Origin of the sequence: Nostoc sp. LEGE 12447, assembly GCF_015206985.1 — a bacterium.
GTDB lineage: Bacteria > Cyanobacteriota > Cyanobacteriia > Cyanobacteriales > Nostocaceae > Nostoc.
Genome location: NZ_JADEXT010000003.1, coordinates 1 through 57,671 on the forward strand (window position 1 = coordinate 1; position 57,671 = coordinate 57,671).

General features: G+C 40.6%; 54 protein-coding genes and 1 pseudogene. 29 read left to right on the forward strand and 26 right to left on the reverse strand.

What is annotated here, in order from left to right; genetic code table 11:
- Positions 1-124: 124 nt before the first annotated feature.
- A pseudogene (locus IQ274_RS36285) lies at positions 125-286 on the forward strand (sigma-70 family RNA polymerase sigma factor); the annotation flags it as partial.
- Positions 287-429: 143 nt separating this feature from the next.
- Here the strand turns inward: IQ274_RS36285 and IQ274_RS04650 are convergent.
- Complete coding sequence (locus tag IQ274_RS04650) at positions 430-1,356, reverse strand: alpha/beta fold hydrolase (RefSeq protein WP_163935802.1); 927 nt, start codon at positions 1,354-1,356, stop codon at positions 430-432.
- Positions 1,357-1,680: 324 nt separating this feature from the next.
- Between IQ274_RS04650 and IQ274_RS04655 the strand changes: the two genes are divergently transcribed.
- The 4 genes from IQ274_RS04655 (at position 1,681) to IQ274_RS04670 (ending at position 4,780) form a co-directional block, all read left to right on the forward strand.
- The gene (locus tag IQ274_RS04655; RefSeq protein WP_163935799.1) at positions 1,681-1,833 is read left to right on the forward strand and encodes a lmo0937 family membrane protein; all 153 of its coding nucleotides are present in this window, start codon (positions 1,681-1,683) and stop codon (positions 1,831-1,833) included.
- A 90-nt stretch (positions 1,834-1,923) separates the two neighbouring features.
- The gene (locus tag IQ274_RS04660; protein WP_194141575.1) at positions 1,924-2,808 is read left to right on the forward strand and encodes a shikimate dehydrogenase; all 885 of its coding nucleotides are present in this window, start codon (positions 1,924-1,926) and stop codon (positions 2,806-2,808) included.
- Between the two features lie 453 nt (positions 2,809-3,261).
- A complete protein-coding gene (locus IQ274_RS04665; RefSeq protein ID WP_194141576.1) occupies positions 3,262-4,464 on the forward strand; it encodes an alpha/beta hydrolase in 1,203 nt (400 codons plus the stop codon).
- 76 nt (positions 4,465-4,540) lie between these two features.
- Complete coding sequence (locus IQ274_RS04670; protein WP_194141577.1) at positions 4,541-4,780, forward strand: hypothetical protein; 240 nt, start codon at positions 4,541-4,543, stop codon at positions 4,778-4,780.
- Positions 4,781-4,826: 46 nt separating this feature from the next.
- On the opposite strand, the gene IQ274_RS04675 is transcribed toward IQ274_RS04670, so the two are convergent.
- Complete coding sequence (locus IQ274_RS04675) at positions 4,827-5,438, reverse strand: hypothetical protein (RefSeq protein ID WP_194141578.1); 612 nt, start codon at positions 5,436-5,438, stop codon at positions 4,827-4,829.
- A gap of 217 nt (positions 5,439-5,655) precedes the next feature.
- Here IQ274_RS04675 and IQ274_RS04680 point away from each other — a divergent pair, with 217 nt between their 5' ends.
- A complete protein-coding gene (locus IQ274_RS04680; protein WP_163935789.1) occupies positions 5,656-6,087 on the forward strand; it encodes a biotin carboxylase in 432 nt (143 codons plus the stop codon).
- Between the two features lie 235 nt (positions 6,088-6,322).
- Here IQ274_RS04680 and IQ274_RS04685 read toward each other — a convergent pair whose 3' ends face one another.
- The 3 genes from IQ274_RS04685 to upp all read right to left on the reverse strand — a co-directional run bounded on the left by IQ274_RS04685 (position 6,323) and on the right by upp (position 7,811).
- On the reverse strand, positions 6,323-6,601 hold the full coding sequence (locus IQ274_RS04685; RefSeq protein ID WP_012410570.1) for a YggT family protein: 279 nt from the start codon (positions 6,599-6,601) through the stop codon (positions 6,323-6,325).
- 128 nt (positions 6,602-6,729) lie between these two features.
- The gene (locus tag IQ274_RS04690) at positions 6,730-7,083 is read right to left on the reverse strand and encodes a hypothetical protein (RefSeq protein ID WP_163935787.1); all 354 of its coding nucleotides are present in this window, start codon (positions 7,081-7,083) and stop codon (positions 6,730-6,732) included.
- A 77-nt stretch (positions 7,084-7,160) separates the two neighbouring features.
- On the reverse strand, positions 7,161-7,811 hold the full coding sequence (upp, locus tag IQ274_RS04695) for a uracil phosphoribosyltransferase (RefSeq protein ID WP_194141579.1): 651 nt from the start codon (positions 7,809-7,811) through the stop codon (positions 7,161-7,163).
- A gap of 399 nt (positions 7,812-8,210) precedes the next feature.
- Here upp and crtH point away from each other — a divergent pair, with 399 nt between their 5' ends.
- The gene (gene crtH, locus IQ274_RS04700; RefSeq protein ID WP_194141580.1) at positions 8,211-9,701 is read left to right on the forward strand and encodes a carotenoid isomerase; all 1,491 of its coding nucleotides are present in this window, start codon (positions 8,211-8,213) and stop codon (positions 9,699-9,701) included.
- A 420-nt stretch (positions 9,702-10,121) separates the two neighbouring features.
- A complete protein-coding gene (locus IQ274_RS04705) occupies positions 10,122-10,526 on the forward strand; it encodes a hypothetical protein (protein ID WP_114082889.1) in 405 nt (134 codons plus the stop codon).
- 210 nt (positions 10,527-10,736) lie between these two features.
- Here IQ274_RS04705 and IQ274_RS36290 read toward each other — a convergent pair whose 3' ends face one another.
- Both IQ274_RS36290 and IQ274_RS04710 read right to left on the reverse strand, forming a co-directional pair.
- Complete coding sequence (locus IQ274_RS36290; RefSeq protein ID WP_012410565.1) at positions 10,737-10,928, reverse strand: hypothetical protein; 192 nt, start codon at positions 10,926-10,928, stop codon at positions 10,737-10,739.
- A gap of 524 nt (positions 10,929-11,452) precedes the next feature.
- The gene (locus IQ274_RS04710; protein ID WP_163935781.1) at positions 11,453-12,058 is read right to left on the reverse strand and encodes a DUF3318 domain-containing protein; all 606 of its coding nucleotides are present in this window, start codon (positions 12,056-12,058) and stop codon (positions 11,453-11,455) included.
- Positions 12,059-12,325: 267 nt separating this feature from the next.
- Between IQ274_RS04710 and IQ274_RS04715 the strand changes: the two genes are divergently transcribed.
- Positions 12,326-12,586 (forward strand): hypothetical protein, encoded by a 261-nt coding sequence (locus tag IQ274_RS04715; protein WP_194141581.1) that lies wholly within the window; start codon positions 12,326-12,328, stop codon positions 12,584-12,586.
- An 82-nt stretch (positions 12,587-12,668) separates the two neighbouring features.
- Here the strand turns inward: IQ274_RS04715 and IQ274_RS04720 are convergent, their stop codons facing one another.
- From IQ274_RS04720 to IQ274_RS04730, 3 genes are all read right to left on the reverse strand, one after another.
- Positions 12,669-14,342: an iron uptake porin gene (locus tag IQ274_RS04720; RefSeq protein ID WP_194141582.1), complete on the reverse strand. Its 1,674-nt coding sequence runs from the start codon at positions 14,340-14,342 to the stop codon at positions 12,669-12,671.
- 132 nt (positions 14,343-14,474) lie between these two features.
- Complete coding sequence (locus IQ274_RS04725) at positions 14,475-15,104, reverse strand: Crp/Fnr family transcriptional regulator (RefSeq protein ID WP_163935775.1); 630 nt, start codon at positions 15,102-15,104, stop codon at positions 14,475-14,477.
- A gap of 722 nt (positions 15,105-15,826) precedes the next feature.
- Positions 15,827-17,074, reverse strand: a complete 1,248-nt coding sequence (locus IQ274_RS04730; protein ID WP_163939491.1) for a glycosyltransferase — start codon at positions 17,072-17,074, stop codon at positions 15,827-15,829.
- Between the two features lie 1,073 nt (positions 17,075-18,147).
- On the opposite strand from IQ274_RS04730, the gene IQ274_RS04735 reads away from it, so the two are divergent.
- Positions 18,148-19,590, forward strand: coding sequence for a hypothetical protein (locus IQ274_RS04735; protein ID WP_194141583.1), 1,443 nt, complete (start codon positions 18,148-18,150; stop codon positions 19,588-19,590).
- Positions 19,591-20,101: 511 nt separating this feature from the next.
- Here the strand turns inward: IQ274_RS04735 and phoU are convergent.
- From phoU to IQ274_RS04750, 3 genes are read right to left on the reverse strand one after another with little or no spacing between them, the layout of a single operon-like run.
- Positions 20,102-20,770, reverse strand: a complete 669-nt coding sequence (gene phoU / locus IQ274_RS04740; protein ID WP_163930522.1) for a phosphate signaling complex protein PhoU — start codon at positions 20,768-20,770, stop codon at positions 20,102-20,104.
- Between the two features lie 28 nt (positions 20,771-20,798).
- The gene (locus tag IQ274_RS04745) at positions 20,799-22,118 is read right to left on the reverse strand and encodes a sensor histidine kinase (protein ID WP_194141584.1); all 1,320 of its coding nucleotides are present in this window, start codon (positions 22,116-22,118) and stop codon (positions 20,799-20,801) included.
- Between the two features lie 53 nt (positions 22,119-22,171).
- Positions 22,172-22,924, reverse strand: a complete 753-nt coding sequence (locus IQ274_RS04750; protein WP_012410556.1) for a winged helix-turn-helix domain-containing protein — start codon at positions 22,922-22,924, stop codon at positions 22,172-22,174.
- 466 nt (positions 22,925-23,390) lie between these two features.
- Here IQ274_RS04750 and IQ274_RS04755 point away from each other — a divergent pair, with 466 nt between their 5' ends.
- The 11 genes from IQ274_RS04755 (at position 23,391) to IQ274_RS04805 (ending at position 41,703) form a co-directional block, all read left to right on the forward strand.
- The gene (locus IQ274_RS04755; protein WP_190934100.1) at positions 23,391-24,374 is read left to right on the forward strand and encodes a hypothetical protein; all 984 of its coding nucleotides are present in this window, start codon (positions 23,391-23,393) and stop codon (positions 24,372-24,374) included.
- Between the two features lie 53 nt (positions 24,375-24,427).
- Positions 24,428-25,507: a hypothetical protein gene (locus tag IQ274_RS04760; protein ID WP_194141585.1), complete on the forward strand. Its 1,080-nt coding sequence runs from the start codon at positions 24,428-24,430 to the stop codon at positions 25,505-25,507.
- A gap of 612 nt (positions 25,508-26,119) precedes the next feature.
- Entirely contained in the window at positions 26,120-29,416 is a 3,297-nt protein-coding gene (locus IQ274_RS04765; RefSeq protein WP_194141586.1) for a PAS domain-containing protein, read from the forward strand.
- Positions 29,417-30,414: 998 nt separating this feature from the next.
- Positions 30,415-32,124, forward strand: coding sequence for a fasciclin domain-containing protein (locus IQ274_RS04770; RefSeq protein ID WP_194141587.1), 1,710 nt, complete (start codon positions 30,415-30,417; stop codon positions 32,122-32,124).
- Positions 32,125-33,769: 1,645 nt separating this feature from the next.
- Positions 33,770-34,420, forward strand: coding sequence for a hypothetical protein (locus IQ274_RS04775; RefSeq protein WP_194141588.1), 651 nt, complete (start codon positions 33,770-33,772; stop codon positions 34,418-34,420).
- 223 nt (positions 34,421-34,643) lie between these two features.
- On the forward strand, positions 34,644-36,191 hold the full coding sequence (locus IQ274_RS04780; protein WP_163930538.1) for an FAD-binding oxidoreductase: 1,548 nt from the start codon (positions 34,644-34,646) through the stop codon (positions 36,189-36,191).
- Between the two features lie 23 nt (positions 36,192-36,214).
- Positions 36,215-36,919, forward strand: a complete 705-nt coding sequence (locus IQ274_RS04785) for an actin-binding WH2 domain-containing protein (protein WP_163930540.1) — start codon at positions 36,215-36,217, stop codon at positions 36,917-36,919.
- A gap of 42 nt (positions 36,920-36,961) precedes the next feature.
- A complete protein-coding gene (locus IQ274_RS04790; protein WP_012410547.1) occupies positions 36,962-37,669 on the forward strand; it encodes a hypothetical protein in 708 nt (235 codons plus the stop codon).
- 352 nt (positions 37,670-38,021) lie between these two features.
- The gene (locus IQ274_RS04795) at positions 38,022-39,248 is read left to right on the forward strand and encodes a pentapeptide repeat-containing protein (RefSeq protein WP_194141589.1); all 1,227 of its coding nucleotides are present in this window, start codon (positions 38,022-38,024) and stop codon (positions 39,246-39,248) included.
- A 225-nt stretch (positions 39,249-39,473) separates the two neighbouring features.
- Entirely contained in the window at positions 39,474-39,845 is a 372-nt protein-coding gene (locus tag IQ274_RS04800) for a DUF2358 domain-containing protein (RefSeq protein WP_114082919.1), read from the forward strand.
- A gap of 1,105 nt (positions 39,846-40,950) precedes the next feature.
- Positions 40,951-41,703, forward strand: coding sequence for a hypothetical protein (locus IQ274_RS04805; protein WP_194141590.1), 753 nt, complete (start codon positions 40,951-40,953; stop codon positions 41,701-41,703).
- A gap of 232 nt (positions 41,704-41,935) precedes the next feature.
- On the opposite strand, the gene IQ274_RS04810 is transcribed toward IQ274_RS04805, so the two are convergent.
- The 8 genes from IQ274_RS04810 to IQ274_RS04845 form a co-directional block, all read right to left on the reverse strand.
- Positions 41,936-43,210, reverse strand: coding sequence for a ribulose bisphosphate carboxylase small subunit (locus IQ274_RS04810; RefSeq protein ID WP_163930548.1), 1,275 nt, complete (start codon positions 43,208-43,210; stop codon positions 41,936-41,938).
- Between the two features lie 91 nt (positions 43,211-43,301).
- Entirely contained in the window at positions 43,302-43,688 is a 387-nt protein-coding gene (locus tag IQ274_RS04815; RefSeq protein ID WP_194141591.1) for a type II toxin-antitoxin system VapC family toxin, read from the reverse strand.
- On the reverse strand, positions 43,685-43,912 hold the full coding sequence (locus IQ274_RS04820; RefSeq protein WP_194141592.1) for a type II toxin-antitoxin system Phd/YefM family antitoxin: 228 nt from the start codon (positions 43,910-43,912) through the stop codon (positions 43,685-43,687). The genes IQ274_RS04815 and IQ274_RS04820 overlap by 4 nt, the downstream gene beginning before the upstream one ends.
- Entirely contained in the window at positions 43,890-44,225 is a 336-nt protein-coding gene (locus IQ274_RS04825; protein ID WP_194141593.1) for a hypothetical protein, read from the reverse strand. Before IQ274_RS04825 ends, IQ274_RS04820 begins: the two co-directional genes overlap by 23 nt.
- 64 nt (positions 44,226-44,289) lie before the next feature.
- Complete coding sequence (locus IQ274_RS04830; protein ID WP_194141594.1) at positions 44,290-44,910, reverse strand: GDSL-type esterase/lipase family protein; 621 nt, start codon at positions 44,908-44,910, stop codon at positions 44,290-44,292.
- A gap of 172 nt (positions 44,911-45,082) precedes the next feature.
- On the reverse strand, positions 45,083-45,421 hold the full coding sequence (locus IQ274_RS04835; protein ID WP_114082924.1) for a ribulose bisphosphate carboxylase small subunit: 339 nt from the start codon (positions 45,419-45,421) through the stop codon (positions 45,083-45,085).
- Positions 45,422-45,468: 47 nt separating this feature from the next.
- The gene (rcbX, locus tag IQ274_RS04840) at positions 45,469-45,876 is read right to left on the reverse strand and encodes a RuBisCO chaperone RbcX (protein ID WP_012410538.1); all 408 of its coding nucleotides are present in this window, start codon (positions 45,874-45,876) and stop codon (positions 45,469-45,471) included.
- 132 nt (positions 45,877-46,008) lie between these two features.
- The gene (locus IQ274_RS04845; protein WP_163930558.1) at positions 46,009-47,439 is read right to left on the reverse strand and encodes a form I ribulose bisphosphate carboxylase large subunit; all 1,431 of its coding nucleotides are present in this window, start codon (positions 47,437-47,439) and stop codon (positions 46,009-46,011) included.
- A gap of 112 nt (positions 47,440-47,551) precedes the next feature.
- Here IQ274_RS04845 and IQ274_RS04850 point away from each other — a divergent pair, with 112 nt between their 5' ends.
- The 5 genes from IQ274_RS04850 (at position 47,552) to IQ274_RS04870 (ending at position 51,991) form a co-directional block, all read left to right on the forward strand.
- Positions 47,552-47,896 (forward strand): hypothetical protein, encoded by a 345-nt coding sequence (locus IQ274_RS04850; protein ID WP_194141595.1) that lies wholly within the window; start codon positions 47,552-47,554, stop codon positions 47,894-47,896.
- A 308-nt stretch (positions 47,897-48,204) separates the two neighbouring features.
- Positions 48,205-49,317 (forward strand): ligand-binding sensor domain-containing protein, encoded by a 1,113-nt coding sequence (locus IQ274_RS04855; RefSeq protein ID WP_194141596.1) that lies wholly within the window; start codon positions 48,205-48,207, stop codon positions 49,315-49,317.
- Between the two features lie 98 nt (positions 49,318-49,415).
- Positions 49,416-50,186: a 3-methyl-2-oxobutanoate hydroxymethyltransferase gene (panB, locus tag IQ274_RS04860; RefSeq protein ID WP_194141597.1), complete on the forward strand. Its 771-nt coding sequence runs from the start codon at positions 49,416-49,418 to the stop codon at positions 50,184-50,186.
- A 103-nt stretch (positions 50,187-50,289) separates the two neighbouring features.
- A complete protein-coding gene (locus IQ274_RS04865; protein WP_194141598.1) occupies positions 50,290-51,099 on the forward strand; it encodes a tetratricopeptide repeat protein in 810 nt (269 codons plus the stop codon).
- Between the two features lie 196 nt (positions 51,100-51,295).
- Positions 51,296-51,991 carry a Uma2 family endonuclease gene (locus tag IQ274_RS04870; protein WP_194141599.1) on the forward strand — a complete coding sequence of 232 codons (696 nt, stop codon included), beginning with the start codon at positions 51,296-51,298 and terminating at the stop codon, positions 51,989-51,991.
- Here IQ274_RS04870 and IQ274_RS04875 read toward each other — a convergent pair.
- The gene (locus IQ274_RS04875) at positions 51,957-52,091 is read right to left on the reverse strand and encodes an HNH endonuclease (protein WP_322745205.1); all 135 of its coding nucleotides are present in this window, start codon (positions 52,089-52,091) and stop codon (positions 51,957-51,959) included. The genes IQ274_RS04870 and IQ274_RS04875 overlap by 35 nt on opposite strands.
- A gap of 58 nt (positions 52,092-52,149) precedes the next feature.
- Between IQ274_RS04875 and trmFO the strand changes: the two genes are divergently transcribed.
- The 3 genes from trmFO (at position 52,150) to IQ274_RS04890 (ending at position 54,588) form a co-directional block, all read left to right on the forward strand.
- Positions 52,150-53,466 carry an FADH(2)-oxidizing methylenetetrahydrofolate--tRNA-(uracil(54)-C(5))-methyltransferase TrmFO gene (gene trmFO / locus IQ274_RS04880; protein WP_163937021.1) on the forward strand — a complete coding sequence of 439 codons (1,317 nt, stop codon included), beginning with the start codon at positions 52,150-52,152 and terminating at the stop codon, positions 53,464-53,466.
- Between the two features lie 182 nt (positions 53,467-53,648).
- A complete protein-coding gene (locus IQ274_RS04885) occupies positions 53,649-54,050 on the forward strand; it encodes a fasciclin domain-containing protein (RefSeq protein ID WP_012410532.1) in 402 nt (133 codons plus the stop codon).
- A 202-nt stretch (positions 54,051-54,252) separates the two neighbouring features.
- Positions 54,253-54,588 carry a hypothetical protein gene (locus IQ274_RS04890; RefSeq protein ID WP_163929093.1) on the forward strand — a complete coding sequence of 112 codons (336 nt, stop codon included), beginning with the start codon at positions 54,253-54,255 and terminating at the stop codon, positions 54,586-54,588.
- Here the strand turns inward: IQ274_RS04890 and IQ274_RS04895 are convergent.
- From IQ274_RS04895 to IQ274_RS04910, 4 genes are all read right to left on the reverse strand, one after another.
- On the reverse strand, positions 54,566-55,135 hold the full coding sequence (locus IQ274_RS04895) for a GNAT family N-acetyltransferase (protein ID WP_194141600.1): 570 nt from the start codon (positions 55,133-55,135) through the stop codon (positions 54,566-54,568). The genes IQ274_RS04890 and IQ274_RS04895 overlap by 23 nt on opposite strands.
- Positions 55,132-56,487 carry a UDP-N-acetylmuramoyl-tripeptide--D-alanyl-D-alanine ligase gene (locus tag IQ274_RS04900; RefSeq protein ID WP_194141601.1) on the reverse strand — a complete coding sequence of 452 codons (1,356 nt, stop codon included), beginning with the start codon at positions 56,485-56,487 and terminating at the stop codon, positions 55,132-55,134. Before IQ274_RS04900 ends, IQ274_RS04895 begins: the two co-directional genes overlap by 4 nt.
- Before the next feature lie 200 nt (positions 56,488-56,687).
- Entirely contained in the window at positions 56,688-57,134 is a 447-nt protein-coding gene (locus tag IQ274_RS04905; protein ID WP_163929099.1) for a tellurite resistance TerB family protein, read from the reverse strand.
- Between the two features lie 179 nt (positions 57,135-57,313).
- Positions 57,314-57,451 carry a hypothetical protein gene (locus IQ274_RS04910; RefSeq protein WP_041566338.1) on the reverse strand — a complete coding sequence of 46 codons (138 nt, stop codon included), beginning with the start codon at positions 57,449-57,451 and terminating at the stop codon, positions 57,314-57,316.
- Positions 57,452-57,671: the final 220 nt, after the last annotated feature.

Here is a 57,671-nt window from a genome sequence, read left to right on the forward strand (position 1 = left end):
ATTTCATTTTTAGAAATCTTTCAGGATGCTATAAGCATTATTTATAGTTTTAGTATTATATAGCACCTTAAAATACGTAAACTAAATTAGCGATCACTCTTTGGGAAAAACTTTTTGGTTTACTGTTAATTGTCAGGTGTTAATTCTTAAACGCCTGCCCCCTGAAGTTAGCTGGAAAGAATTATCTGAGGAGTTTACCTTGTCAATTCCGACGTTAAGCAGTTTTTATCAGCGCCAGTGTATACCACGTTTGCGTAAATTCGCTGAATCGGAGGGATTGTTTTAAACAAGGAAGAAGGAGAGCCAGTTCGTTGCAAACTTTCCCGAAGATAAAAAGACCTCTCCCTGGTTTGACTAACCAAAATCTATCTTTCTCCAAATCGGAGAGGGACAGACTTTAATAAAGTTCAAGACAGTGAGAGGTTATTATTAATTGTTGATAGATAAAATCCAATCGCCTAAAAGTTGATTTACTCTATCGGGTACTTCATCATGGGGACAATGACCGGCTGTTAAAAAGTGTTCCCTGAGTTCAGGATAATATTGACGAAATTTTTGAGAACGTTCTCTAGCATTCATCCAAGGGTCAGCTTCTCCCCACAACATTAATAGAGGACAAGTTAATTGCTTTAGTAGCACATCAACTTTTTCCCCTTGAGGAGTGCTAAATACTGAAACAAACACATCCAACGCACCAGGATCGTAAGCAGGGCGAGAAATTTCTTCTATTAATTGGTCTGTAATAGCACTCTTGTCAAGATAAACTTTTTCTAGAGTTTGACGAATTACCCAACGTTGTCGCACGTACTGAAATAACAAAAACTGGGCTAGAGGTTGTTGAAAAATCCACTTAGTGCCGTCACCAAGAAGTTTTTGCAAATTAGCCGATTGTTTGGGAGGCTGAATTTCTGATTGTAAAGCTTCAGGCTCAGATGTAGGCTGCCTTTCGCTAAAAGGCCCGGCGCTATTGAGCAAAACTAAACCAGCAGCACTGTCAGGACGCTGTGCTGCAACACACAAGCCAGCGTAGCCACCAAGGGAATTACCCGCTAATACTGCTTTTTGACCAATTACTTCACTGATAAAATCATGGAGTTGGTCGCGCCACAAGTCGCCACTGTACTGCAATTTTGGTTTTGCCGATCGCCCGAATCCCAAAAGATCGATCGCAAATACTTCAAAATCTTGACACAATCCGGTGATATTTTTGCGCCAGTGGTCTGTGGAAGCACCAAATCCATGTACCAAAAGCAACGGCGGACGTTGCGCTTGCTTCTCTCCCGCACGCACATAGTAAACGTTGTGCCCGCGCCACTGCCAATATTTACCAGGAATTGGGGCTGTAGTTGCCTGCATGATTCAAAGAATTGTTAAGTAGCTTTAATAATTGTAGTGTAGAGCAGAGGGTTAGCTTTTGACTTTTGACCCTTGACCTGAAAAGAAAAAGATACAAGCCTCTAATATTATTTATGGAGATTGTAATTTTGACTTTTGAAAGTGCTGCTCCTATATGGTCTAAGAATATAAATCTAGCTATTCAAAAATAATAAATGCTTTCAAATTACCTCTTAAGAAAGATGATTTAAATTTCCCAATCTATCTTCAGGTAAATAGGAGAAAAATCAAGTTAGACGATAAAATATTTGAACAAATAAAAATCACCTTACTAAAAGTAAATATATGTTAGGTATACTTTGGGGTATTGTTGTTGTACTGGTTGCTTTTTGGGCATTAGGATTAGCACTTCATATTGCTGGAAATTTAATTCATGCAGTATTACTTATAGCTATTGCACTTGCCATTTACAATTTTTTCAAAGCCCGTGATGTGTAAGAATTGGGTAAATGTGTAGTGATAATAAAGACTGGAATCCTTGCGTTATAAGAATTGAGCAGGGAAAAATCACTACTGATTTATTGACAAATGGCAAATGACAAATTGATTACAGGTAAAACTAAACTGCTAGGGGTAATTGGGCATCCGGTAGAACATTCGCTGTCGCCAGCAATGCATAATGCTGCGATCGCTAATTTAGGATTAGATTATGTTTATCTTCCCTTTCCCATAGCACCAGAGAATTTAGAAGTAGCGATCGCAGGCTTTGCCGCTATTGGTGTTGTCGGCTTTAGTGTTACAATCCCGCACAAACAGGCAATCATGCCCCTGCTCTCAGAAATTACCCCTCTTGCTCAAATGATAGGGGCTGTGAATACAGTTAGTCGCCAAAATAACCAATGGGTGGGGACAAACACGGATATAGAAGGATTTATCGCCCCTTTGCAGACAACCTATCAGCAAGATTGGAGTCAGAAGGTAGCGGTGATTTTAGGCAATGGTGGCGCAGCCAGGGCAGTTGTCGCAGGTTGTCACCAACTAGGTTTTGCCAAAATTCATGTTGTTGGGCGGAATGTGCAAAGATTACAAAAATTCCGCGATAGTTGGAGCAATTCACCTATAAGTGAAAATTTGCAAGTTCACCAATGGGAGGAACTTTCAAAGCTAATTCCCCAAGCTAATCTGCTGGTAAACACAACCCCCATAGGGATGTATCCCAAGGTTGATGAGTCGCCTTTGAGTGGAGAAGAAATAGCGAATTTACCAACAGGTGCGATCGCTTACGATTTAATATATATCCCTAAACCGACGAAATTTCTAGAGCAAGCTGAAAAACAAGGTGCAATTGCGATCGATGGCTTAGAAATGCTAGTTCAGCAAGGGGTAGCAGCATTAAAAATTTGGTTGCAGCAGGAAAATGTACCTGTAGAAGTGATGCGCCAAGCTTTGCAAAAGCATTTGGGTTTAAGTTGATAGAGAAATAATTCCCCTGAGAGGTTGTTTGAAAAGTATTTCACTGTAACTTTAGACACTTTTAGATCCCCCCTAACCCCCCTTAAAAAGGGGGGAACTGGAATTAAAGCCCCCCTTTTTTAAGGGGGGTTGGGGGGATCGATAACGTTTTGCTACCGACGAAAGGACTTTTAAAACATCCTCTGAGCTAGATTGCTTTTAGTGATAGCTTTTTAAAATGCGTAAGTCGCTCTTAAAGTGTGTCTATAAACCTTGTTTACATGAGGTTTATAGACACACAGATAGGTGATAAAAAACAAGTGGTTGTATAACCCACGTTCGTGGGCTAGCCTTTTAATGCCAAAGACGCTGCGCTAACGGTAACGTCAAGGGCGAATGTTTGTGTAGCCGCGATATTCCATTCGCCGGGACTAATTTATTTGCTTTGCAGTCATTATTACCGCATTCTAATTTATGTTTCTCAAACCCCAAATAGTTTTTTCATGGCTTGTATTATTACTAAGTTTGACAAGTCTATTTCTTAGTTCTTGGATTCTTCTTCCAGCTCCAAATATGTCTTTACTCACCCTAGCGGTAGGAGCGCCGGAAGTTAGCCCTTGGTTATTGTTATTAAATTTATTCTCTTTATTGCTTTCTTTTTTCTGCATCCGTCGCTATAAAATACGGCGTTTAACTTCCATTTTCAGTTCAATAGGATTGCTAATTTGTGCATGGGTGCTAGTGAATATACCGCTAACTCAAATGCAGATGGATAAAGCAATGAAGCAAGGTTTGGGAACGGATTATCTAGAGCAAATTCCAGTCCAAGTAAGGGCTAAAATGCAAACCAATCCCTTTGATTTAGTGAATTCTTTTCGGGGTATTGCATTAGGTAAAATCCGTTATCAAAAAGATATTCTTTTTGCTTCCCCTGCGGGAGTGCCTTTAAAAATGGAAGTTTACCAACCCCCACAGGTGGGGAAATATCCAGCAGTGGTAGTAATTTATGGCGGAGCTTGGCAATATGGTAATCCTCATGCCAATTCTGAGTTTAATCAATATATTGCTCATCAGGGATATACAGTATTTGCCATCGACTATCGACACGCACCGAAATATCAGTTTCCAACTCAGTTAGATGACGTGCGTACAGCCTTAAATTTTATTCGCAAAAATGCAGCAAGTTATGAAGCCGATCCAGAACGGATGGTACTTATAGGACGTTCTGCGGGAGCGCACCTAGCAATGTTAGCGGCTTATCAACCAGATGCACCACCCATTCGGGCTGTAGTCAACTATTATGGCCCTGTTAACTTACCTGGAGGATATAAAACACCGCCATTTCCCGATCCGATCAACACCCGCGCTGTTTTAAAAGCATTTCTCGGTGGTTCATTAGAAGAATTGCCTAATCAGTATAAAATTGCTTCACCAATAAATTACTTGACGCACCCTTTACCACCAACTTTATTAATTTACGGCAGTCGTGATCATTTGGTAGAAGCTCGATTTGGAAGACAGATGTACGAAAGTTTACATAACTCTGATAATACTGCGGTTTTTCTACAAATTCCTTGGGCAGAACACGCTTTTGATGCAGTTTTCAACGGTGTGAGCAATCAATTAGCGTTGTATCATACCGAGAGGTTTTTGGCTTGGGTGTTGTTTAAGCAATAATTTATTAACATAGAGCAGCATTCAGAGCATAAAGACTCATTCACGAGTATCAAAGACTCATCAACGGAGTTCTGAGGTGGATGAACGAGTATCAAAGGTGGATGAACGAGTATCAAAGGTGGATGAACGAGTATCAAAGGTGGATGAATCCAGTTCAAAGGTGGATGAATCCAGTTCAAAGGTGGATGAACGAGTATCAAAGGTGGATGAATCCAGTTCAAAGGTGGATGAACGAGTATCAAAGGTGGATGAACGAGTATCAAAGGTGGATGAACGAGTATTAAAGGTGGATGAATGGAGTTCTGAGCCTCATTAACGAAGTTCAAAGGCTCATTTAAATTTAATCAGTACTCAGCACCTTACTATTTTTGCGGCCAACGCCAGTTATAGCGATTCCATTCGTAGATTCCTTGAATTTCATACTCAGCACCGTTGAAGAAGCGGACGACGCAGTTAGTAGAGGAATCATCGCGCTCTCTAATTTCCTCGACCTTAATCACCATACAAGGAAACCATTCGCGCTTACAAGGCCCATCTTTTTGCACCCATTCCCATAGTGCATTGGAAACTTCAATGCGATCGCCTACTCTTAACTTTAGTGCATCCTCAAAATAAGAATACTTATCAAAATGGCATGACTCAACACGATTGAGCCACTGCAAACCATAGCGTTCCCGGATAAATTGTACTGTTCCAGAGTCATTATCTAGCAGCCAGTCATTAAGTAATTGCACTTTCCAAGTGCGGTTGCGCTGTTCTTCATCTTTAACAAACTGTAAAAATGCTTCTAACTCTTCTGGTGTAAGTTCGTCTAAAGGATTAGCAATATCTGATGCCCTAGAGATAGAATTTCCCTGAATTTGCTCGACCACTTGCAGTAAAATCTGTTTCTGCGTGTCAGTGAGAGGACAGCTTGCTGCATCACAATCATTAAAGGCTGCGAGCATAGATGCTTCAATCTCATCTGGAGTCATAAGTTAATCGCAATTGAGGGTTTATTTCCCTAATTATTACTTTTTCTAGAGTGTGTAGGGGAGTTTTGATAACTCCTATGCGGATATCACAAGAATCCTACCTCTGATAACAGTGGGTACAAAAGGTTAAATTAAAGTCTTCAATCCTGTTGTAGTTAAATTCAGGTAAGCTGAGGTTATAAGTTACATATTTTTGGATTAAGTAACGGGGTCTTGTATGCGGTTGCGGTCACTCACGGTCGTTTTTATTTCCTGTATCATCGCCTTGCTATCGTGGGTGATTACTCCCCCTGCTATAGCTTTGACACAGATTAAATTATTTGATGTTTCTTATAAAGATTGTCCGCCAGAACTGGCACAAGGGGCTGTTATAAGTAGTGGTAGCGCTGCTGCCAATTGTTTTATTGTCATTGGCAAAGCAGAAAATGGCACTAATAAAACAGTCTACGACGCAGATATTTTTGGACGCATCTATGATGCCAACAATGACTCAGTGATGCAAAACCGCACTCGATTAGGTTCTATTACTGAAGTGCCGCCAGGGATTAGCGATTTTCAACTGAGAATTACTGTACCGGCAAATCAACCTACTCCGTTGAAGCTGAAGCAGTTTAAGGCTGCTGGATTTAGTGGTCAAGTGCGTAGGTAAAAGCAAGCTGTCGCGCATTTAATTTGCATAACTAATGCCCACCCCACAAAAAATTTATTTTTGGCGGATACAAACTAAAAGATTTTTAGCTTACCAATTTTAGATTTGAGATTTAGGAGTCGTGCGTTATTCCGCACAAAAAGAGGTTTTCCAGTCAGTATTTTAGACGCAATAAAAATTGTAGAGACGCAAATTTTAATTTGCGTCTCTACAAAAGTTTTTATTGGGGTAGCAATCAAAATCCTTGCGCGAATGGCAAACGAGCTAAGGTTCTCAGAAGATCGCCAGCTAAGTTGAGTGCTAAGAAAGCTAAGATCGGAGAAAAATCCATACCGCCCAATGGGGGAATAATTGAGCGGAATAGATTCAAATAAGGATCGCTGATCTGGGCTAAAGCGGCAAATGGCTGGTTATACCAGTTGATTGTCGGGAACCAGGTCAACAAAACCCGGATAATTAGTAAATAGCTATAAAAGGTGACAAAGGTAACTAGTGTGGTAATCAGTAAACTCATAGATGGCTTGGTTTCCTACTAAGTGTCAAACGCGGTCTTGTCTTTCTAATTTTAATTTAGTCTATGTCATGGAGTTTGCAGATTTACCACTGGCCACACAAGACATTTTCACCACGCCTGAACTAATTTCAGGAGTCTTTAGTGAGGGTGCGATCCTTGCTGGCTTGGGGTGAATCGCCATTTACATTTCCTAGCTGCTTTCGCACATCATCAATTGTGGCATTTAGCTGGGCAATTTTATCTTCTAGCGATCGCCTAGCTGTTTCTATGCCGATGCTCTCACTCTCTGAGGCTTTCATCTGACGGCGCTTTGCTGCTATTTTTTTCGCTTCGACTTGGCTATCCGTCAGTTCTACCTCATCGTCTGCTAGCAATTCTGGATTGCGTCGAGAAGCTATCAGTGCGCCGATAACACCGCCAAATACGCCACCGACAAAGGCCCCTGCTAAAAAACCACTGCCAAAACCATCTCGTTGACTCATATCTTTACCGCCTTCAACAAACCTTGCAACTTTTACAGTAGTTATGCTATCTTTATCTGCCCTAGCTGCATACTAGCTTAAGTCCCAAATGTGCGATCGCCTGCATCTCCTAATCCCGGTACAATAAACCCCTTACTGTTGAGTTTTTCGTCAATAGTAGCGGTGTAAATGATTAAACCTGGATAAGCTTCACTCAGTTTTTGCAAAGCTGGTGGAGCCGCCACTACGCAAACAATCCGGGTCAGGGAAGGATCGGCACCCCGTTGTGTTAATTCTGCCATTGTAGCCATGATCGACCCTCCTGTTGCCAACATGGGATCGGTAATTAACACTCGTGTTTGGGGGTCAAATTTTTCTGGCAACTTGTTTAGATAACAATGAGGTTGCAATGTTTCTTCATCTCGCGCCAAGCCAAGATGGTAAACCGATGCTAAAGGTAATAAAGTCTGCGCTCCTTCGAGTAATCCTAGTCCAGCTCGCAGAATCGGTACTACTGCTACTGGTATTTGCGGATCGATCACAGTTGCTGGACAGGTATCCAAAGGAGTCTGTACTGCTGTTTCTTGGGTCGGCAACCAGTCTCGCGCAGCTTCATAAGTCAGCCATCTTCCCAACTCAGTCATGGCGCTGCGAAATAATACTGAAGGCGTGCCTGCATCACGGGCGACTGCCAGCCAGTGTTTGATCAGGGGATGGGGTGGAACATAAACGCGCAATTGTAGCGTCATAGCCAGAAATAGGCGACTTTTTATTGTACAAGAACTGAAACACCATAATACTCTTTCCTGCATCCGGCTGACAGCTAAAATTAATACTCTCCAATTTATTGAGAAATTATTTCATTAGTAGTTGACATCTATTCTCAATCAAAGCTATATTATTATCCAGTGTTCTCCTCTCTTTTAAGGATCGGCAGACGGGATTGGCCAGCAGTAGCAGGCTCGTCCCTCTTTTTTTTGATTGGTCATTGGTCATTTGTCATTAGTTAAATTAAATATTGATTGACTCTAGACAAAGGACAAATACTTCTCTACGTTCGCGCAGCGTGTCGCAGACAGACGCTACGCGTTAGCGGAGCTTTCGCTTTAGCGATACGCTCAGTACAAAGGACAAAGGACAAATGACTAATGACTAATGACGCAATCGTGATTGGGTCTGGTATTGGCGGATTAGTAACAGCGACCCAACTAGCAGCTAAGGGGGCGAAAGTGCTGGTGCTGGAACGTTATTTGATTCCAGGTGGTAGCGCTGGTTATTTTGAACGCCAAGGCTATCGATTTGATGTTGGTGCATCGATGATTTTTGGGCTGGGACAAAACGGCACTACAAACTTACTTACCCGCGCTTTGGCAGCTGTGAATGTTAGCCAAGATGCGATCGCAGATCCGGTACAGATTCACTATCATCTACCCCAAGGTTTAGACCTGAAGGTTGACCGGGTTTATGAAAAATTTTTGCAAAATCTTATTGCTCATTTTCCCCATGAAGAAAAAGGGATTCGTCGCTTTTATGACGAATGCCAAAAAGTATTCAAGTGTCTCAACAGCATGGATTTACTGTCCTTGGAAGAACCTCGGTATTTACTGCGGGTATTTTTCCAGCATCCCTTGGCGTGTCTCGGTTTAGTTAAGTATCTGCCCCAAAATGCTGGGGATTTTGCCAGACGCTACATCAAAGATCCTAAACTATTAAAATTTATCGATATGGAATGTTATTGCTGGTCGGTGGTTCCGTCAGACATGACACCAATGATTAATGCTGGGATGGTCTTTTCTGACAGGCATTATGGCGGAGTTAACTATCCCAAAGGCGGAGTAGGACAAATTGCCCAAAAACTGGTGGAAGGTCTAGAGAAAGCTGGGGGTAAGATTCAGTACAAAGCTAGAGTCACGAAAATCCTCACAGAAAAGGGAAAAGCGGTAGGTGTGCAACTAGCGAATGGTAAAGTATATCGGGGTAAACGCATAGTTTCTAACGCCACACGCTGGGATACGTTTGAGCAACTACTACCAGCAGAAGAAATGCCACTTAATGAGAAAAAATGGCAACAGAATTATCAAAAATCTCCCAGCTTCTTGAGTTTACATATAGGGGTAAAAGAGTCAGTTTTACCAGTGGGGACAGAGTGCCACCATATTTTGCTGGAAGGTTGGGAAAATATGACAGCGGTGGAAGGGACAATTTTTGTTTCGATTCCCACATTGCTTGATTCAGATTTAGCACCAAGTGGATATCACATCATTCATGCCTTCACGCCTCACGGGATTGATGATTGGCAAGAACTTTCTCCAAGCGAGTACGAGGCGAAGAAAGAAGAGGCGGCTGGGCGAATTATTGACCGCCTAGAGAAGATTTTTCCTGGCTTAGATGCTGGATTGGATTATCTAGAGGTAGGTACACCCCGCACCCATCGCCGCTTTTTGGGTCGTCAGGATGGCACTTATGGGCCAATTCCCAGGCGTAAGCTGCGGGGGTTATTGAAGATGCCCTTTAATCGCACAGCCATTCCAGGACTTTATTGTGTCGGGGATAGTACCTTTCCTGGTCAGGGATTGAATGCAGTAGCTTTTTCTGGGTTTGCTTGCGCCCACCGGATTGCTGTAGATTTAGGATTTTAATGCGATCGCAGCGCATGGCTGCTAATCTGAGAAAATTAAATATTAACCCAGATCAGTTAGTTTAATTATTTTGGTACCTACCTTTAGATAGATAGGGTAAACCCTATCAGTTGCTCGTCAAAAATTGCTTGCTAGTAATGAAAAATAAAACTTTATATCCGAAAAATCTAAAACGCATCTTTGATTTATTTTGTCAATGTGTAATCTCTAGTATCAACGAATAAATTAGTAAGGCCTTCTCAGGGCTTAATATATATTCATGCTTTCAGTAGATGTCGTTATGACTTGATAAGTGTGACTATGTATATGTTCTCGAACAATAAATAGTTGCTTTGTTGTTAAGATAAAAAATCAAATTTTATCTGACTATAGTAACTTTGGTTTTTAGCCAATTGTTTGATGTTTTGAGAAGGTAACACAATGAATAAAATCCTAAAACGCACACTTCTACCTAGCCTCATGGCTGCAAGTTTAGCTGGTGTAACTTTGGTTCCCGCTAAACCGGCTGCTGCTGATGATCAAGTACTACGAGATGCAGGTATTGGGGCTGTTACCAATGTCGTCACTGGAGCCGTTAGGGGAAATGGTAGTGTATTAGGCAATGCTGTCAAAGGTGGTGTCACTGGTGCGGCTGTCAATGGTGCAAATGGTCTGAGAAACACTCGCAATCGCCATCACCGGAACATTGGTCAAGATGTTGGAGTCGGTGCAGGTGCTAGCGCAGTGACCGGCGTAGTTACTGGCGATAGCAGAGATACCCTTGGGAATGCTGTTGACGGTGCAGCTGTAGGTGCAGCAATCCATCTACTGACCAATGGCAAATAATTTGTAAATTCATCAGCGAAAATACTTTCCAATTGTTAACAGGTTCCACTTGTAAACACTACGAATTTATTCCTCCCCTAATTCCTCTCCTTTGAGGATGATCAAAGACAACCCCCTTTCCCTAGTAGGGAAAGGGGGTTGATGGGTTAGATTGATATTGGGATATACGCCACCGTCACATTTAGATGACGTTAGGCTTAATACTAAACTCTAGCCCTTCAACGCTTTTCTAAAGTTTCGACGATAGGATTGATTCGTAATAAACAAAGCTGGCCATAGCAAGGATAAACCAATGCGATTGGTCAAAGTTGGATTAAAATTAGTCCGTCCAAATCCATTCCAAAACTTCCAAACGCCACCTCCGTAAACCCCTATCAAGCCAATAACAATTAAAGTACCCATTCCTATCAACTCCGTTAGTAACTGACAGAATTTAAGTTAAGTTTTACCACACTAGTAGTTCGCCAAGTGAACTTGGCGGGGTAAAGAGGAAGGGGGAAGGGGAAAAGGGTTTAGATCCCTTACCCTTTCCCCTTTGCCCTTTCCCCATCCCTCACTCAGCATTTTTGGGTTGGCAGACTACTAGGTAAGCACTTCATAAGCAACGCCGAGAAGGTATGACAAAACTCCCCAGTTTTTTACATCTAAGTCAGTTAAACACACATTCTCTGATTCCAGTGTAGAATAGCCCCATGCTTTGCAGCTAGCTAGAAGCTCATGTATTGCATTCCGTTAGAATCTGTGAGCTAAATGCACAAAGTCGTATTTGTGGCTAAAAGGTTGCTGTAGTGATAAAAAAGTATAAATTATGATGCTAAAAATTAAGCTTAGAGAACACAAAAACCTCATCTAATTTTAGATGTTGTGGGAGCGATCGCTGCCATAAACCCATACATTGCCACAAATGGGCAACAGAGACATTTCTTCTACTTATCATAACTTTCTGGTATACCCACTGGTGATAAGCCTGCGATCGCTCTAAGATTTTGGCAACGAATCAACTCAGTAAAATTTAAACCAGAACGCCCTTCAATTTTTGCTACCGCTTCAATTGCTAACAATAGGTGCTGCGCTGCTTCAGCTTCTGAATAACCGCGCCGTTGTGCGATGCGAATTGCTGCTGCATCGGCATTTAACTCTGACTCTTGAGATTTATTAGTACGCCAGATCCGAAAAGCAGCGATCGCACTTAATCCCCCGGCTATGGCTACACCCACCACATCTGACTGTGATGCTTCTAATAAGCCGCCTATCATCCCCACTAGCACGACACCTTGATAAATGTCGGGTTTAAACCACTTCACCCCCGTCAACCAGCTAACCATCTGCAACAGCAGCAAATCTCGTTGCGCCTTTGCTAGGCAACGCCATAAATCGAAATTAATATATATTGGTCGCGTCTGATACCAGGGTTGGGGAAAGGACGCATCAATCACTTTTGCCTGTTCCGGCTTACTAACAATTTTTGTCGTCATCCGGCCAGAAGCAGGCATTACATCTAATAAACGGCGAATTTCAACATTTGGCTCCATAAATTTAATTATTAGCCATAATGTGCATAGTAATTATTTTAGTTACCATTTGTGTTAACCTTTGATTTGTGAGATGCTCTCGCAATCTTTCTAAATAGTTATTCTATTAGTAAAAATCTCTCTAAATGGCGATTTGTAAATAGTTTAGACAAAGCCATAAGAATATTGATAAAGCAGTTTGATAGTGTGGCGGGATTTTATAGTATCCGTTTGCCCCCAAATTCAAAACCTGAAAGTTTTGGATAACCATTGATATTACTGAACGATATGGACGCTTTTGCTACCCTCCCACCTGAATGGACGAATCAGGCAATACACGCTTATGAATTTTGCTGTCCTAATTGCCACTCAACTAGCCGAGAAGCTGAAAAAGTTTGGCTAAATCGGCGTTCGCCTGTACTTACAGAAGACCGTCGTCGCAAATGGCAAGAGTTCTATTATTGCCACTGTGCTACTGTGTGGTGGGCTTGGAGTAATGATCGCCCCCCTAAAGATATATCCAATCAGCCAGACTATAATGCTACATAGCTAATTTTTTCCCTGAACAAAAGCCCACCTCAAGGCGGGCTTTTGTTTATCTAATTCTGAGCTTTATTTGCCATCACCAATTTTAGAAGGTAAAGGTAGTACGCAGAGTACCTACATAGATGGTATCGTTAGCGTCGTTGTGTTCAGGATTGAAGATTACCAACAAGCCAGGCGTGACCTGGATATTATCAGAAACCTTGAACTTGTAAAGACCCTCTAAGTGATAAGAGGTATCGGTGTCCAAGTTATTAACTGTTTTGATGCTGCCACCAGTAACTTTGGGTGGTTGACCAAAGATAACACCTAAAACGTTGCCTTCTCCACCTAAGTCTTTTAAAGCAAGCGATCCAGCCCAGTACCAAAGGTCTGCATCTCTACCAACGTTAACACCACTCCTAGCATCAGCAGTTGTATAACCTCCCCAACCACTAATAGCCAACTTAGAGCCAAGTTGGAATGTCGCTTCTACACCATAGTTGTTAGATTCAGTACGAGCACCAGTTCCAAAGGGGTTATTGGCAAAGGTGCTACCTGTACCTTGGAAAAGGCTGTTGGCAGCATTGCCAGCGAAGTAACTACGGGCATAGGTCAAACCAATATTGAAGGCTTTGGTGGGTTTGAAAGTTAATTGACCAAAGATAGTGTTATCGCCATCAAAGAGACCGTTACTAAGTCCGGGATTATTAGCACCAAAGACACCATTACCAGTTGAAGGTGCTAAATAAGCACCAGTCAAGCTGATAGCTTCGTTAGGATTGAAAGTAACAGTCAAGCCAGCACCATTTTGACCTTGACGGTAGATGGGGCTGAAACGTCCATATCGAGATAGCGCACCTCTACCAGAACTTGCAAAGTCAGGGTTAAAGGTGTTTACGTTTTCATACAACTCACCGCCACTAGCGTCAACCTTGACACGCACTGCGTCAGTGAAGTTGAAAGCATAGTTAATTTTATCGATCACAACAGAGTTGTTGCTATCTCCATCATAACCCAATCGGGTCATGTTGGTACCACTACCGCTTGCCACACCACCAACAACACTACCAACGTTGGAAACGATATTGCCCGCATTTAAACGGATTTGCAACTGGTCTTTACCAGTGAAACTGCTGTACAAGTTCAAACGCACCCGATCAGAGAAAACAGTGTTGCTGTTTAAGTCTGGATTATTGTTAGGGTCGGCATCTGTATCAGCCCTATTTCCACCAAAAACATCAGACACGTTGAAAATTGCTTCCCCAACCAACTTGGTGGTAGTGGAGAACTGATTAGCTTCAAGTTCAGAAGTGCGGGCTTCTAATCCATCCACACGACCGCGCAGAGTTGCTAATTCAGCAGAATATTCTTCTTGTAAACGCTGTAAAGTAGCTAAATCTTGTTTGCTGACTAAATCAGCAGTAGCCGTAGCAATCAGTTCGTTAACCCGATCTAAACAGGCATTCAAACCTGCGGCAAATTCATAACGGGTCAAAGCACGGTTCCCACGATAGGTACTGTTAGGATAACCTGCAATACAGCCGTAGCGCTCAACTAGAGATTGTAAAGCTTGGAATGCCCAATCTGTGGGTTGCACATCTGAAAATTGCGAAACTGATGTTACCTGACTCATCTCATTAGAGTCTTGAGCTTCAGATAACTGGGCAGCATTTGTTACTTGTTCGTTGACTTCAGCAGCTAGAGCGCTATTAGCAACAAAAAATGTCGCAGCTACAATAACTGGACTAACCTTAAAAAGATTCCAGAATCGCTTCGTCATGTTTATACTCTCACTCACACCTAAATAACCCGACCACTGTAAAATGCTTATAGCACTTTACTTTCGGGAATTTCACACACAATCACAGACACGATTATACATTACACTCTGTGAATTTTACAAGCAATTCAGCTAACATACTGCTGAACCATAATTTTTAATTAGTTTATTTGGTAAACGCAAAATAATGCGGCGTTTGTGACGTAGAACTGTTCCTTCTTCTTCCAATTGCTGTAAGAGGCGAGTAACTGTTACTCGCGTGGTATTTAATACTTCAGCAATATCTTGATGGGTAACATTTAAATCAATTAGTTTTCCCTTATCTATATCACGTCCAAATTTTTCACTTAACCACACCAAAAATTGCCATAAGCGTAGCGAAATTGGTTTTCGATGCACAATACTTAGTAGATCCTCTGCCTGTTGAATATGGGACAACAAAGCATTAATATCTTGATGCCATAAATGAGGAGGTACAATGCTTACTTCCACGCCTGTGAGACATTCAATTTGGTAGGGTTTGACCCTAGATAAAGGATAGCCAATCAGATCCCCTAATCCCCAATAACCGAGAGTGATGAATGTTCCATCTTCACTCCACGTTAAAGTACGAACGGCACCGTATTCAATACGCCAAAGTACATCATTTTGAAGTGGAATTACTTCCCTACGGGTAAATATCTGCTGGGGTAATTGTCCGCCGAAAGCAGAGCTATTTGACACGGCAGAAGAGTTTGAAGTAGGAGTTGTAGAATATATCATTAACAGTAACTACATAATTATCAGGGAATCTCGATATTTAAAATGATAAGAAACTCTAATAATTTGTATAAAACAAAATCCACCTGTGTATCTAATTATGTGTATTTTTAGCCATGAGAGCTAGAGACTAACTCAAAATCTTTTCATTGAAACAACTTCTTGTTTTAAGTATCTATGAGTTAGATAGATACTTAAATTTTTTTCAGTTGTTTATCTGTTACTTTAGTTGTGCAAGTTTAAGAATAGGTAAGCTTTTAGTAAAATATTTAGTTAAATTATTTTTATTGAGCAAGTTTTCAACCGAAAAAATTGGGTTTCTCTCGCTCCTATACTCCGTATGGGAACGAGCGAAACCGCATTAAGCTAAGTCATTAAGACTTGTGTATACACCGTAAGTATGTGTTGGGGAGGGAAAAAGATTTCTAATTTCCCGTTTTCATAAGCCAATACGCTTGGGTTTAGGCTATGCAGTGCCAAGAATAGTAAGAAAATCCCTCATCAAGTTTCTTAGAACCAGCGTAAATTCGTTCTACTACACTCTTTCAATATACAAGCGTGCAATTTTCCCCTTTTGACACGGTGATGCCTTAAATACAATTAAAAGTTTCAATAGCCAAAAAGGGATCAATTTAGCTGCTAGGTATCTTTTTTTACTACATTTATTTACCTCTATCCTGAAATTTAAGTTCGTTCTAAAGGCAAAAATCAAAATCTCGTTGTGATTATTTTATTTCGGTGACGCGCCAGCTAAGTTTCAAATTAATCCAAAAATTCCAGATAGTAGCAACTGCGATCGCAATAAAGTTGGCAATATAACGGTTAGGAATAATAAAATTGAATACCAAATTTAATACCAGTACATTCAATACCAATCCAGCAAGGCAAATGGCGTTGAACTTCAAAAACCGCTTCAGGCGTTGATGCCATTCTTGCTGTCTGGCGCTGACATCAGCAAATGTCCAAGCGTCATTCCACAAGAAATTATTTAAAATCGCAATTTCACCAGCGATAATTTTGCTGCGTGTCAGGGGCCAAGCCAAGGTAGTGGGATCACTGAGTAAATAAAGAATTGTCATATCCACAAATACCCCACTCAGTCCTACTAAGCCAAAGCGGATAAATCGGCCAATGGGGAAACCTGTTTGTTGAGTAAGTTTTTGTTTTTTATTACCTCCGGTTAGCCGTAACCTTACTAAATGGTGAATGTAATCTATGTATTGTTTCCATGTAACTTTGCTTTCACCCTCTTTGCGTTCACAAAATACATATCCAACTTCGGCAACTTCATCTACCTTTCCCCGACCGATTACTTCTAAGAGAATTTTGTATCCCACTGGATTTAGTGTTGCATTAGCGATCGCACTTCGACGCACCATAAAATAACCACTCATAGGGTCAGAAACTCTGCCCAGTACTCCCGGTAGAATAACCAAGCCTAATAATTGAGCGCCACGAGACAATAAACGTCTGACAACACTCCAGCTACTAACACCGCCTCCTTCAACATGACGACTAGCTACTGCCAAATCCGCTCCCTGTTCAACACTACGCAACAGTTGCATTAGCACCTCTGGCGGATGCTGCAAATCTCCATCAATTACCCCTAACACACTTCCCGTAGCTGCTTGCCACCCACGAATCACTGCCGAAGATAGCCCCCGTTCTTGTTCTCGTCGCATCACCCGCAACTGAGGGTATTCTGTTGTCAGAGATTGTGCTATTTCCCAAGTTCGGTCTGGGCTATCATCGTCTACCACAATTAGTTCATATTTTCCTGGAATTGATTCATCCAGTAATTGACTCAATATACTGACCACATTTTGGATGTTGTCACGCTCTTTATAAGTAGGAATTACTAGAGATAGATGGATAGATTCACCACTTATACCCACACCATGAGGGGGCAAGTCTGAAATCTTTAGTGGGCCCGTTGGTACTGCTAACAGCGAGTTGGATGAGTTTGTCTTCATAATTTCACATTTATCTGTAAAGACCAAAGGAAATAGAGTCGAACATCTGCGTGCTTTATTGACTGAACCTGGTTAGCCAAAGTTTTTTGTTACATTTAGATGTTCTGAAAAGTTTGATATCTGCCTCCTGCCTTATGAACGGAGGTTGGGTTTAAAACCCTTGTCTATTATCTCTGCACGTTTTATATATTCAGAAGTCCATAACTTCCTTTATGTGTAAGCTTTAAACCTTCAGTTACCCTTTGAAAAAATGATTTTTTCCATTTACTGATGAAACATAGTATTGGCATTATTGCTTCATGACTGTATCCACAGAGTGGCATATTACAGCACTTCCGCCAGCTATGAGGTACATCCTAAAAGCTGAAAGCAATGATAGGAGAGGGGCAAGGAGAAAACTATATTGCATAATAGCCGGAAGCGCTGTAACTGCATTTGCTCGTTTAATGTCACTATTATCTTGGCTGTTTTCAATAAACTTTGTTATTGATTCTATCCACATGACACACCCTGTACTTAGTCGCAAACATGACTTCAGTTGCTTTTTCAGTATTGAATCTTATCAGAAATGGTTTAGAATTGCTATACATCTCATGAATGATTTAGGATTGCTGTATTAATTGCTATATTGTTTTTTGAGTTTGGCGAGCGAGTAATAATTAAAGATGTTCAGTTTTCCTAAGTAACTTTATAGTACTCTTGAGTAAAATGCATTCAATTGTATATAATTATTATAACTAATGATAATACAATTGAAAATCGGATTGCAACTTGAAGTGTTTAAAACTAGCAAGGTAAACACCTAGCTTCATTTGAATTTTGGATTTAAAGACCTGTATTAAACTCACAATAAGCGCATATCAAATATTATTGACAAAACTAAAACTATAAAATAAAGGTTTATGGTTTGGTTTAGTTCTACAGGCTAAATAGCGAAGGCTTAAGTTATTAGCAATAAGCGGTACTGAATGGGATTACTTAGGTCTCTATTTAGATGATGAGTTTCTCATTCAAAATCTGTGCTTGCCTTGGTATTAAACCATTCTATATTGTTAATGAATGATTAATTATTTATGCTTATGCTAAATGCAAACAATTTATCTAACAGTAAGAAAAACCAAATATTATTAAGTTTCGCCATAATTTTTTCATTAATATTATGTGGAGAATTAGCAATTAGAGCTTATTCTTTTTATCTTGATGCTTTAGGTAATTCCACAGGTCGATATTTACCTGATTTTCCCAACCCTTTTGACCAAATAAGAACAGGCATAGAATTCCTTTTTTTAAACATTATATATGTTGTTTGGTTAACAATAAACAAAAACAAAGAAAAAGATATAACTTTTATAAAAATTTTAAAAAATAGTTCATTTTTTCTGTTAATTGCCTTTGCAGGTTATCCAATAACTACTGATATCAATTTGTATATACATTATGGTTTGATGTATTTAAATGGAATTAACCCTTTTCTGAATCCTGCAAGCACATTTACTTCAGAATTGTCTCCATTTCTTGTTTGGAAACAGACTTCTACTTATGGGCCTATATCTCAACTACTTTTTATATTTTCTGCCTTTTTCGTTGCAATTACTCCTAGTTTAGGAATTTATATATTTAAATTAATCTGTCTTTTATTCCATATATTAAATAGTTACTTAATTTGGGGGCATTTAAAAAACTCCCCTTATAAGATAAATGTGACAACTGCATATTTACTTAGCCCATTACTTCTGTATGAGCAGGTTACAAATGCCCATGTAGATGTCTTCATTTCTACCATTTTAATTATTTTGATAATATGCCTTAAAAACTATAATTATCTAGCTGCAATTGTTACAGCTTGGATTGGTTTTCTAATTAAAACATTACCAATTGTTTGGTTGCCTCTAATTTTTGTTTATTTGATTAAGCAACAACGTTGGAAAATTTTATTTAGTGCCATTTTTATCTCTGTAGCTATAATTTTTGCAACTTCTCTGATAGCTTTACCTTCAGTCGATGCTTGGACAAGCCTTTTCAATCCTGGCGTTAAAGACAGAGTAGGCGGTTCATTATATTCTTTGATTAAGAATGTACTAAGTTATAAAATTCTAAAACTTCCTGTAACTTTTCAAGCAACTGTATTCTCAACATTTAAACCTATAATCTTTTCTATATTTGTAATTTCTTATTTAATTATTCTGGTAAAACCATATTTGAAAAAAACATATTCTGCAACTAGTTTTAGTACAAATATAGGATGGATTACCTTAATATTATTTTTGTTTGCTGCTCCTTGGTATTGCTCTTGGTATTCCTCTGTGCTGCTGGCAATCGTAGCTTTAAATATAGATTCCAATTCAAAAAGATTCGTGATTACTAGCATCCTCTTTTGTAGTAGCAGTACTGTTTTTTACTATCTGCTACGAGGTATCCGACTGTACGATTTTTTAACGGTTTTACCAACCTTAGCAGTAATTATATTTTGGCTTGTACGTGATATCCAAGCTCTAAAAAAACCACTGAAAAACTGAATCAAAAGCTACAATTTTTATAATTAAACAGTAAATATTTTTCTATCTGCTCATACAGATTTATAATTATAATCGCTAATTTTGTGGTAATAATAATAAAAATTTCATGCCTATAATTTGCCAATTATAAAAGCCAAAAATTTTATTGTTCTTCACTACTTATTATGCCAAATCTTTGTAGGCTAAAACAGCCCTGTACTTAAAAATCTATACGTTACTCACATCTTTCTTTACAATCTTTTAACCTTTGTTTTGTAAACATCTGAGAGACTTAGGGATTAGGCATACTTGACAAATTCACGCTTAATATTCTTGCTAATACTGCGTTTTTATTGAGAATTAACGACTAACTAATCAAGGTTAGAAAAACAAAAGCGATCGCTATCGCAAATGTTAAGACAGATCCGGATAATGGATAGTCTTAAAAAGAGGGGAACTGAAATCAAGATCCACCCCATTTATCTGGGAGCTAGAGGTAGTGACTTTAGGCTGTTGACTAATGAACCGTCAATTAAGAGCGTTGACCGGTGACAATATATGCTACCCTCTGACCAATATTAGTTGCATGATCTGCCATCCGTTCTAGACAACGAATTGCCAGTGCTAGCAGCACAATTGGCTCGACTACACCGGGTACATCCCGTTGTTGGGCTAAAGTTTGATAAACGCGATCGTAAGCATCGTCTACAGTGTCATCTAGGTGCTTTAAACGGCGACCACCGCCTTCATCGAAATCTCCCAAAGCCTTCAAGCTAGTTGCTAGCATCGCCTGTGCGTGAAGGGACATGGCTTCAATTTCAGATAAACACGTATGAGGCGCATAAGGAAAAATTTTAATCGCAATCTCAGCTAAATCTTCAGCATAATCGCCAATGCGCTCTAAGTCTCGCACCAATTGCATAAAGGCACTCAAGCAGCGCAAATCTTGAGCCGTAGGCGCTTTCAGCGTCATAATCGCCGTACAGTCTGATTCGATTTGACGATAAAAGCGATCAATCTTTTTATCTAATAGAGGAAGTTCCTTTGCTGCTGTTAAGTTACGAGCAAATAACGCTTGGTGGCTGAGGCGAAATGATTGTTCTACCAAAGCACCCATGCGTAATACGTCCCGTTCTAAGCGCCTAATGGCGCGTGCTAGTTCGGGTCTTTGAGGATTGGAACCATAATGGACAGCTTTCACACTTGTTGTCTTAAAGGTGAAGATATTACTAACTATAGTCTTGGCTTAAGGAGTTTGCCATAACTTCAGGAAATTGAAGTTGCATCCACGCACCACCGGTTTCTGGATGGTTCATAGCTTTGATTGAGCCACCGTGGGCGATCAGAATTTGCTCAACGATCGCTAATCCTAATCCATTGCCAACGATCGCCCCGATGGAGTTACTATCTTGTGGGGAATGGGTTCGCGCCTTATCTCCTCGATAAAATCGCTCAAAAACGTGGGGTAAATCTGCCTCAGAAAATCCGACTCCAGAATCAATAAGATTTATTTCTAGAATTTGGGAAGTACCATCATGATTTTTTGTTGATAAGATTTTCGCTTCAACACGAATACTTGTAGAAGGAGGACTGTATTTAATACTGTTGTCTAGCAAGTTGAGAAAAACTTGGAAAATCCGGGCTTGATCTGCTTTAATCCAAAGATTTTCTGGGCCAGAATAAGAAAGAGATAGATGTTGGCGCTGTGCTAACGGTTCTAGTGTTTCCCAAACAGATGTAATTAGCGATCGCAATTCTACAGCTTTGGCTTGCAATTGCATGGTTGGGTTTGCTTCCATTTGAGTCAGGTCTAACCAGCTTTGCACTAAGTTAATCAGCCGATCAACTTCCTGCATCAAACGGTTAACCCAACGATTTAGAGGTGGTTCCAAGCGGATTTGTAAAGTTTCCACCACCAAGCGAATCGAAGTCAAGGGCGTTCTGAGTTCGTGGGCTAAATCAGAAAAAGAGCGATCGCGTACTTGATTTATGTCTAATAGCGGTTGACGATTTTCTAAAAATACTCCTACTTGTCCATTAGGTAAAGGCAAACTAGATGCCCGCAAAGCTAGAGATTTGATTGTTGACATTTCTGCCGCATCATCAAAAGATGGATGAAAAATCCATTCTCCCGTCTGTAGTTTTTGCCTATCACGAGTTTGCTCAATTAAATGGTCAAGTTCGTAAGACCGTACTAACTCTAGTAGTAAGCGTACTTCTTCTGGTTGCCACCTTTGCAGATACAAAATTTCCTGCGCTTGCCGATTACACCACAGCAGCTGATTTTCCTCATCTACCTGCAAATATCCCACTGGTGCAAAATCTAGCAAGTCTTGGTAAGTTTGCAATGATTGCTGCAAATCTTGCCGTTGCTGTTTCACCATCGCTATTTCCTGCCATAAACCAGGAATCAGCAGCAGTCCCTTCTTGTCAGAATGCGAGGTTAACGGTCGGAATAAGCGCCCCAGGTAGCGGTTAAGTTGAACCTGTTGCCAAATCCAAAACCCAATGCCTACTGCTAAACCCAGAAAAAATCCCAATAAAAGCATTTGAGTTGTTAGTTTGTTGGTGACTACTAAAAACTAACAACTATCTAAACTAATTATCCAAACCTATAGCCAAAACCTCGTACAGTCACAATATATTCGGGATGACTGGGGTCTTGCTCTAATTTTTCGCGCAACCAGCGAATATGAACGTCTACGGTTTTACTATCACCAACGAAATCTGGCCCCCAAACCTGATCTAGTAATTGTTCCCGCGACCATACCCTCCGGGCATAACTCATAAACAATTCCAGCAAGCGGAACTCTTTAGGTGAAAGGCTCACCTCTTGACCACGAACCAGCACCCGACATTCTTGAGGATTCAAGGTAACATCTTTGAATTTTAATACTGGTAGTTGTGGTAAATTACTTAGGCGTTGGCGGCGGAGTAAAGCGCGGCAACGAGCTACTAACTCACGCATACTAAAAGGTTTGGTCAGGTAGTCATCTGCTCCCACCTCCAACCCCAGAACGCGGTCAGTTTCACTACCTTTAGCACTCAGCATTAAAATCGGTACTGGGTTTCCTTGATGACGCAGCAAACGGCATATATCTAGCCCATTGATTTGCGGCAGCATCAAATCAAGAATGATCAAATCAAAGGGAACTTCCCCTGAGTTGGTTTCAAAACTTTTGAGATACTCTATAGCAGATCGCCCATCGGGTGCAGTTATCACCCCGTAACCTTCTTCTTCCAGGGCTACAGCTAGCATTTCCTGGATTAATTCTTCATCTTCTACTACTAGAATACGGCTGGTTTGTCCAATTTCCGTTCTGGCAGAGTATTTGGTCGATTCAGTGGTATACATTGATATCACAAAAGTCTGGGACTGTGCTTGTATCAATTAGCATGATTAAACTTATTATCTCGCCTTAGTGCTACGGCGCTTGTGCCAGGGTTAATTCTTTTAGATTTTCTTTACAAAAAGTAATACATTCAACATCATTCTCCTAAATCACCATGATTGCCAGCTTTTAATACTTTGTTGGGTGGCGCAATTATATAAAGCATTATCTTGACAAAAAGAGATGAGGTTAGGTATATTTATCTTAGTACAAAAGTACTAATAAGTCTCAAAGGGAAAACTATAACTGAAAAATAGAAGGACATAACTGTGGAAAATTCGTACCACCTAAGTGTCCTATGTCGATCAATTCAGTATTTCCACTGCGTTAAAAATGTTGATTTAAAGGCTACTCTGATGTCTGCATAGGGTAGTCATTGGTATGGCTTGCTACCCAATAAATCATTTGCCTATTGAAGGGAGTTGGAAGATGACTACAGTTGGAGTCAAGGACAGCAAACAACAACTAATGCAAGCATTTCAACAAATTATTATCCAAAGAAAAAAGCTGGAATCTAAAATAGCAACCAAACAAGAGGAAGCAGACAAGGCAAAAAGTCAAGAAATTCTGCAAGCAGCTTCTGCATATACGGTTGATAGTATTGTCAAAGGTTTAGCTGATTTACAATTGGAGTTTGGCAGTATTCTCAATGCGTTATCTGAAAAACTAGCTCAGGAAAATTCTAAGTTAGATGAATTGAACCGAGCTATAGAAATTGAAACTCAACGCTTACAAGAGCTTCAACAAATCAGAGTTGTAGCGGATACTCTAGACATTTTAAGTCAAGAACACCAAGAAAAATTAAAAACCCTAGAGCAAGATACTATCAGCAAAAGGGAAGCACTAGAAAAAGAAATTACAATTAGGCGGAAAGAATGGCAAAAAGAGCAAGCTGAGTATGAAGAAAAACTCCAAGAGTATAACGATTTATTAGTCAAAGAGCGCCAGCAAGAACAAGAAGAATCTCAATATAAGTTAGAAACGACTCGTAAACTCAATACAGATAGCTACGAAGCGATAAAGCGCCAACAACAAAGGGAAATACAAGAGAATTCTCAAAAGAAAGAGAAAGATTGGGCACAACGAGAAAAGATATTCGCTGAACGCCAACCACTGTTTGCAGACTATGAGCAAAAGGTAACTACATTTCCTAACGAACTGGAAGAAGCCGTTAAGAAAGCTAGAGAAGAAGCAATTAAAGAAACAAGCCAAAAAGCTAAGATTGAGGCTGATTTATTTGAGAGAGAATGGGAATCTAACAAACAGAGTTATGAACAAAAAATTCAATCTCTGGAAGAAACAATTAAGAAACAGTCTGAGCAAATAGAAGGTATCTCTGCTCAATTGCAAACTGCATTAAAACAAGCACAAGACTTAGCTATGAGGGCTTTTGGTAGTTCTAACCCTAAATAGTTACGAGTTTGTAGCATCTTAACCATTTTTAATTCCTGAAGAGGAGGTTTGTTGTGGTGGTGAAAAAGCCGACTGATAAGAATACTAAAGTAGAAATTCTTCAGGCTTATGAGGAGTTAGCTAAAGAAAAAGCAGCGCTGAAATTGGAACTTGAAAAAGTTGCCAAAGAAAACCAGTCTGGAACTAAAGAACAGCCTAAATTAGAACAAAAAACAGCTATGAATCAGCTTTCTAGCGTCCAACAGAAGATGAACAATACAATTGAAAGCTTGGCAAAGATTCAATTAGGTTTTGGCAGTGCTGCTAATGAATTATCGGAACAGCTAACCACAAAAGCCTCTAATTTGGAAGAAATCAGGCGAAATTTAGAAGAAGAAATCCAACAATTAACACAGCTGCACAATTTAGAAATTTCTGATGATATCTTGGATACTCTCATCCAATCTTATGAAGATAATACGAAAACTTATCAGGAAGAATATAACCAGCGTTCCGAAGTGTTATTCCAAGAAATACTAGAACAAAGAAATATTTGGGGAAAAGAACAGGAAGAACAGCAACGGGCTATAAAAGAACGGAATGAAAACTTGAAGAAAACTCGACAACGCGATGCTTCAGAGTATAAATATAATTTAGAACTCCAACGACAACTGCAAAGTGACGAATACGAACAAGAGCAGAAAGCACTATATAAACAACTAGAAGAATTACTACAAGACACAGAGAAACAGTGGGCTGAACGAGAGAAAGCAATTTCTGAGAGAGAGAAACAATTTGAAGAATTAAAAGCGAAAGTAGAGGCTTTCCCGAAAGATAAAGAAGCAGCTATCAAAAAAGCTACAGAAGAAGGCAAAGGCATTGCCCATTACCAGGCGAAAGTAAAATCAGATTTATATTCTAAGGAAGTAGAAGGGCAAAAGCGTTTCTATGAACAAAGGCTGCAATCTCTAGAACAAACTATTACTAATCAAGAGACGCGGATTCAAAATCTTTCTAAACAACTTGAATCTGCTCTCAAGCAAGTTCAGGATTTGGCAGTTAAAGCTATTGAAGGGACTTCAAATGTTAATTCATATCAGGCTATTAAAGAAATAGCTTTAGAACAGGCAAAGACTCAAGCGAAAAATAAATAATACCGATTATTTTTGACGTTGTATAGAACAAGGGGCTTAAGCTTCTTGTTTTATCAAGGTTGATTTTGTGCCGCTTCCCATAGAATTGGTATAAGCTGATTTATTTTTATGAAAAGTGTAGAGACTTAATTGAAATTAAATCTCTAAAACTGACTATAAAGCTTTTATTCGGTTTTCTTTGGTTTTTTGATGTCTGGGGGAGGTTGTAGTTTCCTTTTTTTTGTTCCAGTAGCCTGTGTTTGCTGAAATGCTTGATTAGAATTTGGCTCTTGACTAGACATAATACTAAATTTTAAAATCTCCGACAATATTATCTACATCACGGGTATTGTAGATTACAGAAATATATCACAAGAAATTTAAATTTTTAACTAAAAACTACTACATAATGTTGAGCGTGTAATAATCATCACGTTATCTATACTTGAGGTTGATTCGGCATAACCTTAATACCCTTCTCTGGATAGCTTTCTAAATTTAGACTTATCGGCAACTGGGAAAGCCGACTAGATAGTAATATTTTGCCTAAAAATGGAAGAAATAAGGCTAAAATTTATGTAAGTACAAGCCACTGAATCTTAAATTAACTTTAAATTTATTTAACTTTACAGAATGCCAGACGCGGAAAAGTCCCAAAACCAGCTGGCTAATGAAAAGCTGCTGCATCGGCAAGTTAGTAAAAAAGCAAATTATTCGCTCTTAGCCAGTGGAGAAGAGGGAATGGTGCTTCAGTTGGCGGATGGTACTATCCAGGCTTGCAGTACAGCTTGCGATCGCATTTTGGGACTAACCACAGAACAACTTGTAGGGCAGAACTTGCTCGATTCCAAGTGGCAATTTCTTCATGAAGATGGCTCTCCTTTACCTAACGAAACTCACCCAGCGATCGCTGCTCAGAAAACAGGTAAACCTTGCTTAAATATGGTGTGTGGCTTTTATAAGCCAAATGGTCAGCTAGTCTGGCTATCGTTGTCTTCACAACCTCTGTTCCAAGGTGGAATAGACACTCCCTTTGCGATCATCACAACTTTTTCGGATATTACAGAATTTAAGCACGCACAACTTGAGGAAAAATGTAACTGTACTGAAGATATTCAACAAGTTGAAGAAGAAAGTTGGTTGCAGCCAGAGGCTGAGAGTATTGTTCCTCTTGCCTCTCTTGTTGATGCAAATGAATCTCAGATACTGTGGGATAGTCAACGTTTGTTCCAACAAATTGCTGGTACTCTGCCGGGGATACTTTACATATATGACCTCATAGAGGAGCGAAATTCTTATGTTAATTACGAAATTGCTCAAGGTTGGGGCTACACACCAGCAGAAATCCAGGCAATGGGAAAGGATTTATTTACCCAACTTCTGCACCCTGAAGATTTAGCTCAACTCCCTACTTATTTTGAAAGATTTAATTCTGCCCATCCAGGCGAAGTCCTCAGTTTTGAGTACCGCATTCGACATGTTAATGGAGAGTGGCGTTGGTTTTGTAGCTATGACACCGTATATAGCAGAACTGTTGAGGGATTCCCGAAATATCTTTTAGGCATTGCTTTTGATATTACAGAGCGACGACACATAGAAATTTCACTGCGGCAAAGTAACGAAAGGTTTGAGCTAGCAGCTGCGGCGGTTAATTGCTTAATCTATGACTGGGAAATTCACAGAAGTAGTGTGGAAAGAACTCAGGGTTTAACCCAGGTTTTTGGCTACACACAACAAGAAGCTGAACCTACCTTCGAGTGGTGGCAACAACTTATCCATCCCGATGACCAACAAAGAGTTAATGACCAGTTCATGGCTAGTATGGCCAATGGCAACCGTTATAGTATTGAGTATCGAATCCGTCACAAAGATGGCCGCTATTTATGGGTGCAAGACCAGGGTTTTGCTGTCCGGGATACCAATGGTCAGGTAGTTAGGGTCGTTGGTGCTAGTACTGATATTACCGAACAGCAAGCTATACTGCGCGATCGCCAGCAAATTGAAACAAACCTGCGCGAGAGTGAAGAACGAATTCGGTTAGCCACTTCTGCTGCGGAACTGGGTATGTGGTTTTGGAATATTACCAGCAACGAGTTAGTTTGGACAGAGAAATGTAAGGAGCTATTTGGACTAGGCCCAGAAGTCGAAATGAGCTATGAGCTTTTCCTCAACTGCATACATCCAGAAGATCGTCAACGCCTCAATGAAGCGATCGCTCGTTGTTTTCAGGAAAAGGTTGAGTATGACATTGAATACCGCAGTCTTTGGTCTGATGGTAGCATTCATTGGATTGCTGCTAAAGGTCGTGTCTTTTACGAAGCCGACGATCAGCCAGTTCGGATGATGGGTACTGCTCAGGATATTACTGAGCGCAAACAGATAGAAAATGATTTGCGCCAACGTGAAACTCAATTAAGGCGCTTAGTTGATTCCAATATTATTGGCATTATGTTCGCGACACCTGACCATATTACTGAGGCGAACGAGGCTTTTTTAGAAATGGTGGGTTATACGCGAGAGGAATTATTAGCAGGTAAGGTACGCCGAAAACAGATGACTCCACCGGAATATCACGCTCTTGATGAGCAGGGGATAGAGCAACTTTTAACGGTTGGAGTATGTAATCCTTTTGAAAAAGAATATATCCGCAAAGATGGTTCGCGCATTCCTATACTAATTGGTGGTGCTTTGGTAGAGAAAGATCCGCCATCTTGGATCTGTTTTATTCTGGACTTAACTCCAAGGAAGCAATTAGAAAAGACACTTAGACAGCAAGCAGAGGAACTCAAACAGGCAAACCGAAACAAAGATGAGTTTCTCGCCATTCTCTCCCACGAATTGCGATCGCCCCTCAACCCAATTTTAGGCTGGTCATCGCTACTCAAAAGCCGCAAATTTAATGAAGCTACTACCAATCGGGCCTTAGAAACCATCGAAAGAAATACTCAATTGCAGATTCAATTAATTGATGAGTTGCTGGATGTATCCCGAATTATTCGCGGTAAGTTGAACCTGACTTTTGCCACTGTTAACCTAGCATCTGTAATTGATGCTGCATTAGAAACAGTCCGGTTAATCGCAGAAAGCAAATCCATTCAGATCAAAATACAGCTTGACCCTAATGTTGGTAAAGTGTCAGGCGATTATTATCGCCTACAGCAAGTTGTAGGGAATTTACTCTCGAATGCTGTCAAGTTCACTCCCCCTAACGGATTTGTGGAAATCAGCCTCTCTTCAAGTGGGGAATTGACTTCCCACTCAGCACTGATTCAAGTTAAAGACACTGGACAAGGGATTTCCCCTGAATTCCTCCCCCACGTATTTGAATATTTTCGTCAAGCTGATAGCAGTACAACCAGAAAATTTGGCGGGCTGGGATTGGGATTGGCAATAGTTCGCAACCTGGTAGAGCTGCATGGTGGAACTATAACAGCAGCTAGTGCAGGAGAAGGACAGGGAGCAATTTTTATTGTGAGACTGCCTGTGATGAAAGAGATTAGGGGAGATGAGAAAACTGGGGGAGGTAGAGAGAAACTTAACTCGTTAGCGATCGCTGGACTACGGGTATTGATTGTTGATGATGATGCTGATACACGGGAGTTTTTGCACTTCTTCCTACAACAGAATGGGGCACTAACAACTGTTGCAGCATCGGTAACTGAGGCGCTGGCTGTCATAGTCAAGACCATACCTGATGTATTAATCAGTGATTTAGGAATGCCAGAGATGGATGGCTACAGCCTGATTAGGCTGCTCAGAGCTATGCCAAAGGAAGAGGGAGGGGAAATTCCGGCGATCGCTCTTACAGCTTATGCGGGAGAAAGCGATCGCGATCGAGTTCTAGCAGCTGGTTTTCAGAAACATATTGCCAAGCCAGTACAACCAACTGAATTAATAACCTCAATTGCAGATTTGGTAGGTCAAAGATAAGTAACACTTGTGACTGGCTCAAAATGTGAAGAGACGTTGCACTTCTCTGAAATTCAAATAGGACTTACGCAAACAATAGCCGAAACCTTTATTTTCAGGTAGGGGTAATTTATAAATTGCCCTTACGCTTGCAATACTTTTCGGGTTTTGGGGGAAAGGGGAAAGGGTGTGAATTTCCCTTTCCCCATTGCCCTTTAACCTTTCCCCAGACCAAAAGAGAGATTATTGGGTTTAACCGAAAAGTATTGCTTACGCGTGTAGGTTTGCGTGACTCTTATCAAAAATCCTAGTTTATCCTTGGATTGATTTTCATAAAATTGTCTTTTGCAAAAGAATAATTCCGAGGTAAAAATCTTGGCGCAATCATGCCCCAAATCTTTGATTGTGATCGCTAATTTCCAGTCTAGTATTAGAATTTTTTCTATCAAGGACAACTATCTAAAGAGTGAAAGTTTTTGATCGTAATCTAGCCATTAGTTAGTTGTATAATCTCGATTAAAGGCTAATAATACATCATATCGTCAACATACATTGCTACTTCTTAAACCTTGTTAAAGATCGTGATGCATTGAGCTTGACGGTATTAACCCTCGTCGGCAATTATAAAGAAACGGCTATTGAAAGCCAATTTTCTTACTGCTTGATGGCGATTTTAGAACTGAGAAAATCGTCTACCTGCACTAATGATATTTATTCTTGCAGCGTAGGATATTACCACAGAATCACTGATTATCGTTATTAGTGTTATCTGCGGTTATTTAAAAATCAAATAGGAATATAATACTATTTGTGGTGAATATTTGGATAAATGTGATGAGATGTCAGAGCAGCTACTCATAATGTCCAACATTTTGATTTTCCAGAGTTAACGGTTGTATTTGGGCTTCCCATCCATAATCGATGTAAACCAAGCACTCATCTGGATATTTGTATTAACTTAACCTTGCACCCAGTATTTTTCAATAGTCAATCCAAGAATTTCAAAAGAGGATATTTCTATGTTTAGTTTTTTTCGTTGGCCATCAGCAAGGGTTGCTTTACTAGTTCTGGGAATGACAGCTGCTACAATAACTCCCATCGTAATTTCTACCCCAGCTTCATCTCAAAATACCGTTCCATCTGAGACAACACCATCCCCTACAACACCATCCCCTGCAACACCATCTCCGACTTCAACAGTTAACTTATCTGATGTTTCCTCAGATTATTGGGCGCGTCCCTTCATTCAAGCCCTAGCTGACAATAATGTGATTGCTGGCTTTCCTGATGGCAGCTTCAGACCAAATCAAGCCGTGACTCGTGCTGAATTTGCTGCCCTGATTCAAAAAGCTTTCCCTAACCAAAACCGAGTTCGGCAATTAAGCGCAGGTGGATTTCGTGATGTTCCTGCTGGCTATTGGGCATCTTCTGTAATTCAGTACGCCTACGAAACTGGATTTTTGGCAGGCTATCCTGGGAACGTGTTTTCGCCAAATCAACAAATACCCAAGGTACAGGCGATCGTTGCTTTAACAAGTGGTTTGGGCTTAACTGCTAGTAACACTGGAGCCAGTACTGACCTCAGCACCTACTACACCGACGCTTCAAGTATCCCGCAGTATGCCATTGCCAGTGTTACTAGTGCAACACAATCTAATATTGTTGTTAATTACCCAGATGTAAAACAACTCAATCCCCAACAACCTTTAACTCGTGCTGAAGTTGCGGCACTCTTATATCAAGCTTTGGCTAAACAGGGACGAGTACAACCCATTGCTAGCAATCTTCCAGCTAGTCAGTATATTGTTGGTGGGACTCAAACTGGTAGCGATATTGTAACTCTTGCTTCATCCAGTAGTTCTCTTACAACTCTGACTTCTTTATTAAAGGCAGCCGGCTTAACAGATGTTCTTCAACAGCCAGGCCCTTATACAGTCTTCGCTCCCACAGATCAAGCATTTGCTGCTCTACCTGCTGCTACCTTACAGCAGTTACAGCAACCAGAAAATAGACAAGCATTGATTAAGATTTTGACATACCACGTGGTTCCTGGTGCAGTCACTTCTAGTCAACTCGCGGCTGGGGAACTGCAAACTGCTGAAGAAAAGCCTGTAAATATTCAAATTGATCGCACTAGCAATCAAATCTCAGTGAATAATGCCAGAGTTATCCAGGCGGATGTTAAAGCTAGCAATGGTGTTATCCATGCAATTAACCAAGTCCTTGTCCCGCCTGATGTTAACATCAGTCAGTTAAATCAACCACCGACAGGAAATGCAGATGGAACAACGCCTACTGTTACACCAGGTAGAACTACTCTTGGTGGCCCCAGCTATATCGGGGTTGCTGGTAACATTGGTTTGAGCGGCAACGATACAGCTTTGAGCGATGGCAACTTTGCAGTAATCAGTAAAATTGGTCTGACACGCAATATCTCAGTGCGACCATCCGTGCTATTTGGGGATGATACAGTGTTTTTGGTTCCCTTGACTTTGGATTTTACCCCTCGTGCCTCTGCTGATGTCGGCGACAGAACCTTCTTTATATCTCCTTATATAGGTGCTGGTGTAGCGATCGAAGCTAATCTCGATACTGATTTTGGATTACTGCTAACTGGTGGTGTAGACATTCCGCTCGGTTCTCGATTTACATTAAATGGCGCTGTAAATGCTGCTTTTATGGATCAAACTGATGTAGGGTTACAACTAGGACTTGGCTACAACTTCTAAGTCAACATAGAATTATATCCCCCTAAATCCCCCTTAAAAAGGGGGACTTTGAGGGATTTTTGTCCCTCTTAAAAAGCTACGGTGTACACATATCTCTGTACAAAAACAAAATGTTGTAGATCCTCCTAAATCCTTCTTAAAAAGGAGGACTTTGACTCCGGTTCCCCCTTTCTCAAGGGGGGTTAGGGGGGATCTAAAAGTGCCTAAAGTCACAGCGAAACACTTTTCAAACAACCTCTAAGACTTTGAAAACACGCGCTAGTCTTATAAATAAAAAAGAGTGGGAGGAAGCATATCAGTCAGCTTTCAAACTCCCACTCTGCCATTTGCTGCTGAAGTGAACAGGAATGTATACAGACGTTGCCCGTTATTTAAGGGCTAATGCGTATCTCAACAACAACATCCATACATATTTTATATTCCTGTTGCAGCAAAGGCTAAACCTAATTATTGATATTTATCTGCTGATAAAAATACTCTGCAAATAATTTAGTAGAGATAGTTTCTTGGAAATCATTGAGTAAATAAATAGGGTTTTACAAAATGAATTTGCTTGTGTGGTAGCCCCTGATAAAACCCTTGAAGTCGTTTATCTTCGTACAATTTAACTTGGGTAATTAGAATGTGGTTGCCATTTTGGCAGGTTTTTAAATTTTCTAATTGGGGTATTTTTTTGCTTTAGCAGAGTTAAAAACTTGAGGCTTGAGGGGTTTTACCCCCTATTTATTAAGCAGCAGTATTATGGAATTTGCTAATAGCGTTTAACTGTCATAATGATACAAATACCTTGGTAAGGGCATAGTCAAATTCAGAGGATGTTTGAAAAGTCTTTTTGTCAGTATCAAAAGTTTTCGATCCTTCTAAATCCCCATTATCAAGGTAAATTTTGATTTCGCTTCCTGCCTTTTTAAGAGGATGTTTTAAAAGTGTTTGGCTGTGCTTTTAAGTACTTCTAGATCCCCCCTAGCCCCCCTTAAAAAGGGGGGAACCGGAATTAAAGTCCCCCTTTTTAAGGGGGATTTAGGGGGATCTGAACTTTTGATACCCATAAGGGGACTTTTAAAACATCCTCTAAGGGATGTTGGAGGGGATCTAAAAGTGTTTAAAGTCACAGCAAAATAGTTTTCAAACAACCACTAAGGTTAAAAGGGCGGTTAGAAAATGGTATAAGACTTCGTTAACAAAGCTTTGAGGTTCATTAATGAGCCTTTGAACTCCGTTAACGAAGCTTTGATACTCGTGAACTAGGCTTTGAACTCCGTCAACGAGTCTTTTATACTCGTGAATGAGTCTTTGAACTCCGTTAACGAGTCTTTTATACTCGTCAACGAGTCTTTGAACTCCGTTAACGAGCCTTTTATACTCGTGAATGAGTCTTTGAACTCCGTTAACGAGTCTTTTATACTCGTCAACGAGTCTTTGAACTCCGTTAATGAGTCTTTGATACTCGTGAACGAGCCTTTTATACTCGTGAACGAGACTTTGAACTCCATTCATGAAAAATATCTAACTATTCTTAAATTTACAGGGGTGAGCGTGTAGTAAAATTTGCTCACCTCTGTAAAGTGGAATATTTGACCCCCGCGCTGTTGCGATCGCCTTCAAAAACCTCGCCGAAAACCATCCCGAAGCCGAGTTAGAAATCGTGGCAATGGAGAAACGCGGCGAAGATAAAATCTTGCTCAGAGCCAAAACCGCCGCAGGGAGCGATAAATCTCAACTGAGTGCAGAATATTTTGATGACTATAATCAACTTAAAGCTTTATCGCAGAGTCAGCAATTATTACTTGTAGAAAAAGATAAGCGCATTATTAGTTTAGAAAATATGGTAGATACTGCTCTCAAGCAGCCGAAATTTTATACTCAAGGAGATACAAATATGTCAGATATTAGCGGCATCAATATTGAAGGCAGCAGTAATGTTAGCGGTATCGCTGGCAAGAATTCTATTGCTAATCTAGGAACCATTAGCGGTAACGTGAGTATTGCCCTCAATCAGTTACCTGATGCAACCGATGCCGAGAAACCAGGAATCAAAGAATTATTGTCGCAGTTGCAAGATGCAATCATCCAATCCACATATTTGTCAGAAGAAGACAAAGCCGAAGCGCTAGAACAGGTGAACAGTTTGGCAGAAGCGGGTAAAAATCCTCAAGAATCCACTAAGCAAAAGACGGCGAAGACAGCTATCACCATGTTGAAAGGGATATTTACAGGCTTACCTGCGATCGCATCACTGGTTGAAGCTGGTAATAAATTATTGCCTGCGATCGCAAAACTATTCGGTTTGGGATAAGAGGTTGTTTGAAAAGTAGTTAGCTGTGATTTTAGGCACTTATTGATCCCCCCTAACCCCCCTTAAAAAGGGAGGAACCGGAATTAAAGTCCCCCTTTTTAAGGGGGATTTAGGGGGATCTAAAACTTTTGTTACCGAGAAGAGGACTTTTCAAACAACCTCTAAGCGCGTTGTTCCAGCAAAGATACGATCAATACTAGTAACTTTGCTGGAATCAAACCCGATGTCTTTAACTGAAGAAATTCTTTCCCAATTACCAGGCGATGTTTTAGGAGGATTGCGCCAAGGCGATCGCATCCTCACATCTCTGCGCGAAAACTCCGCACCCGCACCACAGTTAGTTAAAGAAAGTCAACAGCCTTTAGGCGTTGTAGACTTTGATGTGCTGATCTGCGGTGGCACTTTAGGTATTTTAATTGGTTGCGCCTTAGCGGTGAAGGGACTGCGGGTAGCGTTGATGGAACGGGGTATTTTACGGGGGAGAGAACAAGAGTGGAATATCTCTCGGCAAGAATTAGATGTGTTTGTGGAATTAAACTTGCTGACTGAGGATGAATTAGAAACTGCGATCGCAACTAAATATAACCCAGCGCGAGTTAGTTTTGATGGCGGTACAGAAGTTTGGGTAGAAGATGTCTTGAATATTGGCGTAGATCCAGTTTATCTCCTGGCGACATTGAAAACCCGATTTCTCGCAGTGGGTGGAAAGTTGTTAGAAAATACACCCTTTACTGAAGCGATTGTTCATCCAGATGGGGTGATGGTAAATAACCAATTCAAAACTCGGTTATTAATCGACGCAATGGGACATCTTTCACCAATCAGCCAACAAGCACGCCAAGGCAAAAAACCAGACGCGCTGTGCTTAGTTGTCGGAAGTTGCGCCCAAGGTTTTGCGGAAAATAGCTCAGGCGACTTGTTGTTATCATTTACGCCTTTGCAAAATCAATGTCAGTACTTCTGGGAAGCTTTCCCAGCCAGGGATGGCAGAACCACTTATTTGTTTACCTATATGGATGCACATCCCCAACGTTTGAGTTTAGAAGGTCTATTTGAAGAATATCTGCGTCTCTTACCAGAATATCAGGGAGTGGAATTGAGCAAGCTGAAATTTCAACGAGCGCTATTTGGCTTCTTTCCCACCTATCGGCAAAGTCCTCTCAAAACTCCTTGGAATCGCATTTTACCAGCCGGAGACAGCAGTGGTAGTCAGTCTCCCTTGAGTTTTGGTGGTTTTGGGGCAATGGTGCGTCACCTGAAGCGTTTAACTTATGGCATTTACGAAGCGCTAGAAACAGAACAACTATCTGTAAAAGCTTTAGCACTGTTGCAACCCTATCAGCCAAGCCTGACTGTTACCTGGTTGTTTCAAAAAGCGATGAGTGTTGGTATAAATCAGAAAATTGCCCCAGATCAAATTAACCAACTCCTCTCAGCAGTATTTGAAGAAATGCAACAGTTGGGTACACCAGTGTTAAAACCATTTTTACAGGATATAGTGCAGTTTTCGGCACTAACCCAAACACTGTTAAAAACTGGTTTATCTCATCCGGGAATAGTTGCCAAAATCATTCCGCAAGTAGGTTTAGGAAGTTTATTAGATTGGACGCTACATTACGGTAATTTAGGTGTATATACTGCCTTGTTTTGGTTGAGTCCAATGTTAGAAACATGGATTAAGAATCAACCAAATGAACAACAATATTATTGGCATCGTTTGGTTGATGCCTGGAAGTATGGTTCTGGCGGTGATTACTCAGATGAAACTTAGAATTTTAACTGTGTGAGGATAACATGATTGAACGGAAATCATTAGGAATCAAATACTTTGCAGTGCTGATTGGATTCCTGCGCGATCGCCCAGGTTTTCTGGAGGAAATTCGCCAAGGTACGAGATTACCAACTAAAATCATTTCTCTGCTGGTTTGCAGTTCCTTATTTCTCGCCGCGTATGGCGGAATCATTGGTGCATACCATAGCTGGATGCAAGCTTTGTCTTCCGCCATTAAACTCCCAGCCCTTTATTTAATCACACTTTTGATTTGTATCCCGACGTTGTTTTTTGCTAACATCATTTTTGGTTCAAAGCGGACTTTTGCACAGCATTTAGCATTAGTATTAACTGCGGTTTCAGTCACAAGCGTACTTTTATTTAGCTTTGCACCAATCACCTTATTTTTCTTGATTACCACGAATAATTACCAATTTTTGATTCTGTTAAATGTATTCATCTTTGCATTAACTGGATTTATTGGTGTTTCGTCTTTATATCAGGCGACGAGTTTAGTTTTAGAACAAGATGATGAAGGTAGTAAGACACGCCAAAAGATTTTGCAATTTTGGCTATTTCTTTACGCTTTCGTAGGTAGTCAGTTAGGATGGACTCTCAGACCGTTTTTTGGTACACCGGGTTCTATCTTTGAACTATTCCGTGAAAGAGAAGGTAATTTCTATTTGAGCGTCATTAAATCTCTTAGCTATCTCTTTGGATTCCGTTAATTAGTCATTAGTAATTTCACAAAATATACAAACTATAAAATTATGCTGAAAAAGCAAAATCGCGGAATTCAACAATTTGGTGTCTTGGTTAATTTACTGCGCGATCGCCAGTCTTTTTTAGAAGAAATCCGTCAGGGAATAAGATTACAAAATAAAATCAGTTCTTTGTTTGTATCTAGTTCTATATTTTTTGCCCTATATGGAGCAATTATTGGTGCATCTCACAGTTGGGCACAGGCATTATCTGGTGCGATTAAACTTCCAGTATTCTATTTAATCACACTGATTATTTGTTTTCCGACTTTGTTCTTTTTTAATGTTTTGTTTGGTTCTCGGAGCAGTGTTTTACAGCATTTCGTTGTATTACTCACATCTGTATCAGTGATTAGCGTGCTTTTATTTAGCTTGGCACCAGTTACACTATTTTTTCTCATCACTACACCAGATTCCTATCAATTTTTCAAACTATTGAATGTGCTAATTTTTGGTATTACAGGCATCTTTGGTGTGAAATTTTTATATGAAGGGATGCAATTACTTTCTCAGCAAGATGAAGTCGGTAAAAAAACCCGCACCACTATTTTAAGATCCTGGTTATTGCTTTATGCCTTTGTTGGTATGCAGTTAGGATGGTTTCTTAGACCATTTTTTGGTGCCCCTGATTCTAAATTTGAATTGTTTCGCGCAGTAAAAGGCAACTTTTATTTGGATATTGTTACGGCGATTTCCGAAATTTTAGGTTTGCGTTAACATAATCGCAGAAATCCTCCTGTCTAAATTCACAGGGAAACACTTTTAAAACAACCTCTGAAGCCTCGATTGCACTAAGCTTCAGCACTCACCGCAGTCGAGGTTTAATTGGGCCTATCCACAGCAATCTACTCATCATGTCAGTATTTGCGATCGCAAACAAGCCAAAAAAGCCGCATTTCAGAAGATGTTTACAAAATAAGTTATCAGATATTTTATAGATAATTTCTATGAAATAGATTTAAGTATATGTCAAGTAGTTCCGTGTTTGTACGCTATCAGATATTTACGGATGCTCTTAAAATCAACCTAAATTTATTTCCGTAAGGAGTCAAATGTGAAGACTTATAACATGTCTTTCATAAAGACAAATGGACTAACAATTTTGCTGGTATTTATCTCAGTTATATTTATTTTTTCTTTAACTCTAATCTTTTCTTTATTTGAAAATATTCAAGTACTTTCAAACCAAGAAAAAATAGAATATATCACTCAAGCATTAACAACTATTGCGATCATGATTGGAGGACTAGCATTAATAATTAATGCTTACTATACATCCAGACTCTCTTTGGATGAAAATCAGAGTCTGTTAATGCAGATCCTTGCTGGGACACTAGCTTGGGATAACAATATAGTAACTAGTATCAATTACAAGCAACCAACTCCCCACGAAATTGTTCCCGAACGCTTTTCTAAAGCAATTGAACAACTAGGAAATGAAAAAATTGAAACGCGATTTGCCGCAATTTATGCTTTAGAACGAATTGCCAAAGATTCTCCCAAAGACCATTGGACAATTATGGAAATTCTCGCTGCTTTTATCCGCGAGAATGCTTCGATAAATCAAAAATATGAGGATGAATTACAGGTATCGTCAAAACTTCCTACAGATATTCAAACAGCGATAACTGTAATTGGGCGACGCGATTCACATAAAGATCCAGTAAATCAAAAACTAGATTTACGCAATACAGACCTCAGTAATGCAGACTTAACGGAAGCTAACCTCTCTAAGGCAATTTTCGTAGGAGCTAACTTACAATGGGTAAATTTTACACAAGCAAATCTCTCCGAGGCAGACCTATCAATAACCAATCTTTGTGGCTCAGTCTTCTATGAAGCCAACCTCTCGAAGGCAACCCTTCCAGAAGCCAATTTGCAAGGCGTAATTCTCAGAAAAGCAAACCTCTCGAAAGCAATCTTTTATGATGCAAACTTGGAAGGGGCAATTCTTTGTGATGCCAACTTAGAAGGGGCAATTCTTTGTGATGCCAACTTAGAAGGGGCAATTCTTTGTGATGCTAACCTCTTTGAAGCCAACTTCGAGGGTAGCAACCTCGAAGATGCAAACCTGATTGGCAGTAACCTGCAAAACGCAAAACTTTCTGGGGCCAACTTAGAAGGCGTGTTACTCAGTACAGCTAATCTGCAAGATGCCAACTTCCAAGAAACTAATCTCTTTAGGGCAAACTTGAGCGGATGTGAGAACCTAGAATTACAGCAGATTGAACAGGCATTTGGCGATCGCACAACAATCCTACCGGAAAATCTGAACATACCCCAACATTGGCGTTAACAAAAAGCCTCCGGCACGCTGACGCGTAGCTTGCTTCTCTGTAGGAGTACGCATTCCGGACTAGAGAAACTTAAGGTTTTTTAACCCGCCTACGCGGGTTTTATTTATATAGACCCGATTTCCAACCGCTATTTTAACTGTATTGAATTTAGTACCCAAAACTATAAAGTTGCCAAAAACCTGATATCCTCTATCAGCGAGGACATCGAATATAAAGCGACTATTATGGATATCATTGAAATTCTCAAAGAAGACTATCAAAGATTCCCAGTCAATCAAACTTACAGCATTTACGCTCCAGACGTTTATTTTCAAGACCCACTGAATAAATTTCGTGGTGTGAAACGTTATCAAAAAATGATTAATTTTATCCAAACTTGGTTTTTAGATCCCAAGATGGACTTACATAATATTCAACGTTTAGGAGACACAATTAAAACTGAGTGGACACTCAGTTGGAATACTCCTCTCCCCTGGAAGCCACGGATTTCTATTCCTGGTTGGAGTGAATTAGGTCTTAACTCTGATGGTTTGATTGTCTCCCATATCGATTATTGGAATTGTTCACCCTTAGACGTGGTGAAGCAGCATTTCTAGCGCTTCTGGGTTGATGAGTCCAATATATACCTAACCTCCAGCCCAAAATACCATATCTCTCCTTGTCAACTTAGGTGTACACACAATTTTTTTAGAGTTGTCCCCCAGTGCTTAGAAGGCTACAGTGTATATACAAGTCCTAAAAACCTAGCTTGATGAAGTTTTGCTGTTTTGCTCGTTCTCATACGGAGTATGAGAATACATTCATCTGGGCTGCTGAATTAATATATCACTGAAGGCAGAGCCTCTAATCAGCTATTCTCGCCCTCTGTATCGATAAAATAAGACGAAATCGTGCCATTATGATGAATATTCTGATATTCATCACTAAGAAGCAATTGCCCAAAAAACTAGATTTCATATCTGAATTAAGAGAAATTACTCAGATTAATGTATTAGTTTTATGAGAAATAAAATTATTCACGAATTTTACTGAACCAAAAAACAGCTTGACTAAGCCAAACTAACTTTAGAACCCTATTTAAGGAATATATCTATGTCTCCTCCAAAAACGGACATCACATATTCTATAAAAAGCTGACTTAAGATCGGCTGGACTGAAATCAATGGATTCAAATATGAATTCAATCTTCTAATAAGAGAGATAAAAAAGGAACAAATATTATTTGTTCTCTAAAAGCATTTGTCGCAATTTATCAAACAGAATTCAAGAGTGAAGAAGCAGAATTGAGAATTAATTCTGGCTTAAAAATTGAATAGCACAGTAGTAGCAAGTCTGCAATCTTCTTAATCAATGAAGTCTTTGTACCCTCACCACATCTATGATTTGGTGGTGACACAAGGCGCAAGTCTAGTCTAGCTTTGCGAACAAGATACCCACGCAGCATTTCTCAGAGAGTATCTAGATTCTGAATTGATCATCAATCTATTCAATGATTCTCTTTGGATAAGAAAACTTTATATACAGTTAATACCATGCAATGTCATGCATATTCTGTTAAGCACTTTGTAGTCTAGCCTCATTTATCGTAATGCTGCAAATGTTGCTATCTGCGAATTTCAACAATTTTCCTTGTCTAAACTCTCATTAGAGTTTATAGTGATACGGTGTTTTTCCCTTAAAATTTCTCGGCAGATTTATATCATGATTTATTCTCAAAAATTTCAGAAGTATTTGGCAGGTTTCTCTTTATCTGTCGTATTAGTAGCTGATTTAGTCCTCACACAAAAAGTCCCTCCAGCTTTTGCCGAAATAGTAAATTCATCTGTTGGGAATGCTGTGACATTTAGTTGCAATGATAGTGAAGCGACAATCAAAGCTAAGAATGGGGCCAGAGTAGTTAGTGGAAGTTCAGCCTTTTACATTGGTTATCAGCAAGTCTCATCTAATAACAAAAACCCTATAACTATCCGTTTTAATAATGGTATTAAAACATGGTGTAGGACTGATTACGAAACAACAAATGACGACGGTACAGGCTACGGATTGTATTGGAGTGGGGGAAATTTTTTATACGGTGTTTACTCTTCCACTGGCAGTCAGACTGGTAATGATTTTCGCCGCTTTGCAACCGGGCGCTGGTTGTCTAGCTATGGTAGTGGAGGCGGGCCAAAAGTCGCAGTTATAGCCCGGATTAATCCAGCCAATGGCGAGGTTTACTATGCTACATTTTTATCTGCTAAAAAGGCGGATAATGGAAATACAAACTCTTTAGTTGTCAGAAGCCTATCATGGGATGGCACAAATTTAACTGTGCAAGCAAAGTCATGGTGGACTCCCCGCCGCACTAATACCAACTCCATGACTTGCTCTGGTGCATCTCCTTATATATACACGGCAGTATTCACTAGCGATTTAACAAGGGTTAACTCGGCTTCAGCTGCTACCTGTAGTTAAGGTATAAGGATTCAGCTATCAAATTTAGGACTTACGCAAAACGACAGGCGGTAGGGGCAATTAATGTAGACGCTTTGCGGCTACTCTACGAGTTAGTACCCGCAGGGTATTGTCCCTACTAAAAAATCAAGCTTTGGGCTATTTTTTGCGTAAGTTCCGAAATTGAGGAAGCATATTTTTCCAGTTGTTTGAGAATCGACAAAAGCGATCGCTCTTTCTCAATTATCTATTCCTAATTTTTCCCATGCGGACGGTGAATAATTGTCTCCAAAACCCGCCGCTTGGCTTTCGGATCAATACCTACTAAGCGAATATACTCACCGCTATATTCTGCCAAAGTTGCCTCTAAGTTTGAGATTGCATCAGACTCGGCATCAATGTGGCTATGAACACAACTTTGCCAAGAACCTGTACGGAAACGGCGCTCATCTACGTGTTCAATACTTATTTTGTAACCTTGAGATAATAATTGCCGAATCTGTTCTTGTGTCTCTAGGGTTAAATGTGGGCTTGATACTTCCTGTTTCTGGAATCCATTCGTTTTTGGTTCTTGAGTCGCACCATTGCTTGACGGCTGATTAATTGGTGTTACAGCAGCAGGCTGTGCAGATTGAGAATTTCTACCTCGATTGAGTCGGTTGTAATCGTCAACCAAATGGGAATTTTCCACCCGTTTTTGTTCACCAACGAGGAAGTTACCAGACTCTATTAGGTGAGACAGCCTGAAATCTGGTTTTTTAAATTCTGGTGGCCCTTCAGTGCTGTTAACCACACTCAAGGATACTTTCTCAAAACCTACTTTATGGATGTAATTGCGGATTTGTTCGTCATAAATGCGCGATCGCAAAGCGCTAAAAAAGTCAATAGACTGATTAACAAAAGTATCAACTAGCTGTTCAACTTCCTTCTGCGATAGTCCATCAGGTTCAAAAATCCCCTTGACAATTCCCACCTTGTCGTCTCTGTCTGGTTCCCAGTAAAATTTCTCCATCCGTCCATCCCGAATTAACGGTGCATAGAGAGTAGAGAAATCATTACCTGTGACAATAATCGGTACACGATGTAAAGGTGTGGAATCGTAGCTTCCAGGCAACTGCACATCTGTGGGATTATCAGCAATATTCATTAGTGTGGCATTCACCAACTGCGTATTTACAGTATATTGAGTGCCTTCATCAAAGCGTCCAGCCCCCGCATCTAAATCGTTAATCATCAGTACACACATTTTGCCGCGTACTTTGATCAGTTCTGCTGTTTCCCGATAGCGCAGCCGAATCAACCGCGCTGGATCTCCTGCATCTGGACTTTCCAATTCACCGCCAGAGACATGAGTCACCTCGATACCCATTTTCTCGAAGACTAATTGACATTGAAATGTTTTGCCTTCTCCCTTGCGCCCGTGAATACCTAAAATCACGGGAACTCGCACACCAGGAAGCTTTAGAAAGTTTTTAGTAATGTGGACAGCCAGTTTGTCCAAAAAGCGGGGAGCGATGTAGTAACCCATAAAATTATCTTTGCCTAGCACTGCCTAAAGTAATGTTAAGTTTTTTTGGTGATGACTGTTTATTAATCTTTTGGTAGAAAAGCAACGCTACCTACCACACACGTCTTATTGGATAAGCATCGAAAATTTTATCAGCACTCAGTAAAGGTATATTTTCCACTACCGATTGTGCAATTAAAATTCGGTCGAATGGGTCACGGTGATGTAAGGGTAGTGTGGCAACAACAGTAACGTGGCTAATGTTGATATCGAGTAAACTAAAATCGTTCAGATTGAGTTGCTGTGTGATGAATATTTCAAATGGCTGATTGAAACTAAGCTTGCCTAAATTCTGCTTAATAGCTATTTCCCATAAACTAGCGATACTTAGTAAAATTTCATTATTCTCATCATTGATTAACTCTACTACTTGATTACTAAGTCTTGAATTGTCAGTCACATACCAAATAAAAGTATGTGTATCCAACAGTAATCTCATTCCATATATTCCTTAAAATCTTCCAGTGGTTCATCAAAGTCATCAGATATTGTAATTAAACCCTTTGCGCTTCCAGGTTGACGGGGGCGTTTAACTGGCGACACAGGAGTTAACTTCACAACAGGTTGATTATCTTTAATGATGATAATTTCCTCACCACTGAGTGCTGCTTCAATTAAGTCGGGTAAATTTTGAGATGCTTCAGCTAGAGGAATATGCTGCATATATTTTTTTCCCGATAATTTCAAAACTGGGAATTGCTTGCTTATCGACATCAAAAATGCAAAATTCTTTCAACCCTCGCTCAGTTGGTTGCCAACCTTGCTCCAAAGCTAGCAAGATAACTGAACGTACTACAGAAGGAATAATCAAAGGAATAACCATCAATCGATAAGGAAATATCGTAGCCAGTCGTTGTCCTGTCTGGGGTTCACGTACAACAATCAACTTTATATAACCGCTATCGGGTTTAACAGTCCAACGGTAGGTTATATTATTCACCGTAATTGGCCTTGTTCCCTTTTTTGGCCATGCCATGCAACTATTTCCCCTTTTTTTATAGGATAACTTAGGGCGATCGCTATTTGCCCCTTGCTAAACTTTAGGGAAACCAATTTAACCAAGCATCCCAATTTTCCACAATTTTTGCAAATTCTGCATAACCTCCTGCTTTAGGATGAGCGCCATCATTAGCTCTTGCTTCATTAATCCAGATATTTGATTTTTCTAATATCGGGAAAACATCTAAATATGGAATATTTAATTCATTACAAATTAAAGCAAACTGTTTAGATAAATCAATATTTCTCTTCCTTCTTTGAATATCTTCTTGTTCTGCGTATGGTGCTAGTCCAACCATCAAAATAGGGTATAACTTTTGAGCTTTACTTAAAATTTCACGAGCATTTTTGATAGAATCTGCCAAATCCACACGAGTTTTACCATTTTCTAATGTTGTGTCATTCAATCCAAAAGAAAACACAACTCTGTTATCATATTGTTTGGGTAATCGTAGTGATACTTCCTGTAACCAACGCCTTGCTATATCAGTACTCGTATCACGCCTAATTCCTAAATTATAGTAAGTAATGTCATAACCTTTTTTATTAGCATTAGCACATACTCTCCCAGTCCAACCAAGACATTCTTGATCGCCAGTGCCATTAACAAAAGAGTCACCAACAAAGCAAATTCTTACTTCCGGCAGATGCTGTAATTCCATTTACTATATTTAAAAAAAGCAGAGGTTTATGCAAAGGGACACCGAGTTATTCTCTGCGTTACTCTGCGTTTTCCTTTGCGTCCCTCTGCGTTTCAAAAAAGTTAGTAAATAGGAGAGGCAGATAATTCTACCTCTCCTATGGAGATAATTAATTACTTAAAGCTTGCTAGCTTTAGTATCTGGTAGCTTTGTTAGGTTTGTGAACCAAAAAGCTGAGAACTTGGCACTGCTTGATGTTGTCAAAACCCACAACACGGATATAGCTGGTGTTGAATTGAGAACGGCATCCTTGAACTTCGCTCAATACTTCTTGGGTAGATTTAGCACCGAACAAAGGCAGCTTCCACATTGTCCAATATAATTCTGTTGGCTCAGAAGTTTCGTTGAACTCGATCGCTGGAATGTAACCTTGATTCAAAATGTACTGAATCTGCTTGGCAATTTGAGCGTCAGTCAGGGGTGGCAAATAAGAAAGGGTTTCGTAACGACGCTCTTTTGGTAAAGTTTGCATAGCTTTTTGATAATGGGTTGCGATTTTTTACTACTAGGTTGAATGAACTAATTGGATAAGTTATCCAAATTCTGATCTGAAGTTGTTTGCTGTTCTGGTTGCAGACTGGGGTTAGATGTGTCTATTCGTGTGATGCGTTCTAAATGCTGGCGACGCTGCTCCATGTTGGCTTGCTGAATGCCAGTGCGAACCATTTCTGGTAAAAATTCTGCAATTTCTTCCGCAATGTGTTCTCTGACAGTCATGATTCGCAAAGCCAAATCTGGTTTTTCTCTCAGCAGTTGCTCAATGTATGACTCACCATTCTGAATTTTGCCAGACGAAAAGTTATGCAGCCAAAGTTCTAATGGAGGATTCGTTTCGCCTAGCTGCGCCAATACTGTCCTTAGAGCCTGATAAGTCAGATAGCTTTGGAGAGTTTTGGCTGTGTCCTTCGCAATTTGCTTAAGATTCATGCTTGACCCCAGCCCTAAAGAGTTATGAGTTATGAGTTATGAGTTATGAATTAATGCAAATCCTAACTCCTGTACAGACGCGACTAATCGCGTCTCTACTTCTAACTCTTAACTCTTAACTGTTAACTCAGATCAGACGGTATCCATTGCTTCAAACTCGAACTTGATTTCTTTCCACAGTTCGCAAGCAACAGCCAGTTCAGGAGACCACTTGGCAGCTTCGCGGATGATATCGTTACCTTCACGAGCCAAGTTACGGCCTTCATTACGAGCTTGAACAACGGCTTCCAAGGCGACGCGGTTAGCGGTTGCACCAGGAGCGTTACCCCAAGGGTGTCCCAGAGTACCACCACCGAATTGTAGTACGGAGTCATCACCAAAGATTTCTACTAGTGCGGGCATGTGCCATACGTGGATACCACCAGAAGCAACTGCCATTACACCAGGTAGAGAAGCCCAGTCTTGGGTAAAGTAAATACCACGAGACTTGTCTTGCTCAATGTAGTTTTCACGCAACAGGTCAACGAAGCCCATTGTGATGCCGCGCTCACCTTCCAACTTACCAACTACTGTACCAGTGTGGATGTGATCGCCACCAGACAAACGTAGAGCTTTAGCCAATACACGGAAGTGAATACCGTGGTTCTTTTGACGGTCGATTACAGCGTGCATAGCACGGTGAATGTGTAGCAAGATACCGTTATCGCGGCACCAACGAGCCAATGTGGTGTTGGCGGTGAAACCTGCGGTGAGGTAGTCATGCATGATGATGGGCATTTTGAGTTCTTTAGCGTACTCAGCCCGTTGCAACATTTGTTCGCAAGTAGGAGCGGTGACGTTTAGGTAGTGACCTTTAATTTCACCAGTTTCTGCTTGAGCTTTGTTGATAGCTTCAGCTACGAACAAGAAGCGATCGCGCCATCTTTGGAATGGTGCGGAGTTAATGTTTTCGTCGTCTTTGGTGAAGTCCAAACCACCGCGTAAGCACTCGTATACAGCGCGTCCGTAGTTCTTAGCAGAAAGACCCAATTTGGGCTTAATGGTACAACCCAGCAAAGGACGACCGTATTTGTTTAACTTGTCGCGCTCAACTTGGATACCGTGAGGAGGTCCTTGGAAGGTCTTGATGTAAGCTACTGGGAAACGGATGTCTTCTAGACGTAGTGCCCGCAGAGCTTTGAAACCAAATACGTTACCTACAATTGAGGTTAATACGTTGGTTACAGAACCTTCTTCAAACAAGTCCAAAGGATAGGCAACGTAGCAGATGTACTGGTTGTCTTCGCCGGGAACTGGTTCGATGTCATAACAACGACCTTTGTAGCGATCGAGGTCGGTGAGCAAGTCTGTCCACACAGTTGTCCAAGTACCTGTGGAAGACTCAGCCGCTACAGCCGCACCTGCTTCTTCGGGAGGAACACCGGGCTGGGGTGTCATGCGGAACGCAGCTAGAAGATCGGTATCTTTTGGTGTGTAATCGGGTGTGTAATAAGTTAGTCTGTAATCTTTAACCCCGGCTTGATACCCAGACTTGCTCTGAGTCTTCGTTTGAGCGTAAGACATATTTTATCCTTCCCTGAAATCACTCTTAATTAATTATCAAATCACGTTTTGTGCAACTTCCCCTCACCCCTTTTTTCCCCCCTTCATCGGGGAGAAGATTCGGGAAAAATTTTTGTTAGGGGTTGTTTTTGCCCAAGGGTTGCAGTTTTTTTGCGGCGGACACTTTGGTAGCGGTGGTAGCCCTCCTCACCAGTGTTATCCCCTTCTAGGGGTACACGACCTAGCGCTTCTACTGTTTCCTCTTTATACGAATCAAAATTCTTTTTTACCTCTTCTTCGCACCCAACTAAACCTTCTCAATTTCACCAAAACTCCCGCTTTTTGCGGCTTTATTTTAGATAATTCCCCTACAAATCGAGGCATTCAGGGGATTGGACTGGCTGGCAGACATTCCCACCTCTACACTCCTTCTATCTTCCCCGTTGATGGAAAAGATACCAGAAAAGAATTTACTTGACAGAGATTTAGCAGAGTGGTGAGCGAAAGATAAAAAATTGCACACCACGTAATTTGTAACTTATTCCACAATATATCAATAATTCGATAAGTTATTCTTTCAAAGTTTTGAACTTATATATTTAGTTTTGTTATTACATAATGATTTAACATTTTATTACAAACGCTTTACAAGGTGTCATCAATAGTGTTTCGGGACTGGGTAATAAAAAAGTATTCCTAAATATTTATTCTCCAGTCCCCAATCCCCAATGTTTAAAAAATCCCAACTAGGGGAACACTGAAATTAACCCAAAGCCAGTTTAGGTAATGACTATGGGTACTGTCTCCAAAGGAAATGTCACCGTGGTATTATTTTGCAAGCGTACTAGTTTATTGATTACTTCTATCTTGTTTGGGTTGATAGCTGTGCCAGGTATGGGATGGGCACAAAAAACCCCTGACATCAAATCATCTGATTTAACCCCCGCTTACCCACCTTCTGCGCCGCCACCGCGAGTAGAATCCTTGCCCGATGAGCGCGGAGTGCAAGAAAATTCGCCAGAAACTGATTATCGTGTTGGTAACTTACTGGCAGATGTTACAGGCAATCTTTGGGTAGGTTCTTGGCGGGGATTATCGCGGATTGATCCTAAAACTGGCAAGATTATTTCTCGTGTTAGCTTACCGAATGTTGCCATTGGTGCTTTAGCCCAAGACAAAGTAGGACGCTTGTGGGTGGGAAGTTATGGCGGACTAGTTCGAGTAGACCCTCGCACGAATGAAATCACCGCACAGAATTTATTTTTGCCTTCTAAACGGGTTTTGTCACTGTTGCTTGACAAACGGGGTTATTTGTGGACTGGAACTGATAGTGGTTTAGCCCTAATTAGTCCTGACCAAGGTTTGATTATGACAACAGTAAAAAATCTGCCTGGTGTCAGCGCCAACACCCTAACTTTAGATGCTGAAGGTCAACTGTGGGTTGGCACTCTTGATGGATTGGTGCGGGTAAATACTGCTAGTGCTTCGATTATGAAGCGGATTGCCGATTTACCAGGGACGACTGTTCAAGCTTTAGCTATCAGTCCAGAAGGCTTAATTTGGGCCGGAATGCCGAATAATTTGCTAGTTATTAACCCAAAAACTGGTGCGGTGTTGCGGTCTGTAACTCGTTTACGTGGGCGTGATGTGACGGCGGTACGTTTTGCTAAAGATGGTAGTGTCTGGGTTGGAACTAACAATGGTTTGTTACGATTAAATCCAAATACAGGCGCTGTGTTAGATGCAGAAGTTGCTGGACTTCCTTCTAGTCGGGTTCTTGCCCTTGTACCTGACATCAGCAATAAACTATGGATTGGCACTAGTGAAGGTCTGGCTTGGTTAATGCCCAAAACGGATAGTGCAAAAACCCATATTGCTTTCAGTCGCGCTGTTAAGTAGGGATTAGGGGACAGGTTACAGGGTACAGGGGACTGAATTCTTTTAGCCGATCACCTATACCTATCACTTATCCCCTATCACCTATCCCCTAATTAAAAATGGCAATCACTACCCAGCAATTAATTCAATGGAAACAACAGGGACGTTCAATTGTCGCGTTGACCGCCTGGGATTATGCGATCGCTCAACTCATCGATACAGCTGGTGTAGACTTAATCCTTGTAGGTGACTCTATGGCAGTAGTTTTAGGGTATGAAACAACACTGCCGATAACTTTGGATGAGATGATATATCACGCCAAATCTGTGCGCCGTGGGGTTAAACGCGCATTAGTCGTTGTAGATTTACCATTTTTGACGTATCAAGAAAGTCTTCAACAAGCAATGCACTCAGCTGGGCGGGTACTGAAGGAAACGGGCGCTCAAGCGGTAAAATTGGAGGGTGGCTATCCAGCGATCGCAGAAACTATTGCTCGTTTGGTACAAGCCGGAATTCCGGTAATGGGTCATGTCGGTTTGACACCGCAATCTGTACATCAACTCGGTTTGCGGCAACAAGGGAAAACCCAAGAAGCGAGTGAGAGAATTTTACAAGAAGCGATCGCTCTCGAACAAGCAGGTGTATTTTCTATAGTTTTAGAGCATATACCCGCAGATTTGGCAATGCAGATTACACAAAAACTGAGCATTCCGACAATTGGTATCGGTGCAGGAACTCACTGCGATGGACAGGTTTTAGTTACCTCGGATGTAATCGGACTGGCCGAGAAACATCCACCATTCGCCAAGGTTTACACCAACTTGCGAGAGACGATTACCAAGGCTGTGCAAGATTATGCCGTGGAAGTACGCGATCGGAAATTTCCATAGTTTGTGGCAAATTGTGTGCAGTCGCAAAACAGCAGAGCAAAGGTTGTGATGTTCAATTCATTGACTTGGGAATAATACTAGTGTCATCAGCTTTTATAAACCAATGCTCAATTTAATGTTTGCTTTTGGATACTCTAGCCTTGGTTATATACTTTATAATTCTGGCGACTATCAAGGAGCCATTGAAAATTATACTCAGGCAATTTTACAAAATTCAGAGGATTTGACATCATATTTAAGTCGTGGTGTGGCTCGTTCACTGACAAAGGATTATCAAAATGCAATTGAAGATTTTAATGAAACAATCCGGCTGAGTCCTCAATATGCTCAGGCTTATGCTGAACGTGGTGTTGCTCGTGCAGCAATAGGCGATAATCAAAGTGCAATTGAAGATTGTCATCGTGCAATTCAATTAGATCCGCAATATGTACGAGCCTATTTTGGGCGAGGTGCAGCTTGTTTTTACTCTGGCAACTATCAAGGTGCGCTAGAAGACTTCAGTCTAATAGCCAGCATGGAACGTTCTGCTATTTCTTACTACAATTTGGGCATTCTGCAATATTCTCAGGGTATTAATAGCCAAGCCATTAAGCATTTAACTAAGGCTCTTTATGTAGATCCCAATTTAATAGCTGCTTACTATGTGCGGGGTAATGCGTGTTATGAGTTAGGAGATGAGCAAGGTGCATTTGCAGATTTTAATGAAGCAAAGCACATTGAAGCTGTGGGTGGAGGTGAAATATATTCTGAGGATGAATTTGCTTTCTACGCAAGGGGTTTGGCTTGCCATCGCTTAGGAAATCGAGAGGAAGCGATCGCTGATATCCAAGAGTCAGCCCAAATTGCTTTAAAGCATCAAAACATAATATTTCACCAAAAAGCGATCGACTTCATGAGCGAAATTCAGTCTTAACTAAGTTGGCATAAATAAATCATTATGGTTTGGAGTTGCGCTGTCTTTGCTAAAACGCAACTACAAGCTAATTCCAAAGATTTTACATAGCTTGGTTTTTTATAGCCGACTTAACTTATAGGTAAAATTAATATTAACGCGATCGCCATCTCAACTAGAAATATCAGCTAAAAACCCCATACTTGGAGGTGCAGCAATGGTACAACAAGTTACACCAGAAACCACCACCGAAGTCATCTACCCGGAAAGCGACGGACAGCCAATGGCGGATAATACAGAACAATTTGCATGGATTGTCAAAATAAAAGAAAATTTAGAAATTTTATTTGCATCACAATCTGATGTATTTATCGCCGGAGATTTGTTTTGGTATCCAGTTAAAGGAAGCCCGAATATTAAACAAGCGCCGGATACAATGGTAATCTTTGGCAGACCAAAAGGAAAACGGGGTTCCTATTTACAATGGGATGAAAATAATATCCCCCCACAGGTAGTATTTGAAATTCTATCGCCAGGTAACACCCTTAAAGAAATGACCAAAAAATTGCAGTTTTACCAGCGTTACGGCGTGGAAGAATATTATATTTATGATCCAGCTAAGAACGATTTAAATGGCTTGCTCGGTTCTGGAGATAGTTTTGAAGTCATTGAAGAGATGAATGGCTGGGTAAGTCCGCGTTTGGGAATCCGTTTTACATTAACACCGAATACTTTGGAAATTGTTTCTCCCACCGGACAAAAGTTTTTGTCACCTGTAGAAATTGACCAGTTACGGGAACAAGAACGCCAAGCAAAGGAAGCGGCTTTACAAGAATTAGAAAAAGAGCGCGATCGCTATCAAGAATTGTTAGCTAAACTCAAAGAAAAGGGAATTGATACAGATAATTTATAATTTTTTGAAGGTTACATAGAATACAGGCATAGCAGAAATTATCTGGTGTTGTTGCTCCACCATGTTTTACGCTGATTGTATAGTCAGCATGACTTTTTATTTAATTTACTTCTGTGATGCTGATAGATACTTATAATACAGGAATTAAAAATTTAACTATGGAACAACAACCGATACAAGTAATTGGAGGTGGACTAGCTGGGACAGAAGCAGCGTGGCAAATAGCCCAAGCTGGAGTACCGGTAATTCTCCATGAAATGCGTCCAAAACGCTTTAGCCCTGCTCATCATACAGAACATTTGGCAGAATTAGTCTGTAGTAATTCCTTTGGGGCAATGGCTAGCGATCGCGCGGCGGGATTATTGCACGAAGAATTACGCCAACTGGGTTCTATTGTCATCTCCAAAGCTGATGAACACGCCGTCCCTGCGGGAGGGGCGCTAGCGGTAGACAGAGGACAATTTGGCCAAGACTTGACTCAAACTTTAGCCAGCCATCCTTTAATCGAATTTCGCCGGGGTGAAGTGTCTGCGATTCCTGAAGGGATTGTGGTTTTGGCAACCGGGCCTTTAACGAGTCCCGATTTAGCCGAAGATTTGCAGCGCTTTACGGGGATGGAATACCTCAGCTTTTTCGATGCCGCTAGTCCGATTATTGTGGGAGAATCGATTAACCGTGACGTTGCTTTTATGGCATCACGTTATGACAAAGGTGAAGCCGCTTATCTCAACTGCCCAATGAATAAAGAGCAGTATTTGCACTTTCGAGAAGAACTTTGCAAAGCGGAACAAACAGAACTCAAAGGTTTTGAACGGGAAACAGCGAAATTTTTTGAAGCTTGTTTACCCATTGAAGAACTAGCACAGCGTGGCGAAGATACCATGCGCTACGGCCCCCTAAAGCCAGTAGGATTATCAGATACTCGCACTGGGGAACGTCCTTATGCTGTGGTGCAGTTGCGACAAGAAGACAAAGCCGGTCAACTGTGGAATATGGTAGGATTCCAAACTAATCTGCGTTGGGGTGAGCAAAAGCGGATATTTCAGCTAATTCCCAGTTTGGAAAAGGCGGAGTTTGTGCGCTTGGGAGTTATGCACCGCAACACTTTTATTAATGCCCCTCAGTTAATGCATCCAACTCTGCAATTTAAAGAACGTCCAACGTTGTTAGCTGCTGGACAGTTGATTGGTACTGAAGGCTACACTGCTGCGGCTGCGGGTGGCTGCTTGGCGGGAATTAATGCCGCGCGGCTAGCTTTGGGTAAAGAAGCTTTAGTTTTGCCACCAACAACAATGATGGGTGCGTTATTGGAATTTATTAGTTCCGCTTCGCCGAAGCATTTCCAACCAATGCCGCCCAACTTTGGGATTTTTCCCGAATTGGGTGCGAAAATCAAAAGTAAACAAGAGCGTTACGGACGTTACCGCGATCGCTCTTTAACCGATCTAGCAACCTGGAAAGCTAATCAGAATTAATGGGAATTGGGAATTGGGAATTGGGCATTGGAAATTGGGTTATTAATTTTTCTCCCCCTGCTCCCCCTGCTCCCTTCCCTCTGCTCCCTGCTCCCCTACCTCTTCTCCCCCACCCCTATTTAATAAAAATTCAAATAGGTTTATTATCCTTTAAAATCTTTTGCAAAAATTTAGGTAGGTATATGGCTGATATTGTTGATATTGCTGTTACGGCTGAGTCTTTCAAAACACTAGTGGCGGCTGTACAAGCTGCTGGTTTAGTAGAAACATTAAAAAGTCCTGGCCCGTTCACTGTCTTTGCACCAAATGACGATGCTTTTGCCAAATTACCGCCGGGAACTATCCAAACTCTGTTACAGAATATTCCCCAGCTAACGCGGATTTTAAAGTATCATGTCGTTCCAGGAAAGCTGCTAAAGGCTGATTTGGCAGAACTCGGCACGGTTAATTCTGTGGAAGGTTCACCGATTAAAATTCATTCTTTAGATGGTTTTGAAGTTAAAAATGCCACAGTTTTAGCAGCAGATATCGAAGCTGATAATGGCGTGGTACACGTTATCGATACCGTGATTTTACCCGGTTAATTCAGCTAGGGTGGGTGTTTTCCACCCTACTTATCTAAAATCTTTATAATTAACTAACTATTGAGTAGTATCAAAACGCAACTCAATATTTTAATTTATGTTATGTTTGCAATGTGATTACTCACTCACCTGTTAATGTAAATTTAGTTATTTTAAAATAAATTAAGTTCTTAAAAAGCTAACATCTATCCCAACAACATTAATGCTCGATTTTAACACCTTAGTAGAGTTCTCTCGTGGTAACTGCATAAGTATTTGTGCGTTTCTCGTTCCAGCAAACTTGCTTGTCACAATTTTAACAATGGCTCTGGTAGCCTTACGTCGCCCATCACATCAAATATGGCAATCTGCTGGAATTGCTAGCTTTTTCGCTTCTGTAATGATCCTGCACGTATATACTTGGTTCATGATTGGCGTGGTGATGGCTCCTACTTATATCTTGTTGTGGCTAGCAATCACGTGTTTGGTGACTAATTTGGGAGCAATTCTTTATCAAAGACGTTATAGTAACAGCCCTAGCCTTTCCAACAACGTCTGAAATCTAGATTTCTCCATTCATGCTCAAGGATGGCATATAGCCAAGAGTCTCGCCATTCTCCCTTAATCCAATGGTGTTCTCGCAAATATCCTTCTTGCTGCATTCCAATTTTTTGCATAACTCGTGCTGAAGCAATGTTTTCTGGATGACAAGTCGCAAAGATGCGATGTAAGCCTAACTCCTGAAAACCAAATGACACAACTGCTTTTACAGCTTCTGTTGCATATCCTTTTCCCCAAAATTTATTAGTAAAACAGTATCCAATAGAGCCTGTTTTATTATCAATATCCTTAACGGATATGCGACAGATACCAATTAATTGCTGTTGGGTTTTTAAAGTCACTGCTAAGGCAAAATGTTGACGGTGTTCTTCTCCTTGTAATGAAATCTCTCTTTGCAAAAAGTTTTTGGTATCTTCTTCGCTATTAGGGCCAAAAGTCAAATAACGCACAACTTCGCGATCGCTAGCGTATTGATGAACCGCTAGCCAATCTGATTCTACAAAGTCTCGTAGTTTGAGACGTTGGGTTTCTAGCGGTAGATTCATTGGGTAAATTCTGCACGTAACTGATTGACAACCCGATCTAATCCCACGGAATGGGCGGCTTTGAACAATAAACGATCGCCTGTTTGCACAAATGTCTTCAACCTAGCCACTAACTCGGCATGAGTTGCAAAGCATTCCGATGGGATACCTTCAGCACTTTGAGCCATCGCTTCGGCATCTTCTCCATCTACCAAAACCAACAAGCCGTCTAAATTCAACTTTCGGACTGTTTCTCCCACTCGCTGGTGCAACTGCTGCGATCGCTCTCCTAATTCTTTCATTGCACCCAATACAGCAATCTTACGCTTTCCGGGTGTGTCTGCTAATAACTGCAAAGATGCAATCATCGCTTCTGGTGCAGCATTATAAGTTTCATCTAAGATTATCACATCATTGGGTAAGGTAAATCGCTGCGATCGTCCTGTGGGCATATCCACCTCTACACCTGCTTTAAGGCTTGCCCAATCAATCCCCAACACCTTTGCCACTGCTAAAGCTGCCAAGAAATTAGTCGCATTGTGACGGCCAGGTAGCGGTAGAGGTAGTTGGATTCCTGCAACTTCCACCTGGTCGTTATCAATTAACTGCCCTTGGATATCTCCACCAGAAAAGCCGTAAGTTAAAACTTCCCCTTGCCAAACTTTCGCAGCAGTAGCCATTAATAAAGGATTGTCGTGGTTGAGAATTGCCACACTATCAGCAGCCATTTCAGCTAACAACTCACATTTTGCCTCAGCGATCGCTTCTTCGGAACCCAGTAATTCAATATGTGCCGTTCCAACATTGGTAATTACTCCAATTGTTGGACGCGCTATTTGTGTGAGTTCGGCAATTTGTCCCCTACCCCGCATTGCCATTTCAATCACAGCGTAGTCATTTTCTGCGCCAAGTTCTAGGAGAGTTTTCGGAACACCAATTTCATTGTTGTAATTTCCATAAGTTTTGTGAACTCGCCCCTTTGTTCCTAAAACTGCGGCGATCAATTCTTTGGTTGTTGTTTTACCCACAGAACCTGTTACGCCAATTACAGGAATATTAAATTGATCGCGCCACCATCTGCCAATTTGTTGATATGCCTTTAAGGTATCTTTTACCCGTAACACCGGAAAACCGGGATTTTCGTATTCAAAATCTACAATTGCAGCTATTGCACCCTTTGCGATCGCAGTTGGCACAAATTTATGTCCATCAAATTTATCGCCTCGCAAAGCGACAAATACTTCACCCAGCTTCAGGGTACGGCTATCTGTTTGTATACCGCAACTTACTTGTGTTAAAGCAGTTTCAGATAAGTTTATCGGACTGGCCAAAAGAACTTCAACCAGTTGGGATAGGGTGGCAGAACAACGCATAAGTAATTTACAATTTAAAGTTCAAAATTATAAAATCGAATTATGACACAATACTGCATTGAACAACAAGATTTGCGACTTCTCGAAAAAGTCGCAAATTTAAAATAACACCAAAAATAGTGCCAAAGAAGCTTAAGTCCTTTGGCACGCCTTTTTTAGAAGCTATTTATATAGTTTAATTAAGCAGATGCTTTATTTTCCTATCCACGGTTTTTAATTAAGATTACTTGCATGATTTGTAGTGCTATCTCACGAGAAACGCCTAAAGCTTGATATAGATCGTTTAAGAAGCTTTTTTCTTCTTCAGCTACAACACCTTCAGCTAAGACTAAATCAGTGGCTACTGCAAAGGCTGCTTCCCGCAAGTCTTGAGATAGAGAATCCTTTGCTGCATCAAATAAAGCGTTAAAACCATCCTCCTTGAGAATGCCCAATATTTGGTCAAACAGCCTATTCATCATCTCATGACGATAACCTGTAAAAAGTTTCATCCGAGACAGCACAAAAGTGATAGAATTTGCTTGCTCAACAGAAAGATAACCGTCTGAAGCTGTTGCCGCCAAGACAATAACAGCAAAAGCTTCCGCTGAATTGAGTGCTGCTTGGGTTTGGTTTTCTGTACCCAACACAGCGTTGAATAGACTCATCTGTAGTAACTCCTTGGCTAGAGTCTCAATAGCGCTACAGTTACCTGTATGTTTGGTAGATTTACAGGTAAGACTGTAACGCTGTGAGACTTTCATGCTTTAGTATTCCCAAGATTTATCCACGGCGAACACTTGCACCCAATGGTTTTTAGCAAGAACTACAATTGCCATCTGTAAATTTAGCGTTCTCCTGCCTTTTCTATTGTTTCAATTACCGCTAAACCTATACCAGAAGCTGCTATTAACAGTACTGCTGATATCAAATAGGCATTAGTCAACATCCGTAAGGCTTCACCGAAAAAAATATAGGTGGTCATTGCTTCACCTTTGAAAATTTGTGCTGCTAGTACTTTTTATTTCTCCACACCCTGATAGGTGTATTTCGCTGAGAAACTGCTAGCAATTGCATCTTAACAAAACTTTAGCTCTTTCAGAACCCCATTCAAAATTTTTATTTCTGAAGATTTGATGAACTTGACAAAATAGTGCATTAAGTATGGGGCATGAAGAAGAAACAAGGCAGAAAAGGGCTTAAAA

What these genes read in the sequence shown, in the direction of transcription:
- IQ274_RS04660 (WP_194141575.1), top strand. Translation starts at nt 1,924, where the DNA reads ATGGCAAATGACAAATTGATTACAGGTAAAACTAAACTGCTAGGGGTA.
- IQ274_RS04745 (WP_194141584.1), bottom strand. Translation starts at nt 22,118, where the DNA reads ATGCTTTTATTGGGATTTTTTCTGGGTTTAGCAGTAGGCATTGGGTTT.
- panB (WP_194141597.1), top strand. Translation starts at nt 49,416, where the DNA reads ATGGCAATCACTACCCAGCAATTAATTCAATGGAAACAACAGGGACGT.
- IQ274_RS04725 (WP_163935775.1), bottom strand. Translation starts at nt 15,104, where the DNA reads ATGATATATTCTACAACTCCTACTTCAAACTCTTCTGCCGTGTCAAAT.
- IQ274_RS04805 (WP_194141590.1), top strand. Translation starts at nt 40,951, where the DNA reads ATGATTTATTCTCAAAAATTTCAGAAGTATTTGGCAGGTTTCTCTTTA.
- crtH (WP_194141580.1), top strand. Translation starts at nt 8,211, where the DNA reads ATGACTAATGACGCAATCGTGATTGGGTCTGGTATTGGCGGATTAGTA.
- IQ274_RS04765 (WP_194141586.1), top strand. Translation starts at nt 26,120, where the DNA reads ATGCCAGACGCGGAAAAGTCCCAAAACCAGCTGGCTAATGAAAAGCTG.
- IQ274_RS04785 (WP_163930540.1), top strand. Translation starts at nt 36,215, where the DNA reads ATGATTGAACGGAAATCATTAGGAATCAAATACTTTGCAGTGCTGATT.
- trmFO (WP_163937021.1), top strand. Translation starts at nt 52,150, where the DNA reads ATGGAACAACAACCGATACAAGTAATTGGAGGTGGACTAGCTGGGACA.
- IQ274_RS04675 (WP_194141578.1), bottom strand. Translation starts at nt 5,438, where the DNA reads ATGACTCCAGATGAGATTGAAGCATCTATGCTCGCAGCCTTTAATGAT.
- IQ274_RS04680 (WP_163935789.1), top strand. Translation starts at nt 5,656, where the DNA reads ATGCGGTTGCGGTCACTCACGGTCGTTTTTATTTCCTGTATCATCGCC.
- IQ274_RS04795 (WP_194141589.1), top strand. Translation starts at nt 38,022, where the DNA reads ATGTCTTTCATAAAGACAAATGGACTAACAATTTTGCTGGTATTTATC.
- IQ274_RS04815 (WP_194141591.1), bottom strand. Translation starts at nt 43,688, where the DNA reads ATGAGATTACTGTTGGATACACATACTTTTATTTGGTATGTGACTGAC.
- upp (WP_194141579.1), bottom strand. Translation starts at nt 7,811, where the DNA reads ATGACGCTACAATTGCGCGTTTATGTTCCACCCCATCCCCTGATCAAA.
- IQ274_RS04710 (WP_163935781.1), bottom strand. Translation starts at nt 12,058, where the DNA reads ATGGAGCCAAATGTTGAAATTCGCCGTTTATTAGATGTAATGCCTGCT.
- IQ274_RS04685 (WP_012410570.1), bottom strand. Translation starts at nt 6,601, where the DNA reads ATGAGTTTACTGATTACCACACTAGTTACCTTTGTCACCTTTTATAGC.
- IQ274_RS04855 (WP_194141596.1), top strand. Translation starts at nt 48,205, where the DNA reads ATGACTATGGGTACTGTCTCCAAAGGAAATGTCACCGTGGTATTATTT.
- IQ274_RS04820 (WP_194141592.1), bottom strand. Translation starts at nt 43,912, where the DNA reads ATGCAGCATATTCCTCTAGCTGAAGCATCTCAAAATTTACCCGACTTA.
- IQ274_RS04895 (WP_194141600.1), bottom strand. Translation starts at nt 55,135, where the DNA reads ATGAATCTACCGCTAGAAACCCAACGTCTCAAACTACGAGACTTTGTA.
- IQ274_RS04830 (WP_194141594.1), bottom strand. Translation starts at nt 44,910, where the DNA reads ATGGAATTACAGCATCTGCCGGAAGTAAGAATTTGCTTTGTTGGTGAC.
- IQ274_RS04780 (WP_163930538.1), top strand. Translation starts at nt 34,644, where the DNA reads ATGTCTTTAACTGAAGAAATTCTTTCCCAATTACCAGGCGATGTTTTA.
- IQ274_RS04885 (WP_012410532.1), top strand. Translation starts at nt 53,649, where the DNA reads ATGGCTGATATTGTTGATATTGCTGTTACGGCTGAGTCTTTCAAAACA.
- IQ274_RS04705 (WP_114082889.1), top strand. Translation starts at nt 10,122, where the DNA reads ATGAATAAAATCCTAAAACGCACACTTCTACCTAGCCTCATGGCTGCA.
- IQ274_RS04870 (WP_194141599.1), top strand. Translation starts at nt 51,296, where the DNA reads ATGGTACAACAAGTTACACCAGAAACCACCACCGAAGTCATCTACCCG.
- IQ274_RS04770 (WP_194141587.1), top strand. Translation starts at nt 30,415, where the DNA reads ATGTTTAGTTTTTTTCGTTGGCCATCAGCAAGGGTTGCTTTACTAGTT.
- IQ274_RS04720 (WP_194141582.1), bottom strand. Translation starts at nt 14,342, where the DNA reads ATGACGAAGCGATTCTGGAATCTTTTTAAGGTTAGTCCAGTTATTGTA.
- IQ274_RS04865 (WP_194141598.1), top strand. Translation starts at nt 50,290, where the DNA reads ATGCTCAATTTAATGTTTGCTTTTGGATACTCTAGCCTTGGTTATATA.
- IQ274_RS04890 (WP_163929093.1), top strand. Translation starts at nt 54,253, where the DNA reads ATGCTCGATTTTAACACCTTAGTAGAGTTCTCTCGTGGTAACTGCATA.
- IQ274_RS36290 (WP_012410565.1), bottom strand. Translation starts at nt 10,928, where the DNA reads ATGGGTACTTTAATTGTTATTGGCTTGATAGGGGTTTACGGAGGTGGC.
- rcbX (WP_012410538.1), bottom strand. Translation starts at nt 45,876, where the DNA reads ATGAATCTTAAGCAAATTGCGAAGGACACAGCCAAAACTCTCCAAAGC.
- IQ274_RS04800 (WP_114082919.1), top strand. Translation starts at nt 39,474, where the DNA reads ATGGATATCATTGAAATTCTCAAAGAAGACTATCAAAGATTCCCAGTC.
- IQ274_RS04835 (WP_114082924.1), bottom strand. Translation starts at nt 45,421, where the DNA reads ATGCAAACTTTACCAAAAGAGCGTCGTTACGAAACCCTTTCTTATTTG.
- IQ274_RS04755 (WP_190934100.1), top strand. Translation starts at nt 23,391, where the DNA reads ATGACTACAGTTGGAGTCAAGGACAGCAAACAACAACTAATGCAAGCA.
- IQ274_RS04845 (WP_163930558.1), bottom strand. Translation starts at nt 47,439, where the DNA reads ATGTCTTACGCTCAAACGAAGACTCAGAGCAAGTCTGGGTATCAAGCC.
- IQ274_RS04900 (WP_194141601.1), bottom strand. Translation starts at nt 56,487, where the DNA reads ATGCGTTGTTCTGCCACCCTATCCCAACTGGTTGAAGTTCTTTTGGCC.
- IQ274_RS04690 (WP_163935787.1), bottom strand. Translation starts at nt 7,083, where the DNA reads ATGAGTCAACGAGATGGTTTTGGCAGTGGTTTTTTAGCAGGGGCCTTT.
- IQ274_RS04750 (WP_012410556.1), bottom strand. Translation starts at nt 22,924, where the DNA reads ATGTATACCACTGAATCGACCAAATACTCTGCCAGAACGGAAATTGGA.
- IQ274_RS04910 (WP_041566338.1), bottom strand. Translation starts at nt 57,451, where the DNA reads ATGACCACCTATATTTTTTTCGGTGAAGCCTTACGGATGTTGACTAAT.
- IQ274_RS04825 (WP_194141593.1), bottom strand. Translation starts at nt 44,225, where the DNA reads ATGGCATGGCCAAAAAAGGGAACAAGGCCAATTACGGTGAATAATATA.
- IQ274_RS04665 (WP_194141576.1), top strand. Translation starts at nt 3,262, where the DNA reads ATGTTTCTCAAACCCCAAATAGTTTTTTCATGGCTTGTATTATTACTA.
- IQ274_RS04655 (WP_163935799.1), top strand. Translation starts at nt 1,681, where the DNA reads ATGTTAGGTATACTTTGGGGTATTGTTGTTGTACTGGTTGCTTTTTGG.
- IQ274_RS04735 (WP_194141583.1), top strand. Translation starts at nt 18,148, where the DNA reads ATGCTTATGCTAAATGCAAACAATTTATCTAACAGTAAGAAAAACCAA.
- IQ274_RS04650 (WP_163935802.1), bottom strand. Translation starts at nt 1,356, where the DNA reads ATGCAGGCAACTACAGCCCCAATTCCTGGTAAATATTGGCAGTGGCGC.
- IQ274_RS04730 (WP_163939491.1), bottom strand. Translation starts at nt 17,074, where the DNA reads ATGAAGACAAACTCATCCAACTCGCTGTTAGCAGTACCAACGGGCCCA.
- IQ274_RS04790 (WP_012410547.1), top strand. Translation starts at nt 36,962, where the DNA reads ATGCTGAAAAAGCAAAATCGCGGAATTCAACAATTTGGTGTCTTGGTT.
- IQ274_RS04905 (WP_163929099.1), bottom strand. Translation starts at nt 57,134, where the DNA reads ATGAGTCTATTCAACGCTGTGTTGGGTACAGAAAACCAAACCCAAGCA.
- IQ274_RS04715 (WP_194141581.1), top strand. Translation starts at nt 12,326, where the DNA reads ATGGACGCTTTTGCTACCCTCCCACCTGAATGGACGAATCAGGCAATA.
- IQ274_RS04810 (WP_163930548.1), bottom strand. Translation starts at nt 43,210, where the DNA reads ATGGGTTACTACATCGCTCCCCGCTTTTTGGACAAACTGGCTGTCCAC.